Origin of the sequence: uncultured Photobacterium sp. (assembly GCF_947502415.1) — a bacterium.
Taxonomy (GTDB): domain Bacteria; phylum Pseudomonadota; class Gammaproteobacteria; order Enterobacterales; family Vibrionaceae; genus Photobacterium.
On the sequence record NZ_CANMZV010000023.1, the window covers coordinates 1 to 57,671 of the forward strand.

Sequence of the window (57,671 nt, forward strand, 5' to 3'; positions counted from 1 at the left end):
GCAACATGAGAACTAGAATATAAGAGCATGACAGAATCGGTTGGTATTTATCCCGTCATGCTCCCTCAGTAATGACAAGCATGGTGAATTGTGTGTGAATTGTGTGTGCATTGGTATCCTATTAACGTAGGAATACCGTCGAGTGAGTACCGTAGCTCCAATCGGTGTTGAACCTGGATACCAGCGGCTTCCCGTTCTCGATGGTGACGACTGCACTTCCTTTTGAAAAAAAACGAATCGTAACATCTAGCCCGAAGCGTTGCTTCAAGGCGGCCACAATATTGTTTGACGTTCCTGTCAGCCCATTGAAATTGGCTGCCAAGGTAGTATCGCTCGGCAGGTTTTCGACCAACTCTAGTGCCTGACTGATATCTCCACCCCGCTCTACCACCAGGCTTTCGATTACTTTCCCGGATTTAATGGCCATGAGTTGTACCTCTCCCTGGCCAACGCTTTGCCTGCCGTCAAACTGCAGTTTTGGCGTGCAATGGCTACTATCGTGATCGCCACAGGCAATTTGCACCAGCGGCCGTGAATCATCGGGACTGCGGAGCCGGCCGATGTGCAAGCTGAAGTCGGCAGTTCCGGCCATCGCCAGCGGCATCTCTACGGGCAATTGCGTACCTGATTTATTCAGCACCACGTTAACTGTTACTGTTTGTCCGGGCGCGACAGTGTGACCATCGAAGATCACTGGCGCATCGGCATCTTGTGCCAGGCTGAAGACCGCCTCTTGGATCCCTGCGACAGAAAAACCCTCGTCACTGACTAGGGGTGGCAGGGTGATGTAAGTCAGTAAGTTATCGGCCTGGGTCTTAAGGCTGGTTGTAGAAGGCAGGCTGGTAAGCTGCTGGCTTTGATTCACCGTAGTGTGAGGAGGCAGTACCTTTATCGTATACGGGCCAAACTGGTGGCTATAGCCTTTAGAAGAGCTGGTAAATTGCACCGTATGGTAGCCAATGTCGGTTGCTGTTGGCGTGCCGGTAAAATGGGTGCCATTGAATTTTAGCCAGCTGGGAAGCTCACGAACAGTGATAGCTGCCTTGTGAGCCTGCCCGCCAGGACGTACCGGTATAGAAACCGGGCTGCCGGCACGTACCGTGTCGGGCACTAACGGGGTAGCGCCGCTACTGTAGACATCGGCCGTTACCTCTCCTATCGAAGTCAGGTTGGAAGTATCGGTTACGGCATAGCTAAATGTCACCTCACCATCATGGTCAGGGCTCGGGAAAAATCTGAAGCTGCACGGGTGGACCAATTCAGCATAGCCAGTAGAGGGTTGAGCATTGACCTTACAGGTATGGGTGTCATTGCTGTTTTCGTCGGTGTAGGTGCCAGTGATGGTTGAGGAGAGCCCTTGGTAGGCTGTCAGGGTCTTGTTATCAGGTTTCGGTGGATAGAGCTGCTCGATGGAGTTGTAGGTGACCTGACCCTGGCTCCAGTTAAAGAAACCGAAGTTGCCGGAGGTAAAGGATTCTTCTACCTCAAATATCGTGGTGTTGTTGACGGATATTTTTACTTTGTTCGGCGTCAGCTCTAACTGGAAGGGATAGTCGATACCATGCGTCCAACCTTTGGTGTTGCTCGTGCTTGTATCTGCAGCAATGACTCGGGTGATATCCGAGCCTTGGTGTGCTCCCCAACCTCGGGTTCTGAGATCATCGAGTGTGCCATTGACTTCTAACAAGACAAAGCCAGGTAGGTTGTCACCACTGATCCCTTTTCGCCAGTCAAACAGGTAAAAGTGGTTGTCTGAATATCCAAAAATAAAACCGATGTAGTCATCATCCCCGGCGCCGGCATTAACTTCGATACTGCCGCGGAACACCCGGTAGTCATACACTTCATTAGACAGATACACTGTCGGATGGCCGTTTATTGATTGGTAGACGCTGCTTCCATCTGGGCTGACAGTCCATGTCCCACTGTCAGGCAGGCCTATTTGAGACCAGTTTCGCAGGTCTACCTTCTCGGCTGCAAAGGATCCACAGCTGAAAAGCAGCATAATTGTGGCAGCGATACGTTTCATCATTTTTCGGCAATTCCTCTCGGTACTTTAGTGCCGAGAGGAATTGCCGCCTCCATAAGTTGAGTTAAAGTTGTGGTACGAGCTGCAAGCCGTACTGTGTTTTTCTTAATATTGGCGCTTGCGTGTACCTTCTCGCCCATGATCGTCTCTAAGGCAAAGTAGCCCGTACTGCGCTTGCCTTTAACAAAGCCCTTACCTTGAGGCGTTAGCACAAAGTCGTGCTTTTTCAGGCCAAATAGCTTTCTAACTGGTATCTGCTTTTCTGAGCGAATTCCTTTGGTTTGCTGGTAATCACCGTTCGACACATGGCGCTTGTAAAACACGGTTGACGCTGGTTGAATAAGCTCACCGTCTTCGCAGCAGATTGCCAACGCATCGTAGTAATGTGTTTTTGGCAAAGCCAAAACTTGCTCACGCTTAAACTTGGTTTCGTAGCCAAAGGTTTCCTCAAAATCCCAGCACTGTTTCAGTCTTGATTTGATGATCCCAATCTCGGTGGCGTGTTTTGTTTTCGACTTCTTACCTTTCAGTTCAAACTTACCTGCATGGAGGTCGTTGTGGCAGTCTTCACACAGCGTTTTCAGATTGCTTGGCGTATCTGTACCACCTTGAGACCGAAAAACCTTGTGGTGTACATGCAGCTTGGTGCTGTGCTTCACTTTGCGACCACTTTGACACATGTAGCCGTCACGGTGTAGGACGTAGGCTTTAACGTTGTAGTAATCTTTCTGTGCGCCTTGCTGATAACCAACGCCCATCACGTCAGGGTTGGTGATTTTGTGTATATCAAAGCTGGCCGTTTCTACCTTCCAGTGCTCAACAGGTAATATGGATTCCACTTGGTGTTTCTCTCGCAGGTGTGAGTCCAGCTTGCTTCTTACTGACGGTGCTAATCTTCCGTCCTTACGTATTGCGGCGCGGTTTGCCCACCGTGGCTTGCGGTAACGACATTTGCGACCACGTCTTGCACGACGGTACATCGCCCGTTGCTGCATCTGCTTGGACACATCAGTTCGCAACTGTACCTCGCTTTGGTAAAGCACCTCGCCATTGACACTTTTAGCAGCACAGCCAATGTGCTTACTGCCCGTGTCCATGCCAGCAACAATGTGTTGTGTATAACCACTAGAGCCGTGTAATAGCTTAATTGTAAAGGGGACACGGCTGACTACTTTGGCCTTACCAGCGTTAAGAAGCTTACGTGCTTTGGCTGGCTGGCAGGGCATTAAGGGCTTGCCGTGCTTGGTAAGTACATACGCTAACATATAGCGTACCTCCTTCGAGTCGTGCGTATTGGACTGCTTGAGGCACAGCCTAAATCCGTCTTCCTCTCGACCGGATAACTTAGCTTCGCTATGTGGTTGACTGCGCATGACCCAATAGCGCTGTTTACAGAGCCACGAAAGAGCCTACCGCTGAGGCGGCACGGTAGGGTTTCTACATCTAAGTTATCGTTTACTAACATTTTCAATCCTCAGTTAGTGGTCTGGTCAACAAGAGCTTTTACAAGCTCGTTCCCTTTAGGGACGAGTAGTTGACTCTGACCTCGACGTTTATTTCCGGAATACACCAACTATAAGGACGTTCAAGGTTTACAGTGGTCATTAGTGAGGCGTTTTGGGCTGATTAATCAAATAACGAAGATCAATCAGCGAAGCGTCATTGATCTTTTAATGATCTTTCTTTGATACTTACTTTCTTTCTTCCTTTATAGGTGTGCCTTTTTTCTTTTATATCAGCAAATTATCCTCCATGTCCGTAGTAAATTGAGCAATAAAGTGTAGTTGAATGAGCAAAAATGCTTAGTTAGATGAGCAATAAAACGAAGTAATTTGAGTAATAAAATGAAGTGAATTGGGCAATATATGAAATTAAAAAATAGTCATTTGAGCAATATATGAAGGGTATTACGTAGTAAATTGAGCAATGGCAATACACTGGATCCGACTGAGAATCCGGCTCTTAGGTGAAGCAATGCGGGAAATCGAAGTAAAGTGGGCAATAATTGAAAATTTTGTTATTAAGGATTGTACTGATTTATATGCATACATTAACATAGGGCGTGGGTGGTGTATTTCAGCGTTAAATGGAGTTAACTAGAGTGGTGATTGTATGGCCAAGGAGATTTCCCTGAAGACCCTGCTCTCAAATGCAAAGTTCCATGCAGATCGTGAGCGTTTAGCAAACAAGCATCGAATTTCCAACGATATCCTTCACCATTTCCTGACCTTGCGGCCCAATGAGTGGCGAATGGTTGAGTTTATTACGCGTAAACTGGATCCCTACCCCAACGAGTTGCTCAATGATAGCTTCATCGAAGCTTTTGCCAGAGGTGAGAAAGCCATCCCGATTAAATACCTCACCGTCACTGTTAATGCCGCCGAATACATCAAGTCCCACAATCTTCACAAGCACCGCGGTTACCAGATCTTTACCCAAGATGCTAAAGCGCTCTATGAAGCGGAGATCGAGCAAGCGGTCAGTTTCTGCAATTATCTCAATTCCCTCACACTGACACGGATCGTTGAGTCGGCGACGTTCTATTCCTACGATAGAAAAAACGGGGTTCAGCGCCCTATTACGAGCAAAAAACGCATAAAGTCAAAAGGACAGAAGCATCTTGAGGAAGGGCAAATTTATTCAGCCAACCAGATTACCTTCCAGCTCACCCAAGGAGTGGCGGTTTATATGTTTTTCCTGCGGGAGTTTTTTACGACTTACTCTGCAGACATACTTAATACCCTTTCAACGATTGCGGCTCGGCTTTATCTGATGCTGAGAATGCATGCCGAGGCGAACGGCAAGGAGAAAGGGTGGCACTTACAGCTCGACTTGAATATGTGTAATACATTGTCGGGCACTAACTATAAAACGCTTAGCCAGTTTGTAAATAACTTCAAAGCTCCGGAAGAAATTAATCGGTTGACCGAGTATGAGTTGCAAATCACCAAGGATGAACAATCAAAAAACGGACGTAGTTACACCAAAGTTAACCTCTTTTTTGGCAAGAAATCAGACTGGCAGCAAATCGAACAGGGTATAAAAAAGTCTGGCCGTCCACGTCTGCCGCCCCGCCCCCGGGTTAAGGCAGGTAGCGCTGCTGAAGGTGACTGGGCCAGAAAGAGCGCGAAAATCCTGTTGGATTACCAGGCCCAGCGGCAGTGTGAGGGAAAGGAGCTGCCGAAGGCCGACCGAGAACGGCTTGCGAAATACGAGGCTATCTTGGGCACCCTGGAGGGTATTGCGGTGTCAGGTAAGCAAAGTTGCCAACATTATGATCATCTTAATGCGGGGTGACGGCGTTTGTTGGGTGCCATTTGCGTATTAACCTGTTTACAGGTGTCTTCTTAGCTCCCATACAAGTTGTCTGTCAATCCTGATGTAAGGTTAGGTATAACAGGATGTATACCCGATAGGCTCCAAGAAGGATGTGCCAATTATACAATTTTTCCAAGACCCAAATTTTGTTGTTATGGCTTTTGACTGCCCTTATTGCAATAACAACTCAACCGCCAGTGTGCATGAAGATGGTGCGGCATGTTGTGATGCATGCCTGTCACCGGTAGAGGCACCTATGTCGTACGATGATGCTAAAGCATTAAGTTAATAAAATATGATGTTGTATTACTCAATGCCTGTCAGCTGACTTTTATCGGATGCTCCGGAGCCATTGTTGCTAAGTAGCACTGACCGATACCAGCGTTATGATAGGTTGGTCTCTGTGTTTGTAATATCGTGCTCTTGGCTGAGTTTGCTGGCCAAGTTTAATGCTTCGTCACGCAATAAACCTGTTTTAGCAACAATTTCCTCAATTCCTTCATTGGTCATTATTCGCGAAATAGGCACCTGAAAGCCGCAAGATACAATTGGGTAACCTTGCTTATCCTCGCTCACTATGGGGCTCTGATCTAAACCAACATATTCAGGGTGAGGACATGGATACCAGACTTTATGAAACCAATTCTGGTCTACATTCTTGTATGGTGTGTATATCCCGATCTTGATAATTGAGTCTGCATCCTGGACAGACGTTGGTAGTGATAGCGCATCGGCCTGAACTCCCTTCATCGCTTCGCTGCTTACACCTGAATCTGAAATTACCCAAAACGATACTAAGTATTCACCTACACGTAGCTTGTTTACATCCTCAACTTTTTTGAAGGTGTAATATGTCGATAATCCGGGCAGCATATCCCATTGCCATGCTTCAAATGGGTTGCTAGTTAGTCGTCCGGGGCGGTTAAACTCACGAGGGAGCCAGAAGTAGAAGTCCAACCCCAACTCTTTAGCTGCTTGTTCTATGCTTGGCAGCAACCGCTGGTAATAACCGGCTAGAAGACGGTGAGCGGTTCTTATTTGAGTACAAAGCTCATCAGTTTGATTCAATTTCATGGTTAATTTTGCTCCAGGTTTGAAGAATTGACAGGTTGAGATGAGGCAGTTGATTGTCAAAAATAGCGCTTATCTCTGATGGCGAGCCACCCTGGGGTTGGTGTTCTTTGGCTGGCGGGAGTGACGTTAAGGTTAAACGTGGCAGGCTATGAGAAAGAATATCTGACCATTCGAAACCAGAAGTGTTCAGGCCATAGAGACTTAATGCCTTGAGAATATCTGCCAGGATTCGCCGGTCCCTTTGGCAGGTTAAAACCGTTTCATTTTTGTTTAGCTCATTAATATAGCTGACCGTATCACTCCAAGTGATCGTCCCGACACCATTTAGCCCAGCAAAACGTTCAAGAAGTGCAGTGCACCATGATTTACTGTTCCGCCTATCGATGTTTCCAATTGCGAGGAAGTAAAGGGATTTTTCCGGGCCGTCGTCATTTTCTTCAAATGCGGCAACTTCACGGTACCATTGATCATAGTACTGCGCCCCACCTGCTGGTGGTTTAATTTCGACAATCACTGTCGCAGAGGTAAACCTAAGCACTAGATCCGGCTCAACTCGCCTCTTGTTATCGGAATCTTCCAATTGGTAGCTTGGCCAAAAGTCTATGTCTTCAAATTCACCCAGATCTAAACTGGCATCATTGAACATCTGACACATCAGGTTTGCCTGAATTGATGGTGAGAGGTAAGAAAACCGGCCGAATACAGCCGCGGTGAGGAGGTCCTCCCGAGCTTTGAATAAGGTACGCCAGCTGACGGATTCATCGCTATTCGTCTCAATCCGGCCTGATTTACCATTTAAAATAGCGTGTAACATGTCGTCCCTAACCGACAGTCAAAGAAAGACTATATTATCATAAAATTAGTGACTTATGTTTCATAAGGTGAGCAAAATGACCTCAAGGTGGTGGGATAAACGATAAAAAACGCTGCCCGAGAGCAGCGTTCATACCTTTAGGCCAGGGCCTCGACAACGGCCTGTTTAATTTTGGCTTGCAGCGCTTCGTCCAGGCCTGCAAGGTTGATAACCGCGCTCTTGCTGTTTTTCTGTTTCCACTCAACCTTTTGCTTTGCAGTGCTGCCATTCCACAGCGTTTCAGGCTCAACCTTTTTGCTAATTGTGCGCTTTTTTGTGTTGAGCTGGTTGAAACAGCGGTTAAGCAGGTCAAAGCGCTCGGTGGCCGTGAGTTCATCCGGAGAGGTACTGCCGATATTCTCCAGGTACTTATCGTGAAGTTGTTGGGCCTCGACAGGGCTGTCCGCCAGCGAGTTATTCAATGTCACCATGCGGTTCATCAGTCGGCCACTGATCTCATTGTTGCCCATCACCGACCAGAAAACAGGATCTAAAGTGATCGCGTTAAGGTAACGTGACATCAACGCTGGATCCACGCCCTCGTCTTCAGCAAATTGTTTCTGAGTCAGATCAGGGTTCTCTTCTTTTAACTCATTTAGTTTACCAGCGAAATGGTGGCCCCAGTCTAAGTAACTGAACGCTTTTCGCTTATCTGACTGAAGGACGATAAACTCGGCATCCTTCGGCTCAATTTTGGTATCGCTGACATCGATACGGAACGGGGAATCGGCAATATCGGCACAGGTCATCCGGCGGGAACCATCAACCACATATACCAGACCGTCTTCACCCTGGTAACCGATGGCATTGGTGATCTGGTTGCCGTTGGCAATACCGTCATAGATGTCAGCCAGTTTCTCGCGGGTCAGTTCTTCAGGACGGCGGATATTGAGTGGATCAACCCGAACATGCTTTTGGATCTCTTCTCTACCTTTGTACGTGTGGAGCCTTAGCGAGATCTCTTGGCCTGATGGCAGTTTGATCTTGTTCGTTACCGGTTTAGCCTGCGGCTTGATACCTGATGCGCCTCGGTTGATACCACCGAAGCCGGTTGCTTTTTTATGTTTATTCATTAGTTAGCCCGTCCGGAAATTTTCTTGATGTTGGCCATGACTTCTTCGTAAACCGCCCTGGTTGATACCACTGCATTGTCGTAAGCAGACGCAGATGCATATTTGTTGTCGCGGGCTTCGGTTTTCTGGATATCAAAAATGCTGCGGTTAAGGTTGTCCGCGGCAAGGAATAACTCTGAGTGCTTGATGGAATTCGAGCACAGGTGTTCGACAAACGAACGGATAATCATGTTGGATGTCTGTTCGACCTGCGGGCTGTTAGAGTCCACGTTGACGCGCAAGCATTTGAACATCTTCAATTGGTCGCCACCGCTCGGCAGCTGGCGGATACGGTCCTTAATAAAGGTGATGAAGTTCTTCGTCGATAGGTAGTCCAGTTTGTGCGGTGTCACCGGCAGCAGCAGGAAGTCCGCTGCCTCAAGGGCTGACCAACAGATTGGGCTATCTTGAGGTGGCGTATCGATAAAGATAATGTCGTAATGCTCTTTTAAGATAGGCAGGATAAAGTTACGCAGCTCCTGCAGCAGTTCAGCCTTGCCATCTTCGTCAAGCTCGGCATAGATGTCGCTGAAAACTTCATCTTCCGGGAAGGCCGAGTACACGTCCAAATTAGGCAGGTGCGTGTTGAATGCCGCCCCCAGCACGACTTCCTCTTCTGACAGACCGTAGTTCTCGACATATTCGTTGAAGGACGGGGTGTATTTACGAAGCGCAATATCGGCAATTGTCAGGTAGATACCATCGTCATCTTTTGGCTGTGCCTGAAGACCGGCTGAACCCTGTGGGTCAAGATCAAGGATACATACCCGGGCATTGAGGTTCAGATCCAGTGCTGCGGCTGTCGCCAGTGATTTGGTTGTCGTGGACTTGCCTGTTCCGCCTTTGTGGTTCTGGACGGAGATGGCGCTGGATGTGAAGTCGTCACGGTATTTGCGGTGGCCAAGGTGGTCGAGGATCACTTGGACATCAAAGCGGTTATAAAGGGATGACTTACCTTGCTGGATAGGCTCGCCAATCACCTCTTCTTCTTCCAGTGCAGTTACGCGTTTGTTGAACGTCTTGGTAGACAGGTTGACGATTTCGCGGATCTTAGTCTTGTTCAATGAATGGTTGTAGAGCAGGCGGTCTACGCCTTCATCAAGCTCGCTGTCGGTTACATTGATGCGAGATTTTTCATTGATGATGTCTTTCAAACGGACATCTTCTTTCTGCATGCGTTCTGAGCAATCATCCAGTGCTAACAATACATCCATTTTTTTACCATCCACTCAACTAAAGAATATGTAATGCGATGATAATAATGGTGTTTCCACGTTAGAGCAATGATTTTTGCATTTTATTGTGGAATTTTATTGTTATTGATTGACTGTGAGGGATAACGTGGCACTTTTTTGTCGTTTTCTTATTTTTGTAAGATGTTGATTTTAAATCGTTGTTACCGCACAACGCCATTTTGTTTCGTTGCTAGGTCTTCATGGTGTGTGTAGGGTTGTAAATGGACAACAAGGATTAATGCCGTTATACAGTTGTCTGATTCTTCAAAGAAAGGGAGACTGTGCGTGGTTTGATACTTAGAATTGAGTGGCCAAGCAAAGTCAGCCACCCTATCTCTGGTTAGTTTAGATAGTCGGAAGCCTTAACCCGATAACGATCATCTGGTTTTACATTTTTTCGAATTTCAGCGATGACTTCTTTTAGTCCTAATTGGTGGGCTCGCCTTCGTATGGAAGTTCTATATACCCCATATGCCTTCGCGGTCTCTTCCATTTTGAATCCATGCAACCTAAGTGCTTCGAATAAACCCTCTTGAGTAAAGCTTGGTAGTTTGCGAGATTTGGCCTGCCTAATAACTTTGAGCGGTTTATCCTTTGGTGTGTTGCCATCGCAATATTGGTCAATAATGGCTTGTGCTTTAATGATCTTGTCATCGTTCCCTAGCATAATATGAGCAATAATGGACTTATGGCTAGACCAGGCCAGATCACTTAACGTCTCAAAGTCAGTATTTGCTATAACGTCCTGACTGAAACATTCCGTACCGCCACCTAATTTTTTCATGATGTCTGACTTATCGATACGGTAACGATTATACTCGGCAGAACTCATCAGATAGGCTTCCATTAATAAAGCGGTAATCGATGTCGTATCATATGTTTCAGGCTTGCCAACAATGACGAGTCTGTCTTCAGCGAGATTTTTTGGTGAATATCGAGCGAAAACGCCATTGGAAGTTACACCATATTTGAAAAAGGTATTACCGTTCTCTTCTTTTAAATGAATCTTATAAAACTCCCGGGGGGAATACAAAGCATCTAAATTACCGCGCAGAAGCAGTTGTTTTAAGTGATGGCGATCATAGCCGCAATACTTACAGCCAAATTTATGTTGAAGAATATTACCAATCCGTCCGTCAAAGGGATAATTGTGGAACCGGCAAAATAAATCCACTCGGCTATTGTTACCTTCGTCAACGTTTGGCAGTGAAAATTGCCACGGGCAATGTTGTAGTACTTCTGAAATGCGCTGATATTGTTCTTCGTAACTATAAGTCTGGTGTTCGATCTTGGCTTCTCTGCAGCACTCAGGACAAGGACCTCGACGATATCGATTTTGTCTTAAATAAAGTACTTTTTTCTTATCCGTAATCTTGTGCCGCTTGCAAGTGAATTGCATGAGATAATCATTTTGATATTTATCATCATCGCCGATATCTTCGAAGAAAAGATCAGGAAGGTGTCCATATTGATGTTGTAGAACTTGTTTTAGTTCGCGCCCAGTAATCCCTTTTCGCTTGCTGGCATTGACTGTTTCACATTGCTTGCAGCCCTTACCTTGTATGACCGATAAGATGGAAGTGGGCTTTTCCTCTCCACAAAGTCGGCAACGAACCATAACTTCGCTGGCTCTGTTTTTATACTCTCCAACAAAGCCTAAAAACTCACGGTTTGGATGAATATTTTCAGCAATTTCAGCTCGCACCTCGTCTTTTGAGGGGGAGTACTTTCCAGAGCATTTATTGCAGCCACAATCATGGAGTTTTCCAAGGTTACTGACCATTGGGGTGTACGGATTGCCAAATTTACTTGTATCACCATGAGTTGGGCAGTCAAAAACAACTGCACAATGACTTTTGGCTTTTCCTGGGACAGGTATGTAGCCGATAATTGTCAGTTCGACATTGTTGTCTTTCAGCATCTGGTTCTTGCTGTCGAAGTATTTTCGTTCTTTATCATCAAACTCAGAATAAGGCTTTATCTCATATTTCATTTTTGTGGTTGATGCCGTTCAGGTAGAGTTACTACTTAGTATACCAACTGTCAGTTTCTACTAGTTATATCTTCACTTCGTTGTTAAGACGAACTATGAGTCATCAGGTAACTTCCAAACTAAGTATTCCGGCATAGCCATTCTTGAACAGGGTGATGGTAATCTTGCTGGTAAAGTACCTTATATGTGTATGAGCTATTGCAGTTAGACCCATGACTTACCGAAATTTCTGGTGCACGGAAAGTCGAGGCAGTGATGGCCTTAATTGATACTATGGATCTCCATCAGGAAATCCGCCTCGCCAATCACCCCTTCTTCTGAGGGATATACGGGCAATTCCAGTTTCCCCTGTGTGGCATCGACATTGACAATCACTTCCTTGGTTTCTCCCTGTCTGATAGAGACGCCGGCTACGGCGATCCCAAAGGCGGCGTCAGACCGAACGGTGAAAAAAATTCGCTGATCGCCCGTGGCATAGCTGCCGTCGTCGGCACGGAGATTGTTTGAGCGGATCACGGTGTGCGGGGTGTTGTTATGGTCGCGCAGCAACGTGGAGACCGGCAGCGTGACTACCGAGTCTACGGTGAAGAGGTTGTTCGGCTCGTAGTCAAAGGTGTACCGGGCTGTTGTGGATTGGCCAAAGCTGTCGCGGGCGGTGACGGTCAGGGTATAACCCTCTCCTTTCTGACTTGGGAATATCCTTGGATATTCTAAGCCGAACTGCTCTCCCTGGTTGTTCCAAGCCAGCTCGACATCATCTGATGCCGGCCCCCCGGATAGGTTGATTGATGTAATGCTGGCTTCGCTATCGTCTGTGACGGACAACAAGATACTCTCCAGGCCTTTAACCAGCATCCCGGGAGTGAACGGGCCGCCGTTGACAGACATGCCAATGACCGGCGGGGTTTTGTCATTTAGGTAACGAAAGCTACTCGTGGTCGTCTGGGGACCGTGGTTTTCCTGGGCACGAACGGCCAGGTTGAAATCGCCTTCGTGGAGAGTGGTGAGATCCCAACTGTAGGTATAGTCTTTATGGTTGTTAGCCTGCAGTCCGCCACTGACATTCAGCCGCTCGCCGGTATCGGCATCAATAACCCAGGCATCCTTCAGCCGTAAGCGGTCAAAATAAGATCCCCTTCCCTCCTGGAAAATGTAGGCTGTCAGAATCTTGGTGCCATTATCGTAATTAGTCGTGACCTGCGGATAGTACTTGTCGTTGTAATCGACTTCGGCCCAGCGGGTTGAGGCGAGCAGGGAGCCGTCGCTGCTCCTTAGGGTTGCGCTCGCATGCAGGTAGCCGGTCTCCCCCTTGTTGAGCGTGATTGACCAGTTATATTCGCAGCGGGTTTGGCCGGCGGGGATGGTACAGGAACCACCGCTATGGGTGGCCACCTGATCATAACTGCGAGGCTCGACGTTGAAACGTACCTTGCTGATCGTCAGGGGCAAGGCATCGTTTTGCAGGATGTAGCGATAGAAACTCGACCAGCCTAAATCAGAATAAAGGTAGTCAACGCCGTTGAGTACTGGCGTTGCCGGTGCGTTGGGCGCCAAGACAAGGTTATAGCTAATGCCTGCCCCGCCCCACTGGTGCTGGTTACTCCAGCGAAAATAATTGCCATTATTATTGCCGAACGGAGAAGTCGTCGTCAGGTAGATGTATTGGCTGTCTTCCCCGGCCGTCGTGATTTGCCCAAGCCCGTTGACGAGGGTTAAGCCGGCAAAATTATACTTGCGGTAATTATTCTTTGGGAGTCGCCAGGCTAGCTTGACCGGATTGGTCTTTACCGTCATTCCCGGACGATATGGTAAAAAGTCGGCAAGACCCGGACCCAGAACATTTCCCGAACCGGGGTCGTATACCCCAAAGACCGCCGGTGCCCCGACATAATTGTCGTATCGGATTTTTTGCCGCGGGGTCAGTGTGAGGTTCCCGGCACTGTCACGGATTTCAAACTGCAGCTCAAACAGCTCATCAAGGTTGCTTGTCGGAAACAGGCCGCTTTGCCAACCCCGGCTGCCTTGGTGGTTTTGGGCATCATAGTCCGCTGGCTTTCTGGTGTGTTCCGTTCCGTCGCCGCGGTAAATGACTGCGTAAACAGAGTCAATTCCGCTGCTGTCGTCGATGCCAGACACGATAAACTCATTTCTTTCGGCGCCACCTGAGCCCAGGGACCATTCACTGCCTGAGGTTATCATCCCGTAGTGGCCATTGTAACGCGAACTCAGTAACCCGGCTGATGGTGGGATTGTATCAACCATAACTGTTTTGGACTGGGAGCCTACCACTGAACCAGTGCTGTCGATGATCTCTTGCCTGAAGGTATAACTGCCATCGGACTGGCGAGGTACGGTCAGCAGCTTGGCGTAGTATTCTTTGCCGGCCTGGTCAGCAATTCGGTCGTCGATGCCGATCATTGTGGATGCCTGGGTGAACACCTGATGGCCATCTTTGGTCACTGTGAGGCGCACTTTACGGTCAAGGCCGGCAGAGAGGAGCACCTCGATGTCAGAGGAATTGTTTATGTATGGCTGCGTGCTGCTTGCGACTTTGTCTAGGTTCTGAGTATCGGTAAAACGGTACTCGATAATATCGGCATAGGCGCCCGATGAGTATAAAAGTGACAGCAGTAATAGACTACCTAATCGCATGGCTACGAATTCCGTTGCAGTTTCTCTTACCGCAACTGTATAGCGTTTGAGAAAATAGCTACCCAATTAGCTGGGCTATTTTCCCTGCTTAATTTGCTCTCCTTTGTTTTTTACGCGCTGTAGCGGCTAACTTTGAGAATGGCTGGGCTGCACGCCATAAAAAGCCAGCAAGACAATGGAAGTTGGTCGCTTATCAGGCGGTCAAATAATGCTTCGTAAAATCGGTAATTTTCTCTAATTTCCTTATTTTTGTAAGTTATTGAATATAAAGCGTTGTTACCGCACAACGACTTTGGTTTTTTGGGGGTGTTCGGGTGGTGCGAGTACCAATGATGAGCCGGGTTATGGCATAGCCTGCCGTACTACTAGTCGTTGTTTTTGATGGTGACAGTGGTTGTCTCAGACGGCAGATTTAGCTTGTCTGGGTTTGAAAACTCTAACGAAAAGGTTTCATCGTTTTCGCGAATTGTATCGCCGAGAACCGTGACCTGTATGGTTTTTATGGTCTCACCTTCGTCAAACACCACGGTGCCTGCTTGTGCCTCGTAATCGACCTGTGTTGTCGATACGCCAGTAATGTCGATATTCCCCTCTGAGCCACCGGCATGAATGGTCTCCAGATTATTCCAAAGCGGATGGTCACCGTAGTTTTCTCTTAGGTAGCTAACACTGACGGGAGCCCTATTAACATTGCCATAGAAGCGGGCACCGAATTTTTCAGCGATACCGTTAACCGAATACTGAAAGCCATGATGGTCGGTGATTAACATGATGCCGCCGCCTTTTATGCTGTACTCGGCAAAATTGTCATTGGTCTGCTCCGTAAAACTGCTGGCGCCATAGCTGTAGTTAGAGCCCATTACAATCACGGCCGAAAATTGTTCGAGGAAATCCAGTGGTACAGTGGCGTTGCCGACACCACCAAAATCATTGGAGTCCCGGATGGTAAGCGTCGTCCCTGCCGTTGATGCCCATTGGGTAAAGAATGCCTTGAAGTCGCTGGGCCTTGTACCTTTGACGGTATAGTTCGTGCTGCCGACACTATCACCAAGCAGCAATACCCCACCTGCACGGTTCGGGTCTCGGATCCAGTTGTAGACATTAGTCAGGTAACCAAACTGCTGCTGTAGGTGGCTGGCGTTGTTCAGGTGAGCTGAGTAGAATTTAGGGAAGCCTCCGTCGAAAACCAGCCGTCCGCCAAGCGGGTTGCTCGCGGCTGAAATAAAGGGGTTTCCAAACGCATCGTAAGCGAGGTTTTTGGCTTCCCCTGCCCGGGACTGGGCCGAAACATCTCGGGTAATATAGTCCACGGAAACAGGATGTCCGGCATGGATATCGAGCGTGAGGGTGACTTCTGCTACCTGTGTACCACTGTTGCCTTCAGCCAGGCTGACACTGCCGGACTGTAAGGTCGGAATCATGTCTAATGTTGATGCTACCTGCGCTATCTGGACTGTGTAATCAAAGGTCCCTTGCTGCTGAACCTGCGGATGAAAAGGGATAACCAGCTTTCCGTCTGCTCCTGCCTCTACTTTAACGGCTACTTGCTGACCCGGTGCCAGCGCCTCTCCCTGTATATTGACGGAGAGGGTCGAGGTCGGCTTGGAGCTGATAATGACATTCTGCGGCCCGACCGCCAGGTTTCCCTGAACCGAATAGATAGGCTCGCTGGTGATCGCCGTGATCGGCTGACCCTGTCCGTCATAGATGATCTGGTTTAATGGCGGAAAGCTCTGGGCTGGTAACTGTTGAATGTCGGAAGTTATCGCCAGTGCATGCGAGGATAAAAGCACAACAGGTATGGCAACGGATCCAATCGACCTTTGCAGAAAGCGGAAATTTAATGGGTGCATGGCAAGACTCTCCAAAAATTTCTCTAACTTTATGCACCCTGAACCGTTGCGGGGCTAATTAGTGGAGCTAATCGGAATGATTAACCACGAATTTCTCCGGTTCCTGCATGTTCATCGTTAGTGCCCTGGGATTGATCCAGTTACGGTTACCGTCAAGGCCGAACACCATAGTGTTAGTCTTATCCCGGAACGACACTGACCAGAAGGTGCTCACCAGCCCGTCTTCGACATCGTGGGAGATCAGTGTGACCGTATTGAGCCCCAGGTGCTGCAAGGCAAAGTGCTCAAGATGTTCATACCCGCGGTCGGCTCCCGAGTAGGCTGATTCGACAAAGTGACGGCTTTGTTTGATAGCTAGTTGCACTTGCTGGAGTTCTTGCCAGCGCTGCCAGAGCACAACCGAGGTTGAGATCATTACGAGTAGGGCCAATCCTGTAATTAGCCCAGTCGTGACCGCCGAAACTTTCATCCTTTAATCCTCACCTAAGTTTTTCACCAGACGGATATACCGGTGCGAATTGGTGCCGTCGTCAAACTCCAATCCATCGCTGAAATTGATCATGCGGCCTTCGGTGCCGGTATTGACCTGACCGTCGTAACTCGATGTCCAGAACCAACCATTCGGGGTGGAGGGGAAGGCATCAAGGCGGATAGCCGGTTGGGCACAGCTGCGTTCGACCAGAGCGTCCAGCTCCATGATACTGGGAAGACGGTAGTTGCTGTTGTTGTCGTTGTTATACGATCTGACGGCAGTTAGTGCACCGGGCCAGTCGGCAAATTCTAGCGGCGACCCTTGGCAGTCATTGTCGGTGTAGGTCTGACCGAGAGAGCACGCTTGCCATACCAATCCGTTGACCGCATCGATTACAGTGCCGTCACTGTTAACGGCATACTGATTGTCGTGCGTTGAGCTGACCATTTGCTCATTGCAAACTTGGGCACCAGCTGAAAACGACAATGCAGCCAGCAGAATAAATCCTGATTTTCTCATAATTACTCCCCTGCCCTGGCACGGATCGCGTTAGGGCTGTTTTTGTTACATAGCTTGACTTCCCCGGTTCCTCCGTTGAGGCAGAAGGTGGCACCGGACGAAGTGGGTGACGGGGTTGCCGAGAGGTAGTTGGCTGTCGAGTCAGTGCGATCAAAAAAGGCCGGAGCGCCAATGTTCCGCCCACCCTGCTGGTAGATATGGATTGAACGCAGGTCGCCAATGTCGGGCAGCGACCAGTTACGGTAGCCGCAATAGCTGATAGCGTTCAGGTAGTCGGTGTAGGTCTCGGTCGCACATTCCCGGGCCTGGTTGTTGTACGGGTAGGTGCCGCCTGGCAGGCTGTCATGATCATGCGGGAAGGCGCAGTTGCTATCGATTGGTAACCTGGAATAGAGGCTCTCCCCCAGGGTGCCGTTGTTCCCGCCGTTGGTGTAGCTGTCGCGGTTGTACCAGTAATAGCGATAATTGGCGGCGTTGAAGTTCTGGTGCGAGTCCGTATACGGGTATGCTTCGGTGGCGGTGTTCAGGAAGTAGCTATTGAGATGCGTGCGCAAGTTGGTGCCGGTTAGGCTGCTGTCTGGCAACGTGGCACCCCCCTCCCCTTTTCGCTCCCAGGCGATGCCGGTGATATTGTCGCGGATACACTGCCAATCATTGCTGCCGGCGCTCAGCGCGTTGCCGGCACTGTCCAGTTTGGTATAGGAACGACCGGCATGGCCATCACTGTTGCTCGGAGTAGTGACATCTCGCCCGGTCTCGCCATCCTGGCCCAGCAGGTTAGGATGGGGGGTGGTATCAAATGTTCCGCCGGTATGGGAGAAATCGGTGATCCCGGAGTCATTGAGTGACAGGGTGCCGGGGATTATCAAACTGGCCTGGCGGTGTTTGCCCCATGTCCCGACCGATACGGTATCTAAGCTGAAGGTTACTGACTCGCCCCCCTCTGGGATATTGTCGTCGGTTACGGTGACCGTAAATGTTGCCTCGGCCTCGCCGGCCGGGATCACTACCTCGTTGTCGGCCGAGACGCTGAAGTCGCTGTAGTTGGCAATCCCTTCAGAAGACAGGCCGATACTGATGTCGGTGCTCGACGGAATAGAAGTGGTGACGGTAAGAACCTGGCTGGCGCCTTCCTGGACCACAAATGATGATGCTTCCGGGAACCCGATTTCCGGTTCGTCGTCGCTGTTCTCGATGGTCACATCAGTGCTGGGCAGGGTTGTAGCGTCAAGGTTGACCACGTCGGTGAGCGACAGGGTAAAGCTCTCATCGGTTTCAAACAGGCCGTCCTGGCTAATTACAAGTGAAATATACAGGTCACTGTCGCCTGCCTTGAAATTAATCGTTTCGCTCTCGGTAGAGACGTCACTGTCGGTGGTGCCTGTATGGCTGATGGCCACGGTGACCGAGCCGTCAAACGGGGCCTGCCCGTCGAACCGCACCCTTACTTTGGGCTCGCTGGCACTTTCCTTGACGGTTACCCGGCTTTCCATTGTCGGCACCGGAAGGGCGTGCTGCTCTTCGATGGTGACTGTCATGGTCGTGTTGTCTAGGGTGATATTCTGTCCGCTCCCAATGGTGACCACGATAGTTTCATCTTCCTCGACGAGCTGGTCGCCCATCACCACAATAGGAATACTGGCACTGCGGTCCCCGGCCTTGAAGGTGACCACGTCAGAAGCCAATTTGACATCCTCACTGGTGGCGGTCTCGGCCGAAATGCTGTAGCTGAACTGTCCGTCACTGACTGCTGCCTTGGTGAATTTTACGGGGATATCGATGGTCGTAGTCTCTGCAGGTTCGTCTATGCTTACCCGGGTCTCGAAACGGAGTTCAGGGGGAGTGGTGTCGCCGGCGTCACTTTCACCGCCCCCGCACCCGGCAAGGAGAACGGAGAGGAGGCTGGCGAGAAGGGTTTTGTTCATAGTCTGCAGTCCTTATTATTCGATAGGTGTGGATTCATCGGTATGGGCCAGCTGTTCGGTGAACGCCATGACTTCGTTGGACCAGACACCCAGATCACAACTGACATGGTCCAGGGCATACGAAGTGACGGCACCGGCATAGGGATGGGCGATGGCGTTGAGTGTCAGAACCATGCTGCCAGCCTCGCTGCTGGCCAAGGCATGTAGCGCCTTGTTAGCGGGAAGTCGGCAGGTTTGGCTGAACTGCACCTGTAAGCGGGTGGCGACAGCTCCGCAAGTAGGGCAAAGGCGTTCAATCTCCTTCATTACCGGATCACCTTGTGACGGCGTGACGGCATGGCTGGTGGCGCTGAGACTGGCCAGTGTTAGTGCTAAGAGCATGGTCTTTAACATGGCTTTTCTTCCTTTACGAATCGGTTTACTGACCGGGCCTGGGGCCCTTTGTTTGTCGTGACCAGCTCAAAACGCACCAACTCGCCCTGGTTCAGAACTTTAAAACCGGCCGCGTTGATGTCGTTGTAATGGACAAAAATATCTAAGCTGTTGGCGATCGACTCGGTGGCGAGATTGAATTCATTTACAAAGCCGATGCCTTTGTTACGGTCGAACCATTTGACGATACCGATCATGCGGCGGCCTCCTCTTCTTCGTCTTCGTTGTCCAGGTCATTCATATCAGTGGCGAAGTCGTTGGGGCGGCGTTGTTCCAGTACTTTGTCGATGGCATCATCGAGGCTGTACCCCTGCGAGGTGTAGTGCTTGAGATCGGCTTTATCACGGGGGTCAGTAGAGTAGAGCAACAGCATCGATGCCGGGGCATAGAAACGGACAATTTCTGCAACGTCGTCACCAGCCTGAAAATAGATTTCCGAATACAGGTTTTTTCGGGTACGAATGGATTTGAGCAGCTCGAAGTCTTGATCCGGTAAATCCAGCAACCGGTCTTTCTTGACCTGTTCAATGGTGTCTTTTTTCTGGTACAGATAACATCGGTAGACGCAGTTGGCGACAATGGACTTGCCGACTTGGGAGCCGTAAACATCAGACAACATCTGCGTGATGATCCAGGCTGATGCATTTACCTTACGGAATCGGCGGAAAGCGGCTTCCAGGAACGTGGCCACCGGGTTTTTCTGGCCTTTCACATCGTCACTGCCAGACAGGAACGACCAGCACTCATCGACGATGAATACCTTGCGTCGCTGTTCGGAAACATCTTTGTCCCCATCCTGCAGGAAGAAATGACGGTAGCAGATATTGATGATCTGCATTAGCGCGATGAGCTGGTTCTCCGGCTGGGACTTCAGTTCTTCGAGTTCACAGACAATAAACGGGTTGTCGAGCGACGGCGGGGCTTTCTTGGTGGTAAACAGGTGCCCGTGCATGCCATCTTCGGTATAAGGCTTCAGGGCGTAGCCGACATCTTTCAGGCGCTTGTCTTCATGTTTCATACACATCTGCTGGAAGATGGTTACGCTCGACTCGGTGCCGTGTTCATTCCACATCTCTTGCAGCACATCGGCCATCATTCGTGAGGTCACCACTTCCAGGTTACCGCTCGGATCAGCCATGATTTTGAGCATTTCCAGGATCATGCCCGATTGCGGGTCTTCAGACGAGTTGAAGTCCACGACCGACGGGAAAGGATTGAGCGAAAAGTCCATGTCCTTGCCAAAGGAGATAAACTCGCCGCCCAGCGCCTGGCACAGGTTGAAATAGCTGCGGCCGACGTCGATGATGAAAGCCATACCGCCATCACGCTTGGCACTGATGATGTCACTGGCCAGCGCAATCGCATCGGCTTTTTCCTTCTCGGTAAGAGACAGTTCATTCCAGATGGCCGGTGAGGGGATCAAGCCACTGCCGAGCACGCAGGTAACAATGTACTGCACCAGTACCGATTTACCTGAGCCGGACTCAGCGACCACCAGCCCATTCATCGACCCATCGGTTTCAAACGGGTTAAACCCGAACATGCCGAGGTTGCGGGTGACGAACGGGATCACCGGTTTGTGCGGGGCATTGCCTTGCGAGCTGGAAAATACCGGAGCCAAAAATGCTGCAACATCCGATGGAATTGTGTTGTAGCGATGCAGCGCCTTCATGGCCTCTTTTTCGGGACCGAACGGCAACGAGTGCAAGAAAAGTGGGGCGGTAAGGTACTTGTCACGTTCGAGCTCGAATCCTGCATTGGAAGCGGCAATTTGTTTGAACTTGGATACTTGCTTGTCGAGGTCGTTATCGTCATCGCCAAACACCATGAACTGCAGGTAGGCATTGACCAGGCGTGAGCGTTTCTGCTCTAGCTTCTCGAACGTCGTGTTGTAGTCCTTGCGCTGCCACGCTACCCGGTCAATCCAGTTGACGAATTTATTGCCTGACATGGCTGACATATAGGTACGCTTAGCCTTGATTTGGGCACGGGATGTTCTGTTGTCGGGAAAGTGGATATTGAGAACAATCATGAAATTGCCCCAGACCGTCTGTTGACCGAAACGCCAGTCATTGAAGACGTTGAGCATGTCGCCAAAACCAATTACCTTGGGGTAGATTTTGGGTGTGAGGAGGGCAATTTTTTGTTCATCAACGGCAATGCTCTCCTCGCTGAAATCTATCCCCCCACCAATTTCCTGTACTTGCTCGCGTGCCAGCATCGCGGCGTTATAACTTTCTCTGCCCTTGCGCCATGTCGATGATTGTTTGCGGTTAAGCATTTTTTCCACGACTTTTTTCCACTCCCACTCATCGAGCGAGGTAGTAAACAGTCCGACACTGTCTAGCGCTTCGGTCAGGTCGTCTCTCAGGTTGCAGTAACTTTTGAATTCATCTTTCGTCGGCTTGCCCTGATTGCCTTTGATCGGGATCTTCACGCAGAGGAAGCACTCAAAGTTTCGCGGCCGGCAATCGGTGCCACCCAGGCCGTATTGTGAGCCTTCGACGAAGTGGCGGATCAAGCCTTTTGAAATCGCGGTCAGGCGTTCATTGGCCATCCCAAACTGGCGGTCACCATGGAGCATCGCAAAATTCTGGTTGAAGGTGGTCAGGTCGTCATTGGCCCAGAACAGTACTTGGATAAAGGCATTCTCCGGCCACTCCTGTTTAAAGATGGCTTCGAGCTGCGATTGCATGTTTTCGGTCGTGCCACCCACGGTCTGAAGCCGGTACATGTTACCGATGTAGCTGTTGTCGAGTTCGAAATACTGGCCGCGGCGGTTAAACCCGATCACCGGCATCAACTTGCCGATGTTGTGGTGTTGGTACTGTTTAAAAAATCTGGCTAATCCCATGGTGCCTCCTATTTGCCATAGAAGGGAGATCCACCCTTCCCACTGCCGTTAAGCTGGTTGATTAGCTCAACGGCGTTTGCCCGGCCTTGGGTTTGTAGCTGGTTGTTGGTCGGCGCCGGACTTGCAGCACTTCCGTCTCGGTTATTGACACCAATTTCGCCGCTGTCATCAGGGTTGTAGTCCTGCTGGATAGACTCGCGCCGAAGCTTGAGGGAGGTGAACTGGGCATTGTCGATATGGGCATTGCGATCGATTACCCAGGTACGTGATTTGGCTTCGATGTAGGCATAGCCCGGGACCTTCAGGGTATCGGCATCCGTTGCATAGGGTCGGGCCAGGACGCGGACGATGGATGCTGGTTTGCGCATGGCCAGGGGCTCCGGTGGAGGCAACAGCTGCTGGTGGTAGGCTGATTCTTCAGTCCACTGAGGCACCGGTTCGCCCTGATAGCCAGTTTCCGATACTGCCGAAGGTTCCCCCTGGTTATTACTGGCCAACGAGACCTGCTCACCGTCGTTGTTGATGGTCACGACCCGACCGTCACCGGTTGCGGCGGCATACTCTTCGGCATTGTTGTAGGTGTTGGTTAGCTCGTACACTTCACGGCTTGAGGCACAGATAACCCCGGATTGGGCACCGGGGCAGGTGGCCTGCTCCTCGCCGACGACGGTGGCACAGCCTGATAAGCTGGCCATGGTACTGACCGCGAGCAGGCTAAGTAATGTCTTACCCTTCATTTTTTCTGCTTCCTTTGATAAAGATTTCCAGTGCGGTGTCGGAGCTGGGGAGCCCCATCATCCTGGCACCGTCGTTATTGATGAGGGCAGGTACGCCCATGCGGTCATTAATTAACATCTGAAGTGCTGCGATGTTGAGATTGATAGCTTTGGCGGCCGCCTGGCAGTTATCCCGGCTGGTGGGCGGGAAGCGGTGCTTGCTCCACTGTCCGGCCATCACTGCCTGCAGGGCTTTACCTGGGTCTGCGGCACAGTTGGCAAGGATGGTTTCACGGAATTCTCCTTCAGAGAGGATAGGGGCGACGACGACTTTAAACCGTTTGTCCCGGTGCTTGGTAACAAGGGTATCGATAAGTGTTTTGCAGCTGGCACACGATGGTGAGGCGAACAGAGTCCCACCGTATTGGCTCGCCATCGGGTTAAGTTCATAACCTGTCAGGTCGGTTTCTGGCTCGATACCGATTTCGTGCATCGTGGTCTGGTCTGCCCGTTTGAGTTCGGCGACAGAATTGATATTGGCTGCCTTGAGGGTTGAGAACAGGGTGGCATTTCGGATCACGAACTTGCCATCGCCAGTCGCCAGCATAAAGGTGCCATCTTCCAACTCAAGCATGATGAGCTTGTCGATATTCAGCTCATACCTGTCGGATACCTTGGGCATGTTGGAGAGCGGCGAGGGGGGATTGGCCATTACCGCTATTGGAAACATTAAACCGAATAACACTGACTTAAAACGCATATCGCCTCCTTGATAGTCCACAGTGTGGATGTTTCAAGGCGATCCAAACCCCATTAAGCAGGCGTTTTTGGTGAGTTAATAAGGAATTTGCTGTTTGGGTATTATTCGAATACGACAGCGCATGGCTGATTAATAGAGGGAGAGTCGGTGTCGAACATTCGTCAGGCTTGTGTATTCCTGATTAAAACATTTTAGCCAGAAACGCATCAAGAGGGCGTTTCTTGAAAGAAGAGTAGGGACGAGGCTATTTTCTGATGTCAATAAGAGTATGATACCAAGTAATACCAGCACCAAACTGTTAACCGAATGAACCACTCCCAGCTATTACTTGATGTTAGCACTAATGCTTTACTACACCTCGAATTTAAAAAACTGGATAAACCCCTGACCTTAGCTGAAAGGAATAACCACCTTGTTAAGTACCTTAAACGTGTAGCCAAAGCTAATCGATATAGGCCTGTTAAGAAGTCGGCCAGGCATTGGATATCGCTTGGACGCCAGTCAGACGCCGACCTGGAATCCATACTTGATACGGAGCTTGCTCACCTGCAGCAGACCTGCTCAACCGACTTGTTCCGTTTTGTCGGACTCATTGGGGAAATAGAATCGAAGCTGAGAACCAAAGCCCAATATTCGCGGGCCCACGATATCGACCTGTCTGCTCGATATGGCAAGGTATTGGTTTGTGTGGTTGATGAGGATTTAAAGTCGAGCTTTGATGATGATGGTTTGATGATCAAATCCACCCAGATACTTTTCATCGGAAGCTCTGAACACAAAGAGGTGTTTTCAGCAGTTATAGATCGAGCTACTCATTTTCAATCTGTTGTTGCATACGAAGACGACAATCACCTGAGGGTTGAGTTGTTCCGGTTGTAACTTGATTGATTAATTGTATCCCTTTTATCTTTTGAACAGAGCCCGCTCAATGCTGAGCAGGCTCTGACAGGTTATTGATGAGCGGTTTTAGTGCCAGCATTGTATTGAGTGAGGCTGTTGATATTGATTTTTGGCGGCGTGTATTCTGCCGGGATCTTGCCGTGTACGGTGCTGCTGTCTAATACCAGATAGCCCTGCTGGTTGAGCATGGCGATAACAGTCTCGTTGTACCTGATCACGTCCTTGTCGCTGCCACCCTGTGAGCGGACATGCATGACATTCTCTTCCAGCGAAATGACGGCCAGTTTGACCTCGTTGCTGGTGTCCTGCTTCGGTACAAAGAAGTAGTGATAAACCGTGATGGCAAAAACAACTATCAGGATCATCAGGCCATAGTTGAACACTGCCTCAAACCACCCGCTTTGAGTTTTGCGCGGGCTGGGGGACTGTTTCCCGAACATCTGGCGGTCACGTTTGCTATCTGATTCGGCCTGGATTTGGTTGCAGATTTCTTTAGTCGGGTTATTGTCGGGCTGCGACGATAGTGGACTGCCGTTACCATGCTCGGCCGTCGGCTCAGCGTTAATGGCTTCAGAGTTTATGGCTGAGTCTGATGTTGCTTTGCCTTGCTCGCTCATAATTTACCTCTATTGAAATTGCAGTGTTAGTGGGGCTTGCAGGAAGAAAGAGACTTCCTGCATCGCGGGTACATCGACGGTTGGCCAGATTTCTTCCAGCATTTTTACATAGTATTCCGATAGCCTGTCGAGAGAACTGGAGGCGCCGGTCAGGGCTGCAGAGGCCCCCATGGTGCCAAGGTCAGGCACCTGATAACCACCGCTGTCATCCCCGACGACATCGATACCCACGACGCGCTGCGGGGCAATGCCTTCGGCAAGGCCGGAGAACAGGCCAGCCCACAGTGAGCCTTTCAGAACGTCTCCGTTACGAGTCACAAGGATACCGGGGATGCCAGCCTGTCCGTCCCCGCCGGTGGCATACCCTTTGGCCGATGCTTCGGCAATCAGGCCTTCTTCGTCGATGCAGACGATAGTTTCAAGCCGCATATAGGTACGGGAGTCGCTCAGTGACCCGATGGCACTGACATGGCCCTGGCAATCCCTCAAATCCACCCGGTAATTGTTTGGTAACAGCGCATCGACCTTGAAGCGAATGGTTGCCGGCAATGGTTCACGCTTGGAGCCAATGCTTGTCGGTGCCTGCATCCCTGACAGGAGTACACCGGTTAGCAGTGACGTAGACGGCAAGGTGATGGAATAGCCCTTTGTCTCTTCCGTTGTGGCCAATGCATCGAGCTTATTGTCCAGCTCGCGCTCCTTTTCATCGAGGGCAATTTTTTCCTGATCGGCTGTTTGATTCCCGCTGACATTGGCCAGTGTCAGGGGATCACCAAGCCGCTGAATCTGTCCGTTGCTTAGAGCGATAATGTAATTATCGGCGTTGATGGTACGGATCCCTGCCGGTTGAGGTGCTGGCGACTGTTGCGGTGCGGATACCGTGCTTTCTGGCCGAGCCACATTATTGTCAGCCGCGTTGCCGCCCGTCTGCTGGTATGTTGGCTGGCGTTGATTGGTCGGCTGACGCTTCGGATACAGCGGGTCGCGTTGTTGGTTAAAGCGCTTCTGGCCTGATACCCACTGCGACAGTTCCTGCTCCTGGCTCTCGACTTTTGTCCGTAGGTCGTCGAGTTCGAGAAGGACGGAGTCCATGGCGATATTCTTTGTCTGTGTCTGGCCCCGACGCTCCATTTCGGAAATGGATTTGAAGGCATCAGTTACATGCTCCAGCTCGTTTCGCTCTAGGACTATGTCGGTATCAGTTGGGAAAAACACTTTTTGAATCGCGTCGCTTTTACCTGTTGATACCGGCATTGAGGGTTTGATATACGGGACGGCAATAATACCGAAGCCCGCGGCCGCGGCCATCAGGACGCCGATACGTTTTTTCCTGTCTCCCCACAGCTCGTCAAATTGGTCTTTGAGATTATTCATGCTGGCATCCTTAATTTAACAGTGACGGGCGCTGACGGCGTTGTTGGAGACGTTCGAAATAGAGTCTGTCACGCATGACATAAACCTCGGTCTTCTCCCCAGGCTTAAGCGTTGCCTTGTTTAATATCCCGGTCGCAATCACATCGTCATCGATCCAGCACTGCTCTTCACGCAGAACGACCTTACGCTTGTGCGGGTTGGTTACCAGCACGATGTCGATGATTCGGCGCGAGGAGACTAACCGCTGCTTGGTTACACTTTTAGCCTCGAAACGGCAGGGGTATTTGGCGCTGGTGGGTACGTTCATAACCAGATCGAATCCCTTCGGTGTGGCGTTGCCGCCGACCTGGCTAAACAGGTCATTGATCCGTGCTTCATAGGGTGAGGCACTCACTTTGGGATCGCTGGCAATCAGGAGCTCATTTTCCTTATCACGGATACGGGCTTCCTGCGCAAGTTTATCCTGCTCTAAGTCGCGGTGCAGACTGGCTACTTTTGTCCGGGTCTTTCTGTCGAGTCGGACATTGACCTCCACCATGGTTGCCAGGACATTGAGGGGCCAGACCGAGAGGTTAACCTGGGTTTCAGGCACCCCTTTTTCGTGGATGATAAGACCGAAGGGTGCATCGTTTTGCGTGGTGAAGTAGAGATAGCTACCTTCTACCTTGATGGCTACGTTAGGATCGCTGGTACGAACTTCAACCTCACGGAAGTTGGTTTTGACCGAGTTCATAATGAATTTGGCCGCGGGCAGGGTAACATTCTCTCCGGCACGCAAGTTGTACTTCTGCACCGGCTTGAACTTGCTCTTCATTTGTTGAGTCATTCGTTCAAACGCAGTTGGTTGGGGTGGGGCAGTGGTTCGCTGGTCAGCGGTTTGCACCTGCATCCCATAACTATCAACAGCTGGCTGGAAGTTGGCAGGGTTGTCCTTTGGGGCAAATTTACCCAGCTTCTGTTGCTTTTCGACCGGCAGGTTGCTGACCACTTGCTGCATGAGCTCATCTACGTTCTTGTCGTTGCTGACCACGCGGGTTTCACCAATCGGGGTAACCGGGAGCTCATAGCTTTTTTGGGCAAATGCTGATGCTGTAGCGAACAACATGCAGCCAGTAAGAAGAAACTTTTGCATGATGTCGGCTCCTATTTTCTTTCTAAACGGTTTCTGTCGATATTCGGCGCACCTTCGTACTGGTCGATGTACGTCAGGCTTGGTGTTCCGCCGGCACTTTCCACGGTCATTTCGTAGGTCCAGCGAACCGGCTTGAGGGGATTCTTCTTATCTGCCTTTTTGCGCGAAATTAGTTGTCGCTCGCCGTAGATATACATGATGTCTTTGCGAGGATCGTAGTAGGTGTCGATAGGGGTGAATGTCTGTGTCTGACCACGCAGGGCCAGCGCTTTGACATGGGCCTGCAGCTGGGCGGCCATCTCGTCATAGTCTTCGATGGGCACCATCGGCTTCATGGCATCGAGTACGACTTCCAGGGTTCGCTCGGAGGCATTGCCCAGAATACTGGCGATATGGATCCCCCACAATTTTTTGTAACTTTCATCAGCCTTGTTGCCGACGATGGCGATTTCTTCGGAGAGCTGTGGTGGGATCACAATGGTTACCGGTTTGGTCGTGAGTATTTTGAGAGCCAGGACAGCAATGACAAAAAGAGCAACGATCAGTGCGATAGTCACGCGCAGACTGTGATCGACTGCTGCCGTCCAGCTTCTTTGTACATCGCTGGGCAAGAGTTTTTCTTTGACAGTCTCGGTTATGGACATAGAGCCTCCAGAAACGCAATTAACCGGTTATCGATAAAAGGTGCGTTTAAAACAATCGGGAAAGCGGAGCGTTTCTTTGGGGACATAAATACCGCGCCACCACAGGATGTGGGCCAGTCGGCCTTTCGGGTAATTGGATTTTATGTAGAAATTGCATGCCACCAGAATTGCCCCCACTCCCAACGAAAACAGAATGGTTTGAGTGAAGTTGCCGATAACCATCGCTATCATCAGTACGCCGAAAGAGTCCACTTCCATTCCGAGGATCATTTGCTTGTCGTTGATCCGCATTGGAATAAAGGTCTGGTTCTCCGGAAGCACATGAACATGGTTCTCGTTGATGTCATTTTTTGCCATCTGAGGTCCCTCACTGACTGGTTAAAAGAAGGGGCGAATAACTTCGCCCCAGACCTTTGACTACCTCCTTGCTTTCCTTAGACCGGCAGGCCAGCATCCAACATGCCGGAGATAATCCCGGTGAGCTGTGCCAGCACGACCATGATGATGACCGAACCACCCAAACCAATGAGGTTTGGACGCACGATGGAGAAGAAAAGCACACCACAAACGGTGAGGAACGCGACGATCTGGCCTGGGTAGCCGTTTGCCATTTCGGCAAACATGTCATAGGTGCCTTGGAACGCAGCACCACCAGCACCGGCTGTGGCTTCCATGGCGCCAAAGATAAATGCCATGGCAAATAGCATCAGAGTTCCTACTTTGTTTGCAGTCATTGCAGATTTGATGTTGCTAAAAAGGTTTGAGGTATACATAGCTGCGTCCTTACATGGTGATTTCTGTATATATAATCAGCCGCATCAACACTTAGATAACACTCAACTCAACGACATCAATAAGCCTCTTAATCATCGCCCCTTCAAGTTCGCTGCCACCCAATTAACGAGCCCATTTCGCAAAATTAATGTGATTTTTGATTTTCTGTGCCTGTTACGCTGGCGTTATTTATGGTGTGAGGCTCTAAGGCCGATTCCATCTGCAGGCCCAGCTGAACGGCCAGGTAATGCTGGTAACCGGGGCTGGATTCCAGCTGCACCCACTGCTCGTCGCTGAGTGACACTGTCATAAAGTGGGGGCGGCCTGACAGCGGGATGTGCTCGAAATCAATAACGCTTCGACCTTCGAACAGCATGACGATAGGCACCGCCATCGTATCGATAACCACATGAACGGGGCCGTTAACCTGTTGCAGTCTGGCCCTGACCCCGCGGGGCATGAGGGGGTTGCGAACGGTGAGCTGCAGTTTACCCTCAGGCAGGGTTAGCGAATCAGGCGGGCAGAAGGCAATGGTATGTTCGCTATCCTGGTTGGCCTGATCACCATCGCCGATTGCAGTAATGAAATCCTTGAACCATAGGTCACACTGCGCAAGCGCAATCAAGGGTTCGCAGAGGCCAAAGTCGGATTCGAATCGCTCGATGATTTCCCGATTGTTAACGGCAAACAGGGCATAGGTCTCGCGGTGGCCAGAAGCAGGACTGGCGATAAACTCACTACATGGCGCGTGGCTGGAGACGAAATACTGTGGCTTGGATATCTGGTACTCACTGCTTTGGTTGAATAACCCGATATTGTCGTGCATGTACGACAGAGCAGTGATGTCGGCCTGGGTGCAGACCGGGGCGATAAAGAATTCCATACGTCATCCCTTCTGTATTGGTCTGGACTACTCTAGTCCACCAGCACCGTGGGACACCCGATTAGTGAGGCGATATTTAGGAGTAAATCGCCATAAACCCTCGCCCAATCTTAGAGCGGGGATACAAGGCGAAAGCGTGAAGCGCTTTAATCCGGTGTTAACTGGCTTTCCATATAAGCCCAAAGGGTTTCTATAGTAGCCCCTCCCGCACTGCAGGCGAAGTAAGATCGTGACCATAAAGCAGCACTTTTGCTTTGCCGTGGTAGGTGTGTTTTTTGTAGCATCAGCATTCTTGATGAGACTGATTTCAAGTTATTCACCATGACACTGGTTGATAGCTTTGGCGGGTAAGCGACAAGGAGGTGTAAGTGGTCTTGTTCTCTGTCCATCTCGATCAGCTCGCACTCCAATTTATTACAGGCTGACTCGAAAGCCTCTCGCAGTTGCTCAATCATCATGCCATCGAATAGCTTACAGTCTGTACTTGGTAGTAAACACCAAGTGGACGACAAGTTTACTCACGCTATGCCGTTTTTTGAGGTAGCCACTTAATGGCTCTTTGTTATGTGCATTCACTTTACTTCTGCAAATTTAATAAATAAAGCGTTCCTTGCATGGTATACATTTTTACAAGTTCCAGTATTTATCTTCAAGCTCATTAACCTGAGCCATGAGTGGTGTATCCATGTCACCTATAAAACTCACATCGTTCATGCCATGGTTGCGTACAGTTTTGTCACGGGTGTGCCATCTGTTGTTAACTTGAGAGTGTATCCGTGAATGGTGACTCTTCATGAAGAACCTCCTGCTGTTCTCATTCGAGGAAATTCTACTATTGGATGCTGGTATTTTATGGATGATTACCTATATGAGTATAGAAACTAAGCATATTTTATACAAAAATTTATAATACAAATCATATCGCTTATAATGCATCTCAATTATTGAACATCGTTTTTACCTATGGATCAATGAATGGATTTTTCCAAGAAGCTTACAATTAATATTCAATCATCGGCGGCACTTAATCAGGTCATTAGTCATGAAACCTTACGTATACGGGCTGCTTGTTCTCGTACGTCTGAAGCACTAGAGCGTAATTTGTTCGTTTGGAACAGCCCACAGGGTTTGCGTCAGTACAAGGATGGAATCTGGGATGATTGCGATGACTGCGAACAGCCTCACGAGGTACTGGACTGGTTGCTTGAATACAGCAAGGATGAAGACCGAGATGGTTTCATTTTGTTGCTGGAAGACTTTCATCATTATCTGACATCTGCAGATCATGCTTTGATTAGCCGGCTGCGTGCGTTTGCTATAGCTGTTGCTACACGTGAAATTACCGGTTGTTCTGTTGTTCTATGTCAGCCAATACCTTTATTGCCGCCAGAACTGGAAAAAGACGTTCAGGTTTTGGAAATGCCATTACCGGATATCGACGATCTATGCAAAATCATGCAACAGGCAAAGCAACGTTACGACATTGATGATCGCGATTATCAGGAATCATCCAGCTTGCTTGAAGCCGCATTAGGTTTGTCGACCAGTGAAGCCCAACTTGCATTTTCCAAAGCAGCATGCGAATACAAACGGCTGACAGAATCTGAAATTCCTTTCATTGTAAAAGAAAAAGAGCAAGTCATCCGTAAATGTGGTCATCTCGAGTACTTTCACCCCAAAGCCACACTAGATGATATTGGCGGTTTAGATAACCTAAAGTCCTGGCTTCACCGTCGACGTCAGGCCTTTACCTCGGATGCTCGTGCTTTTGGACTTGAAACCCCGCGCGGCGTCTTGCTACTTGGTTTACCAGGTACAGGTAAAAGCCTCGCATCCAAAGCTGTTGCAAATGCCTGGCAGCTGCCGCTGTTGAGGTTGGATATGGGAAAAATCTACGGCGGTATTGTTGGTCAGTCAGAAGCCAATATGCGTTCAGCCTTGCAAATGGCGGAAGCTCTTTCGCCAAGCATTCTTTGGGTGGATGAAATCGAAAAAGGTCTTTCAGGCATGCAAAGCTCTGGCTCGACTGATGGTGGAACCACCGCCCGTGTACTCGGAAGTTTTTTGACCTGGATGCAGGAAAAGGAAAAGCCGGTATTTGTGGTTGCCACTGCAAACCATATAGCCCAACTACCGCCAGAGCTGCTGCGTAAAGGTCGGGTCGATGAAATCTTCTTCGTTGATCTTCCAGTGCAGCAAGACCGCAAGGAAATTCTCTCGATTCACCTTAAACGCAGGGATCGGCTGGACGACTTTTCTGAAGAGGACCTTGATGAATTGGCCGCTAACAGCAAAGGTTTCACTGGTGCCGAGTTGGAAGAGGCGGTCAAGGAAGCCATGTTCCTTGCTTTTGATGAAGGCCATCAGCTGAACAAAGACGATATTCTCACCGCCATCCTGGCGACGACACCGCTTTCCCAAACCATGGAAGAAATGATCAGCCGAACTCGTCAGTGGGCTCAAGGTCGTGCGGTTGCGGCCAGCTCATCAGAACCCGAAGCGCTGGAGAAAACGGCCAGTAAAAAGCCTCGACTGAAACAAGAAGGCGAAAACCCTTTTATCTGATAGAGCTGAAATCATATGGATAACCCTTTTTTTACCGCCCTAGAGGGCAACGGTTTCACTGCGTCTGAACTGGCGTACCAAACCAATCAGGTTTTGATGCCGTTCGTACACTACCTTAATAACAGTATCAAGGCACTGGAAAACAAAGAAGTTAGCTGTGAATGGAAGCCAGTTGTTGATCGGCGTTACCGATTAGTCTCGAACAAACGGATTTACCAGATTATTCCAATCAGTGAAATCGAAATCACCTCTGGCGAGGAAGGCTGGTATGAAATTCTCTGCGAAGAGGATGAAACCCCGCTGAATGAGGATTTTATCCCTGAGATCGATGACCCAGTGATTGTCGGCAAGGGGGCTAATCGTCAGCGTTTTTCCCTGACTGAAGAGGATTACCAATCAGCCAATGGGCAGTATAAGCTTTATCTGCCTGAGCTTGGTGAAGCAAGTGTTATTCAGTGGAGTGGCTACCAGCTGTTGATTCGCCCGCTGTCTGCGCCACTAGGCGAACTGGCAGAAGTGCATATTGATGGTCACGTTTGTCCGGTTAAATCTATTGATAGAAATCTGATTCGATTGCAGGGTCAGGTTTACCACCAAAGTACGCTGTCGATTAATGGACAGAACACAAGATTCAAGCTGCTTTCTTCGCTGGATAAAAAGCAAATCAAAAGCTATTCACCACAACTCAAAGATAATGGCTGGCTGTTGTTTGCGACCCAAAAGCCGGAACTGGAATCTCATCAGATAGAAGATCTGACAGCCGTGTTGCTAAGGGAATTAACGCCTGACTACCTGACTTTGAATGACAATTCATTGAGTCGAGAACAGTGGGGACTTGAGACAGACAAGGATGGCCTGACATTGGAAGCGAGAGATACACGAGTTGCTTCCATCGATAACAACTCGGAGATGCTGTGCGCTCGGTATCCGGCTCTTTCGTTCAGTGTTAGCAAAGACAATATTGACGAGAAGTGGATTCAGTTAATTGAAAAGGACTCTGGTGATGATACCGGTAAGTCTGAACTGGATCATTTCTTCGGCGATAACATTAAGATACTGGATAACAAGCAAAATAGCTTTCGGATCTTAAAATCCCGTTTTGATGAACGACAGATCTTACTGGCGCGAATTGTTGGTGAACAAAAAAACTGGCGGAGCGAATATCCATCGAAACAAGGGGAAACTGGGGAAATTCGCGTCAGTGTTGATACTTCACAATTAAGAAAGCAAAAAGCTGCAATTAATGATTTGATGGCACGTCCTGCTGTTGGGCATGCACCTCTAATACACCTGTTACAGGATCGACAAAAAAAGCGTTGGAAAGATATTCAGCCTGAGACAAATATTGAGTGGCAGGTACTGACCAATCCGGATTTTGATGGCTGTGATTGTCAGCGCGAGTTCGTGACGAAGGCGTTAGCCACTCCTGACTTTGCTATTCTCGATGGACCTCCGGGAACAGGTAAAACCACGACAATTCTTGAACTGATTATTCAACTGGTTATGCAAGGCAAAAGAGTGCTGCTTTCGGCATCTACACATGCCGCGATAAATAACGTTCTGGAAAGGATTCAGGAAAACCCAACTTTGAGAGGTCGTATCTTTCCACTCCGTATTGGTAAAGGAAGTAATGCCACCGGGGTTGAAGGCTTTCACTTTGATAATCTTTATCAACAGCTAAGGAAAGGATCCAACTGTGACGATTTCAGTCATCAGCTAATGGTAGATTCTTCTAACCTGGTATGTGGTACAACGATTGGTATCTTGCGGCTGTTTAACGAACGGGAAGTGACCCTAGATCGTGGTGAACCGCCGTTTGATGTGATGATAATAGATGAATGCAGTAAAACTACCTTTCAGGAATTTCTGGTGCCGGCTCGCTTTGCCAAACGCTGGGTTCTGGTGGGGGATGTGCGTCAGCTATCGCCTTTTACTGATCGTGAGCAGATCGTCGCTAACCTAGACAATCTAATGTTGGTGCCACCAAAAGGTAAAAGACCAGCCCAAACGCTCTCTAAGTCTGTACAGCAAGCTTGTTATTTGTTGGAAGAGTTAAGAGGAAACTCTACTCGAGATGAGCTTTATCGGCAGCCTATGTTGGTTCCTGTTACTACTGGCATATTACAGGCTCTGGATGATGAGATTAGTGCGCGTAATAGTGAGAAAAACCTGGCTAAAGGACTTGACCGTATTTTGCTGGTTCAAAAGGGACGCGTGGGAAGGCTGGCATCTTCCTGGTTAACGGATATGTCGATACTGGAGCAAGAGCCTTGGCATCTATATGACAGTTCGCTTTGCTTTGTAGATGAAGCCTGTATGACACAGATACAGCCAATAATTCCGGATGATATGTTGGTATTGCACCCAGATTGGCAGCGCACTGGCAATGCCTTTCATCATAGAGCTGCTGGGCAAACTGCAGTTAAGCCGTTCAGGGTCAAGACAACAGATTATTCTGATACTAGTACGATAAATAAAGAGCTGTTGGATCGTTTTGACCAGAGCAAGTGGTCGGAAGAAGTCTGCTGGCGCCTGGAGAGGGAATACTGGTTACGCCAGTCGGCGAACTACCAGAAGAAAACCGGTTATTTGTCTGACACGTTAGAACGTTTATTTCCCAAGTCGGTTAATGCTGATGGCCGAATCCATGTCCTGAAAAATATTGCTTTTCCCTCGATTCTTGAAGCATTGTCGGGGGATGGTTTGGTCAAGCGTAAGAAGGACGATCCTACTACGCTGAATCAGGGCTTTGACCGCCATGAAAAGGAACAAAGGCATTCGACGCTGAGCTATCAACACCGGATGCATCCGGATATTTCGGCCTTCCCTCGAAGGCAGTTTTACCCTGAAGGGGTTTTAATGGATGGAAGTCAGTCCCGACCTGGCCGGGACTGGGATTATGACCGTTACAAAACACGTAATACCTGGCTAGATGTGCAGGGCGATATTTATAGGAATGCGAATAAGAGTGAAGTCAAGGCTATTATTCAGGAGCTTATAGCTTTTTGTAATTGGGCTGAAAATAAGAAGAAAAATGACAAAGGCGAAGCTTTTGATGTGGCTGTGCTGACTTTTTATAAAGCTCAGGAAAAAGCCCTTCGAGAGGCCATGCAAAAAGAATTGCCCGGCAATAACAACCGTTACGCCCGTTTTAGTTTTAAGGGAATATCCATTAAGTTGGCAACCGTTGATTACTTCCAGGGGCAGGAAGCTGACCTGGTCTTTTTATCAATGGTCAACACACACCGTGATGGTTTTATGGATTCGCCAAACAGACTTAATGTCTCAATCACACGCGCCCGTTATCAACTCGTGATAGTCGGTCATCATGAGTATTTCAGCCAACGGTCTAGAACTGAAGAGCTTAAGAAACTAGCACGATCTTGTAATGTGTCCCGTGCGGAAAAGGGCTTTGGAAAAAATGCCAGAAGGTACAGAAAACGATGAACAAAAAAAACAGAACTTTGCCGAATGAGTTGAATAAAAACGGCAAGCCGTCTGGCAGCAATCACCCGGAAGCTGAAAACAAACCGAAAAAAAATACCGGTCTGAATATCACACTGCAACGTCTGGTTGAGGCCAGGCGCTACCCGGTAATTGCGCAACTGACGTTTAAACAAAAAAGAGCTGATCTAGTATCGCTGCTAAAAGCAACTCAACAGAATCCAGAGACAATGCCTCCTCGTTTGATGGAGTACCTTAAACGGGAAAAGCTGTGGGATTCAGAAACTGTATCTCTGACCCCAAAAGGTAAAGAGGTTGTCGATACGGGTTATGTGGACGTGAAGGAGCGTGGGCTGTACCACATCTGGTATACCCATAATGACCCTTTGTTAGGTATACGCCCTTTGCTGATTCAGCGGGACACCGCCTTTTTTGAACCAAATTGCAAGCCCTGGAAGAGCGGAGCTGATGCCCGTAACTCTGAGTTTGGGGTCTCGGCTACTTGCACTGTGGATGTTCTGGAAGAAATCTACGGTGGTCAGAAGACCAATTCGTCTCGGCAGTCTCTGACTCTGGTATCACTGCAACCGGAGATTCTATGTTCGCCAGAAGCGTCTGCTCATTTGAGTTTGGAATGGCGGCTTGGATTTAAGCAATCAGAGGTTTCCCTGAAAGGCCAGTTGGAATCTCTTTCTTTTTCCAGGAAAAAGAAAGAGCCAGAACCTATCAAGTTTGATTGTCAAATCTGTGGTTATCAAGAACATCTGAATACAGTGTTGGGGGCGATTGCCAACAAGTTTGATGGGTTCTGGAGCGAGAGTGCTCAACGGATGGTTGTCTCGCTGGAGGAAATTCATCAATATCCACAAGCGATTCAACGTTTTGAAGTGGGCAGCCGCGTTATCTCAAGGTTGTCAACAGATCTTGGGACATTCGATAGTACTTTGGTTTTTCATTTGCCAATTAAACCCAGAGATCACGCTGATGCGGAGCATTGGCATCAAGACTGGCTGAATCATTTTCATTCGAAAAGCTACCGCCGTGATTCAGATACTCGCCAACAACAGTCTCTGTGGCTCGATCATGAGGCCATGGCTGATTTCGATCTTACCTTGAAATCTGGGCAAGAACTGCTGGACTGCTTTGGAAGAGAAAGCCAACCAGAATCCTATTGGCATGTGGCGGCTATGGCGGATCTGTCACCATCCCGAAGTAAAAAGCAAAGGCTGCCAATTACCTTGATAAACTCTGAGGTTCTCAATATCAGGGAGCTTATTGGGCAACTTACGGCGGGTGACTCAGTTCAATCTGTGATCTATTCCGACAGGTATGTACATACCAGCAGACAAAATAGGAATCTGAATAGCATCGCCAGCTATGTGGAAGGTGCAGAAGGTTTGTTGATGACACTAAATCCTACTAGAGGAAGTAGTGATGCTGATTTGCCCGAAAATTGGGAACGTCATATTTTGGATAAACAAAGTGATAACCATGGTCGTTATTGGGTGTTTATAGGGGCTTCCCATACATGGTGCTGGGAATGCACCAGTGGTCTGGATTTTATTTGTAAGCACAATGACGGCTTTATTGTTGACGGAACGCCTAGCTTTATACCCAAGGATGAGGATGAACTTCCACACTATCTAAAAAATACTATCAACAAAAAGAAAAAAACAGCGGAGGTTATGTAATGGCTGTTATTGAAGCAAAATGTAAACATTTCCGCATTGATTATTCCAAGAAGGTATTGCCTGCGCTATTTAAAAAGCAGGATAGCGATTGTGATTTTTCTGAAGGCTTATTACGAATTGATAGTGAAAGAGTAAAAGAAGAGATCAATAAGTCTGCTCTCACATTGGTCATCGCAACTGATCAGATCAGAGACCAAAAACTGATTCAGGCTTTACAGGTAAAAGCCGATAGTGGGGTTCGCATCTATCTTCTTTTAGGTGACAAAAATGTAAATCAGATGGCTATTGATGCCTTATCTGGGCGTTGTCTGGTTCGTACAGGCGTCTCCCAGAAAGGAGCTTTGATATTGCGTGATCACTCAACGAATAACGCTCAGGGAGTGTTAGTGATGAATCATCAGCTATTCACTGTAGTTGGTGAGCAAAGCTGGGCAATCCAACTGGAATCACAACAAATAGACGATAGCTTCCGCAGTTTCTGCAAACTGTTTTGGGAGTATAGCCAAGACGAATACCTACTGCAAAATCAGCCAGAAAAGAAGGCTACGCACCCTAATGGAAATATCATTACCAATCACTCTCATCAGCTGTGTGGCACTTTGAAAGAATGCCTAAACGAAACGTTTGCAAGTATTCAAGGGGTCAGTCATACCAACTTTGGTACGAAAGGAAACACATATTTACTATTGCTTAAGGTTAACTCACCAGATGTTCAGGCCCGACATGGTGTGGCTTTGAGCGATACATCGATTCCTTCGTTATTGATCTCTGAACAAGGCAATTGGCTGCTACCTGATTCTACTGATTTTAATGCCACCAACTGGTGTTTACGCTTGTCTGACCAACAAAGCCAGCAACTGGTTACTACTTATGAGAATGCACTCGAGGAAGCCGCTTGGCAATATAAGTCCAAAGTTATGCTCGAAGAATTTGGAGATAAGCAAACTCTACGTTTTGCTGATCAGTCGGACCTGGTTCGGCAGGTCGAGCAACAACGTAACAAGGAATTGGAGCCTATCTCGACCCAATCTATTGATAGCTTCCTAAATGACGAACCTGAAATATTGGCTCAATCTCAGATCGGTTGGCAACGGGATTTTTTGGCGCATCAAATCGATTATAAGGTCATGGTTCACCCGCCTTATTGTCCACAAGAGGCCAAAACCGATGGGTTATATGCTGATTGGGATAAAGCCGAACAGGATTGGCAAGAGCGGCTGTCAGCATTGGAACATCAACAGCAACTCATTGATAAGCAGCAAGCGAATATTGCCGACAAGCTAAAAGGGTTTCTGCAAGGCTTCCTGTTGGGTCAGGGTCAGTCGGTGAAAAAGCAGAATCAGGAACTGTTAGAATTGAAGCAGTGGTCAGCAACACAGGCAACCCCAGCTGAACGAGAACAGCATAGTAAGCGTTTTGAAACTTTGCTTGAGAGTGTTCAGGTTCGCGGTCAAAGTACTGCAACAGAAATGGACAAGGCTAAGCAAAATCAGCAGTGGGAAGAAAAACAGCAGCAACTTGAAAAGCAACGCGATAACGCCAAGTCTGTTGCTAACGCCAAGAAAATTGAACTTGAATCTCTGGCTTTAGGAAAACCACAAAGCCAGTCGGAGGCTGAGAAAACATTCATCCATCGCTGGAAAAAAGCTGTTGAATCACTCTCTGAAGAACAGCTGAAAAATCTCAAAGTACATGATATTGAGCTTAAGCTGTTCCTCCCAAAGGATATGCCCGAAGACAAAGAGGCAAAACAGGCCGCCAGTCATCAAGCAAGTGCAGACTTTACCGCTGCCATCAAATCAGCTTTTCTTGCTATGGATTGCGAGGCTGCAGGTGAGTGGCGTCATTCAATCAAGGAAAAGGTCTTCAAAAAGCACTATGTGGCAATGAATCGTGCATTTAACGATCATCAACAAGCTTTACAAAAGATTGAGCGAGATCTGAAAGCCGCAAATGACGATGTAGATAAGGCACGAAGAGCACTGGCAAGTGCCGAGCAAGCCTTAACAAATCATGGTTTGCGCTTTGAGTACAAGCCCAATAATGGAACTCGTGAATTTGGGCAACAATTGGGTCTCAAGTCATCCGGAAATACCAAGTCCCGATTTGATTGGCCAATGGAAGACTTGCCAATCGAGGGGGCGGAACTGAAAGCTGATGGCAAGCAGCGTTGGTTAGTCATTAATGATACCGACCAGTTAGAGCAAGCGCGCAAAGACGCGGAGCGTCTGAATGCCGTTATCTGTGTAAATGATCCAGCTTAATAGGGAGACTGGTTTATGCCTGAACAAAAAATAGTAATCACTATCGATGAAGAAGGTAGTATCACTGCCAAAACCAGTGGATTTAAAGGAGATAGCTGTCTGGAGGCACTGGATGAATTGCTGAATCTGGAAGGAGCTGTTACCAGCCTGAAGAAAACAGACGAATTCCATCAGCAACAAACGGTTCAGCGAGGCCGTATTCAGGAAATCAAAAGGAAGTAGACATGAGCGCAGTAATCAAAACCGGCACCCCTTTTGTGATTGAGTCGGTACTGGTAGCAGCACTGGAAGCGGTTGATGCTGAGCCGATTCTTGTAAATCAAGCATTGCTCTCGGAGTTCTCTCAGCGCAACAGGGTTACCGTGGGAGATATTCTTACCAATCGACAGGATTACAATGGACGGCAGTTTTTCCGTAAAGTAGAAGAGCGTTGGATTCTCATACATGACCAGGACGAATATAACGGTAGATTGGTCTCAAAACTTGCTGATAAGCGTTATTTACCTGTCAGTCGTTTTCTAATTGAACTAGGAAAACACTATGATGCTGCTTACCTGCAGCATCTTGATGAATTGGCCGAGCAGGAGCGTATTCGTCTTGAAGAAGAGCGTAAGGAGCGGATTGAGGCAGCTCGCCAACAAGCCATCGCAAAAGCCAAGGCTCAAGGGTATTCGGTAAAGGAAAACAGAAAAGGTGGTCAGATCCAGCTGGTTCTGACGCGTACGGTGTAATTCAATGGCTAAGGACTATGGTGAGTACTTTAACATTGCTCATATTGAACCTCTGAGTCATATCTATGGTCCGGGAGAGCGCTTTGTCGTTTGGTTTCAGGGCTGCGCGCTAGCTTGCGAAGGTTGTTGGAATCGTGACATGTGGTCGTTTAAAAGTAAGCAGCTTGTTCATAGAAAGCGCTTACTTGAGAATATCCTTCATTCGCCAAATATCAAAGGGGTTACCTTCTTAGGAGGGGAGCCTCTTCACCAATCTGACAATATTTGGTGGCTGATTAGGCAAATAAGGGAGCGTTCACACTTAACCATTTTTTTATTTACTGGTTACGAGGAATACGAATTAAGGCAGAAGAATCACATATCAAATATTCATCAATTATGTGACATTGCTGCGATTGGACGCTATCGAGACGACAGAAGAAACATAAACCAACAATGGATAGGCTCCGATAATCAAATCATTATTTACCCTGATAATTCTAGAGAGTCAATTAAACCTCAACGCATCAATCAAGTTGAAATTATTATTGATAGTGATGAGAGTGTCCGAATTTTAGGCTTCCCCGATGAGGCGTTAAAAGGTAAGTATTAAAGTCATCCAAAGCTATAAGTCATGGTTAGTCATGTATTGTCCGACCATGGTTTTACACTACTTGATATGCGGAATGTATATGCATACTGAAGGTAATACAGGATTGAGTATTTGTGAACTACCCAGCGACACGCAAAGCGTGATCACTGGGCTTCGGTAGCATTATGCTGCCGATTTTTTCTCAGATCCCACACTTAACTTTGATAGTTCAAAGACTTTCGTTTTACTGAGTGCTTTCTGCTGAGACGTGGGATTAACCCTGACGATTGTACCAACCGCCATTAAATCTCTTTCACCTGTGTTTCTGATGCTCACAGAAGCCGAGCGATCTCGGTCATTGTGAGCACCACAGTTTACACAGGTGAAGCTTACCCTCAAGTTCAACCTTGTATTTGGTCAAATCAGAGATTAATCCGATCACATTATCAGATACCATCTGACCGTTGAATTTCTGCATTGCTTTCACGTTCAGATCTTCAAACACCACAATATCGCTCGCATTGGTTATCTGTCGCGATGTCTTGTGGGCGAAATCTAATCTTTGTCTTGAAATCTTCCCGTGTAAGGCGTTAACACGTGCTTTTGTTTTCTTCCACCGGGCAGAGCCTTTCTTTCGCCTGGCTAGCTGTCGCTGGAGTCGGCTTAGCTTTTCCTTGGATTGCTTGAGGAATTTCGGGTTATCTACGGCTAGTCCGTTTGATCCGACCACCGTTTGCTTGGAGTTAATGTCGTAGCCAACAATGCTGCTGAGCACCTGCCTGGCTTCCTTGCTCTCCACTTCCTGAGTAATGCTGCATTGCCAGTGTCCATGCCTGAACTGCACCGTTACCGTTTTGATCTTACTCACAAGCCTGCGGTGAAGAACGATAGTAACCCGCCCAATTTTAGGCAGGCTGATGGTGCCATTTTCTATTCTGATGCAGTTGGAGTTATTGACGGCTCTAAAGCTGTCATTGTGAAGCTTTTTGATCCGGTAACTCACTTTGAATTTTGGGAAGTTCTGGTGAGAGCCTTTAGACGTGCCGTTTCTAAGCGCGGTATCCAGGTCTCTGGCGACCTGCTGTGCCGCCGCTGAGTCAAAGGCTTTTACCCAGGCAAACTCAGGAAGCTTTTTAATTTGCTTAATGCGAGAAGCCATATCCTTGTAAAAAAGGAATGTACCATCTTGTTCATGTTGACGCTGGTTTTCAGACAACAATAAGTTCCACAAACCACGGGAATAAGAACCAAACTCAATCAGTTTAGCTTCCTGCTCTGGCGTGGGTCTGAGGCGATAATTGTATCTGAGCGTCTTTTTCATATACTGTATATTTAGCCAGCTACTGGAAGTTGTCAAGTTTTGGATAGATGGGTATTTCGTGTGTTCGATGCAAGTGCTGAAACTATCCGTAGGTACATTCAAGAGCAGGGCTAGGCGATTCATCCCAGTGACAGCAAGCTGATCACTGGGTTTTCTCGCCAACAATCTATAAAAAGTTGATGCTTATTTGGTGTTGTTGAGACTTGGACGACTGAGAGTGGGGATAGTTATGTTCAAGCCTGCAACCGTATGATATCGAAAATGTTCTGCTAATCAGAACAGCCAATGGCCGACCAGGGATGGTTGGCCATTGCGCTCTAAGCACATAATTGTTCGTTGACTTGCATTAGCTTCATAAAAATAATGGTCAGTTATGCGTCAAGATAGAGGAGCCTTTTATCTTGGATTGTAGTCATAGCTTATGTTGTCTATGACTCATCATCAGCATTGCTATCATCATCTTTGTCTGACTCTTCAATTTCATCAGGAGTGATAGATGTCCCATCGTTATTGTGCTGAGTTGGTGTTTTAGTATGTAGTGACACCACCATAACTCTGATATCTTCAGCATCAGGGTGTATCTTTAGCAAGTATGTTTTAATCCCAGTCTCATTGATGTCATCAGAGACAGGATGTGGCTCAAAAGTGTATTTCTTTTGCTCAAAAGCCCTTTTTAGGGCTTCAGCTGCGATCCTGGCCTCAATATCGAACACATAAAAAATAAGATAAGCCAGTACATCTCGGTTTTCTCTGTACTGTTTGATCTGTTTAAGTGCTTTTAGCACGACCATTTTCTTTTCAGATTTGGTTATTTTGTTATTTCGTCCTAGTTTTAGTATTTTGCACTCTGCAACTAGCTCTTTGTCTCTATCGGGTATTGATTCATCTTCGATCAACAGATCTAGAACGCCATTATTCATTGGTATTTCCACATCAGCCCAAAACAAACCCTTTTGAATTATTAGGTTTTTTAGGTTTCTCGTAATTGCTGTTTCCTTACGTGGACTTTTTCTATCGTCTTGCAAATAGTACTCTGGTGAATCACTTAGCCTTGTTAGGTTAACTGACAGTTGATCGTGCAGCGTGACATTAATCCCTTCTTCATGCGTATGCATGTGATTCGTTTTACAATTGTTATACGACAAGTTATCATTATTAAATGAATGGATTAAATGGTAAAGGTCTTGAGTTAATTGAAGCCCTCTAAGATAGTCTTTTAATTTATAATCTTGAATGTTTATATATGTGTTGTAATTAAATGATTTCAGACAGTCAGGCAGTGAGTTTATTTGTGAATAGTGACTTTTCTCAACTTTTGCCACGTACTCGCGAGCACTTTGAACGCATTGTCTAAGGTGCTCGTCAGGATAATTTATGTTAAACTCATTTGTTCTTTTATTTATTTTCCCTCTTAAACAGTAATCAATATCTGCAAAAACACCATTAAGCAGTGTTTCTCTGGCCTGAACGTGTATGAATACAACAGAGATACAAACCAGATAGTCAATGTTTGGTACTTTAATTTGTAGCAAAGAGTATGAATCTTCATATACTTGAATATTAGTGCAAAATTCAACTTCATTGATAGAAGAAAAAGTATTTAGAAATTCCTTGTTGTAGTATGAGGGTTGATCAGCAACTGTGCAAAAGATTCGCCCTATCCGGTTGCATGGCTGTGATGTCTCATCTTGACTTGCAAGTTTTACGCATAGACTATGGACGGTGTCATTGAAACGCTTAACTGCCTCTTCATGTGACATATTTTCCGGGATGCAAAGGCTGCTGGTATTCTTAATATCTTGGCAGTACGCTGTAAGCATCATACCTTCTGGAGCCAAATAACGGGAAAAGTATCGAGGATACTTAAGTTGGTCATCATGTCTCATGGCTGGAAATATATCGAGCTGATATAAGTTGTTATCCAATACTTCTCTATTATTATCTATATCAAACAGCCCCAAATAAGCGGTCTCTAATAAATCGTTTTTAAAATAGCGTTCTCTAGCTTGCTGGATGTCATTTACCATCTCGCTAATTGCTAGATAATATTTATTATTGTGTCCTAGCGGCTCGTACTTGCCTGTATTTAGATAATCTTTTAAATATTCATTTCCAGAGTTTATAGCTGAAAGCTCTTCTACAATTTGATCTGAAAATGGTCGGTTGTTGTAATGGTTGTTCATAACAATTCCTGAATATTTTTTCTTAACTATAAGTGGCAATTTGGGCTTAGTGACTACCGTCCAACCTGAACACTTAACTGGCAATGTTTATTCTCTAAATTTAATTATTATGTATAGGAGTCTCTATAAAAGTAGAGTCGATGAAAAATTAAACCACTCCACTATTCCAGTCAGACTAAATCAGCTTTTCCATCACCTGCGGATTGTGCAGGTACAGTGACAGCAGCGCACTCGGCTGGATCCCTTTTTCCGAGCAGGTGGCCTCGAACCAGTCACGGATATCACCTGGCATCTCATCAAGATGGCATTGTTGGTGCCCGACCACCATCGCAAGGATGAGCCGGTGTATTTTCCCGCCGGCAATCCAGTCACGCAGGGTTCGCGATGGCACCGGGAAGGTCTCGTCGGTAAGTGGTGACGGCAGGCCTAATTCCGTTGCCATCTCCTTGACTGAATTCTCGCTGGCCTTGAAAGTCGCTAGCCGGTCCGGGCTGAGCACGGCCAGGGCCATTTCCGGGTGCCTGAAATAGTCGGGGCGGGATTTCTGCCACTGACGCAGCGTTGGTGCCGGCATGGCCAGGCGCTCGGCCATATTATTGAAATCTGTCATAAGCTGCTTACCGCCTGAAGGCGCTCCTTGAGGCTCAGTTGTTTGTGGCTTCTCTTTATATCTCGCTGATTTGCAAGCTCTAACTCACCCTTGAAGGCTTCCAGCCATCCTATCACAGAACTTCCTGTCTGGTGCATCCGGGTTAAACCGTCGATCAGGTTGTCACGGTTCGGCCGCCAGACGTTTACCAGGGCAATCCAGTCAACCAGGCTGGGATGGTAGTGGTCAATGAGCGACGCCCAGCGTGTATGGTATTCCTTGTGGTTGAAGGGCTCGCCGGTTGACTCCTCGATGGCCAGGTCACACTGCAGTCGGCCGCACAGTTCCGAGACAGCTTCGTGCATCGGTGTCCATTGCAACAGGTGTTGCTCTATCCGGGCGATTAACTCGTTGCGCTCGTGCTTGAGGTATTGGTTTACCTTGCTGCGGTGATAGTTCTGGTGCTGGTGCGCCGGATAGGTGCCACCGAACTGGCGCAGGCTACGAATTCCATCGCCGCGCCGGCGGTAGAGGGAGCGCAGGTGTCGGCCATGGACATCCAGTGCCTGCTCAATTCCCCCTTCCTGGACCCAGAACGCGAAGCGCTTGTCGTCGATGGCCAGGTTTTCGATAGCGGAGAGGCTGCTGTCAAACCGCAATGGGTTCTGGTGCATCGGCAGCAGTTTGCCTTGCTCGGTATCAAAGCGCAGACCGAGGATCTCTTTGTCCTGTCGGTGGGCATGGGCCAGCAAGGGGGTGGTATCAATCGTATAGAAGCGAAGCCTTGTATTGCCCTTAATCCATTTTCCGTTTTCCTTCCGGGTTACCCGGCGGGTGAAATCCTGGCGCGCCGGCCGGCGGTTGGCATCCGGTTTGTAACTGTCGGTCAGCGACACAGGCGTCAGGTACAGTAGCTTCTGATGGCAAACCATAGGCGTCGCCGTGATAGCCCTGAGCTTGCTCCCGAGCGCTTGGAGTACGGCCATCGCATCACCGGTGCCACCAAGTTGGCGACCGACCTCTTCGCATACGTAATCGAGCAGATCCCGGGTAAAGGCCTCGATGGCGTTGTCGATATCTTGCTGCAGCAGGGCGTACCGTTCGGGAGCTATGGTTTTGTTGTTGATGGTGACGGACTGGATCTGCATTTCGGTGTTGATGGCCAGGTGCCAGATAGCCGTGCTGGTTTCGACACTGACCGGGAAGTCCCCCTTGTCAGCAAGGCTGGTGGCAAGCGTGAAGGACACCTGCATCTTGCTGTGGTGTTTGGCATGGCGAACATTGTCGCAGTTAAAATCTTCCTCAATCAGATCGCTGGCATCAAGCGGGCGTGACCAGTAATCAAAAATGTCCTGTGGCTGGCGGGCAAAGGCAGCGGGATCTTCCATAAAAGGCTTGAAGAACGGCAGCATCACAGCATCAGGCAGTGGCTGGTTCTTGGTCACCTGCGCTGCAGGCAATTCAGCATTGAGTTTCGGGTAGGGTAGCCAACCGTTCTAAAACACCTATGCAAACCTGATTATGGTTTGCTGGTTTTTTCTACTTTCAATCGATGCTGGTTGCAGTTGTTACTAAGCAGCAACTACAGAGCCGTCATCTCCAGTAGCGTAAATTTCGGCTGAACGAGCCGTATAATTCTCTAAATTCAAACTGGCGTTGTAATCTCGGCACTTGTCATTACCACTGGCACAACGATACGTCCGGTCATTCAGTTTCAATTTCCGATTATGAGTGCCACAGTCAGAACACAATTTACTGGATGGATACCATCGGTCTGCTATCGTCAAAATTACGCAAGCCCATGCTGACTTGTATTCTATCTGCCTTCGTAATTCATAAAATCCTACATCAGTAATATGTCGTGCTTATTTTCCATTAGCCATCATGCCTTTAACGTTTAAATCTTCGATAACGATTTCGTTGAAGTTCTTAACCAGGTAGGCACTGAGTTGATGCAGGGTATTGCGGCGGATATCAGCAATTCGTTTGTGAAGTCGGGCGATTTTTTGCTTTTGCTTGTTGTACCCATTGGAGCCTTTCACCTTCTTTACTAATCGTCGCTGATAGCGTGCCAGATTCCGAAGTGACTGTTGTAATGGTTTAGGTGTAACCCAGTATCGGATGTCGCCTTTACTGAGTATTGCCAATGCTATAATGCCTAAGTCTACACCACACTTAGCTTGGTTTTTGCTTGGAAGCATGGAGACTTCAACATCGATTGAGAACGACACGTACCACTTGTCAGCACTTCGCGAAATGGTCATTGAGTTGATATGACCACCATATTTGATTTGTTCGGCCATTCGTAGCCAGCCAAGGCTTGGCACCTTGACATAATGACCGCGCACTTTTACCTGGTCGCCTCCGACATAGAAAGAATCTCTGGACTTACCTTTCTTCTTTAATCGAGGCCGATTGCGCTTTCCTTTGAAAAAATCAGACCAGGCGCGACTCAGGAAGATAAAAGGTTGTTGTGAGGCGTATTTCGTGACCTCGTACATCCAGGGATAATCCCTTCTCTTGATGGCGTTAAGTTCCTTTTTCAAGCTCATGCCAGTAGGCTTTTTATCCCGCTTTCCTTTCTTGAACTGCTGGTATTGTACATTCCAGTTAACTAACGCCCAATTCCACGCAAAACGTGACACGCCCGAGGCTTTTGCCATGTAGGTGTTTTGTTTATTGTTGGTCATTAACTGGGTTTTGAAGGAAATCAGCATATACAACATATGGACTGGTTATGCACACAGTATCAAGTGACTGCCTTCAGCATTTTATTGTCACATCTAAACCACCGCTTTGAGCGGTGGTGATTGTTCCTGTGGGCTATTGCCCGAAGGAGTGCCCATGTTAGAAGTAAGCCTCTTATTCACCACAAGTAAGAGGAAACAACAAACATGGGCGATTACAGGAGTTCATCACATGTCTATTGGCGTTGTAAATACCATATTGTCTGGACACCAAAGTACAGATTCAAAATATTGAAAGGTAATGTGGCCAAAGAACTTTATCGTTCAATCTATATCTTCTTGAACATGAAGGACTGTGAAGTATTAGAGCTGAATATTCAGCCGGATCATGTTCACTTAGTAGCGTTAGTTCCACCCAAAGTGTCGATTTCGTCTCTTATGGGAGTGCTGAAAGGTAGAAGTGCAATACGACTATTCAATAAGTTTCCACATATAAGAAAAAAGCTATGGGGAAATCACTTTTGGGTAAAAGGTTACTTTGTCGATTCAGTTGGAGTAAACGAGGCAATAATTCGTAGATATGTACGACATCAGGACAAAAAAGAGCTTGAGTATGAGAATCAGCTTGAGTTGTTGAAAAACTGATAGCGTGGAATGCCCCCTTCTAGGGGGCGAATGTAAAGCCGCCTTCTTAGAAGGCGGATTTTTACTTTAATTAAAGCGCTTGCCACATAGCCTTGCAGAAAAGATCGTCATTAACGTAATCACATCCTTACAAAGTTCTTGTTCATAACCAATGACCTGCTCTTTTTTGTGGAAGATGATTTTGGTGCCTGGTTACCTAAATAACTGAGAAGCCTGTTCATGGCTAAAGTGTAACAACTGGCCTTCGTGTGACGGAGGCAATTAAAAGACTTGATGGTTCAGAAGCATTGAAATGAGTTTTCGTAATTGGGGTTTCTTGTAGTTCAGATCTGAGCCTAAGTTCTCCGAAACCACATCACAATAGGGTGTAGGAAATTCGACCTAATTTTTCAAACCATTACGGTGGTAATGGTTACTCCCTCTGGCATGCTCAGGCCCTGTTTTCCAAAGCGTTATGCGCCAAGGGGGGGCTGGCTCGGGCGCAGCATGGTCGAAGAGGGACTGGTTAATGGAGAAATTAACTGCGCTGTACTTGGCCAGTTGGCTGACTTACCGCTGACCGACATGACCCATGAGTGCTGGCTTAAGGCCGGTATCACCTACCAGGACGAGGTACGTGGCAAGCCGGTAGTCAAAATGATGAAAGGCTCGGACAAGAGGATCGGCCGGGCGCTGTGCCAGTCACTCCGGGTACGCCGTGCCGTGGCACAGTTCGCTGGTGGGGAGCAACCGCATTTGGTGATTGACGCCATCGAGCCGAGCCTCGGGCGGGACTTGAAGGCACTGCTTGTTCACAGTCATCCCGGGCTGGAGTTGGCTGAAACCCAGACCTTGCCGTTGAACGGTGAGGTCATGGCCAAGTGGCATGAGGATTTTGACCGCGAGGAGCTTGCCGGCACCACGGAACTGACCCGATACCTGGTCTTGCTGCTACCTGAGCAGGTTGAGTGCTTCCTGTGGGGCTTTGCTGGCCTGGGCCAGCATGGCTGTGTTCGCTTCCTTAAGGATCGACTCCTTGGCTAGCCGACTGGTTTCCCGGGCGAAATCAGTATCTCTGATCCGGCTATTGCTGGCTGCCACATTTTCTGAGGTCTGGGATAGATTATTTATGGCGTGGGAAAGCCGGTTTTGGGCTGCGCCAAGCTTCGCACGTTCACTGTCTACATACTTCAGTAACTGATCAAGTTGCTCAATGGTCTTATTAGGGGCACCAAGTTGAGGGTCTAGAATCGAGACTGAATCAATTGGTAGCTCGATCGGCTCAATACCCAACACTCCCCCATAACTCAAAAGCGGGTCATAATTATTGCTTTCAATGCCCTGGAGAGAATAGTCGGTATCGCCGACTGAACCGTATTAATATACCGTTATCCTCTCTAACATATGCTCTAATTTTATCTCCGAACTCTTCGTTGACTAATTCAGGTAAATCCTCAATAGAAACCTTACCATCCAACTCTAGAACAAGAGGTGGCTCTTTATGAGTGTAATCTCTGAAGATTACTTTATCACCAGGCATTGAGTGCCAAAGTCTCTTAGCAAGACGATACGTAGAAGTAACTAATTGATCATTGTCGATACCATTTACATCTTCACCTTGGTAGTTCGCTAGATCAGGAAATTCTACGAATATCGCTTCACCAGCATCGGCACCGATTTGAAATGAGCGCTCACCGGCTGTACCGTTAAGCAATCGCTGGCCTCCAAAGCTGGTGGTTTCTGTTATCCGCTTTAACTCATCTTTTAATGCATTGAATTCCTGATGAATTGCATCATGGTCTTCAGGTGAATTGACCCCATTAGCATACTGCAAGGTTAGATCACGCATTCGCATGAGATTATCGGTGTACTCGGCCATCGCACCTTCAGCCGTCTGAAGCATTGAGGTTGCATCACTGGCGTTACGGATAGCTACTTCGAATCCCGAACGCTGCGCCTGCAGGCGGTTGGAGATCTGCAGTCCAGCCGCGTCATCTTTGGCGCTGTTGATACGGCTACCTGATGCCAGCTTCTTCATGCTATCGGCGTGCGACGAGGTTGCTCGGTGCAGATACCGCTGGGTGAGTTTGGCTGTTGGGTTCGAATTGACAATCATGATATTGCTGCTGGCTATGGACAATATTGATACATAAGCATTTATTATGCCATCTATAGCACTGCATGCGGTGTAAAAGTTTCGGTTTATTTGGGTTTAACTCTATGAGGCGGCAAGACATATCCCCTTGGCGGGGTAATCATTGCCAACAGGGGACAAAATTGTCGTTTTTCCTATCTCTGTAAGTAAGTGATTTATAAGCGTTGTTACCGCACAACGGTCGTTATCTATGAATGCATGAATTAGCTGTTGGGATTGTGGCTTAACTCAAAATAACCAAACAAACGCCTGTTTTTTCTTGACAATTAGGATTCTTAGATTAAGATTCACTTAACAGCGCTAATCACCTCTCCTTACCTTCGCGTAAGTGATGGATTAGCCTTTTTTTTATCTGAAATTCCACTTCATGGCAGAAGACATTCAAGTAAAACCTTTTTTAGACTATCCCGACCTCGTCGCCCTGATGCGGAAACGTGGCATGGTTATTCGCAACCCTAAACGAGCTGAACGGAAAATTGCTCAGGTCGGCTATTACCGTCTATCAGGGTATTATCATTCCTCACGGCGTTACTATTCCGATGACAACGGAAACAAAATACTGACCAGTGAATTCCAGCAGGGAACGTCATTCGATGAGCTATTTAAACTCTACCTTCTGGATAAACAACTACGCGTTGAATTTACCAACGCGCTTGAACGTATCGAAATTTATCTTCGGACAATAATCGCCCATGAGCTTGGCCGTATTGACCCACAGGCTCACTTGAAACCAAAGAACTTCACAAAAGATGCTTTTAAAGCTGGTGCGGTAATTTATTACGAGGATGTGATTAAACGTTATAATAAGCTTATTGCTGATAGCAAAGAAGAGTGTATTGCCCACCATCAAAACACTGGACGCCCTATACCGCTGTGGGTTGGCTGTGAAACTTGGGATTTTGGTATGATCTCAAAGTTTTACTCTATTCTGAACGGCAAAAACAAGCAAAGGATTTGTGACCGTATTGGGGTAACAGGCAAGGACTCGCAGGATATCGTTGAGAACTGGCTAATTAACTTAAATGGTATAAGAAACCGTTGTGCCCATCATGCTCGCCTGTTTAACCGACCAAATATCCGTGGATTGAAAACACCTCGTATTGGCTACTTCAATACTTTGCAATTAGACCTGCATGCTAAAAATAAGCTTTACGGGGTTATTGCTGTAGTGTGGTTTTTACTTAAACAGATTGGTACTAATTCACAATGGATTCGTCGTGTCGCTGATATTGTCGATACCCTGCCATCTCTGTCTGGTATTTGGCATCACTCAATGGGTTTTGAAAAAGATAGTACGGCCTTCCCAAGGCGTAAGTTTCCTGAGTCTATTCACCTAGAAGAAAAAATACCTGTTCTACCATCTCATGAAGTTACGAAACAGGCGTTTGATGAGTTCATTGCTTCACTTGAGCAACTTGATGAGCTCAATGAAGATCAAAAACAATTCTTGTCGCATCTGCCAGCAGCTCTTGAAGACGCTTATATAACTATGGATGACAAAGTTAAGTGATAGTACCCCTTCAGTATGAAGGGGGCGCGCACTGCTGCAGCCGGTACTAATAAGCCACTTTTTCAGAATCCTTAATCCTTGAACGAACAAGAAACAGACCTCCAGCCATAAATGTCATTAACCATCCAAAATCAGGTCGTTAATCACTAACAAGATAGGTGGCATGGTGTAAACCTAAAGGGAATACGCCAAAAAGGAGCCACCCTTGGACGTTTACCTGCTTATCGCGCCGGCCAGTGTTGATATGTCGGCTTATATCGCGGACCATTTCCATCACCCTTTTATCATTGATCCCCAGGCCATTCACTCTGTCGTCGGGGCAAGGACGCTGCCAGCATCGCACGTTCGACTTCCTTCTCACCAAGCAGGTCAGGTTATCCAAGCGCAGCGACGCTGTTGTCTGGACAACATTCAATGACACTCCCAGGCAGCGGGCCCAGAACATGCTGCCTTACCGGGACCTTGATCATGTAACTTTCCATGCGGTCTATTTCGATGATGGACGAACAGAGTTATGCCCTCCCAAATATCGTGAGTGGTTTGATTCAATTTCCACGGTGGATGTGGCAGAACTCTGCAGGGAAGAGGCTGTCGATTAGGGTTCAGGCCATTATGCTGCCTTCATCAATAATAACTACTAATCTAATCGTACTTCCATTTAAAATCATGATGTTAAATGGAGCTGGTGAGCTGTGTGATATTGACCGGTATGTATTTTGTAATTTATTACGAGAAATTACAGAAAATATGTAATTACATGTTTGAATCAATTGGTTAGAGTTTTCCCGTACCCACTGACGGAGAAGAACAATGCAGAAACTAACCAAACACGACACCATGCTTTGGATAAATCACGCGATAGCTAATTTTAAAAGCCTCGGTAAAAACCAAAAGGATTTAGCCGCCAGACTGGGCGTAGAAGAAAGCCGGTTGAGTGAGATGAAAAGCGGAGCCGGCGTTATCTCTCCGGTGTTAATGGAAAAGATTGTTGATCTATGTGGTGCTCCGCGTCGTAATCCTGGTCGATTCGAGACGGTTGAGCTTTACGATAGCTTAGATACTTTTTTCGAGTTGTTTGGTCCTGTCACAGAGAATCGGTTCTTACGGCAGCTGCTAAAAACCTTCAATAGTAAAGCCTATATCGACCTGATAATTAAACACTGTGAACTGGAGGAGGGTAGTCACGAGTGTACGAATGATGAGGATAGAAGATCGCTCATTATGTCCAGGATTGACGAGCTGGTTCGATCGGAGGAATTTAATGTTATCTGTGATGAATATAATGAACACTTGCGTACCCAATCTTCATCTCTTTCAGATAATGGAGTGTTTCGGTGGGAGAATTGTCAGCATTCAAAAAGTTCCTATCGAAATGACCATTTGAAAATGAGTGGCTTGTGTATATCTAATTCTCACTCCTTTCATGCCATGTATTTGTTATGGTTACTTGTTGGTAAATTTGATAACTACCGTTTAGGCAGTAATGAAGCGGTTAACCTATCCCACATTAAAGAACTGTCGCCGGTGGTATTGACCGGTAATAAGCTCATATCTATTTGTAATGATTATTGCGTAAAAAGCCTTATAAACGATGGTGTTAAAACCGTTTATGGATTGGCTGACAATTACACTGAAATACATGAGTGTCGAAGCATTTATAATAGAAATTTCAGAGACGCAGATAAAATCAGCCATACCCCAGACATGTGGCGTGATGTGCGCTGTGAATTATATTTAACTGAAAATATGAATTATCACTTGTTAATTCATTTGGCACCAAAACACATTATTACTGGTTTGGATATGTCAACTTATGACGAAAATGCCTCAGTCTGTGAAAATAGTTACTTCGGGATTATTCAAAAAGAGGACAGGGCTGCGGTTATCACTAACATCAATCCATTAGAGTTGTTCCGGCAAATAGAGGAAGTCAGGAAGTGGTGTGGACTGCCTGAAGACTCATACTACGAGTTGAAAAAGGAAATTGCTAAAGCTGGTGGCTATGTACCTGGGGCTAAGGTTCTTTTCTGATTGTTTACTTGGACTCGGGAAGTCAGTAAACCAACTAGACACGGAAGTGATTCAGCGCTGTTGATGGTCCGGCAGTAACACCGGCCATGTACCACCAGCAGCGCTGCGTCTTGGTTAACTGAACCGATAAATCAGCATATAATTCAACATAGCTATTAAAAACCGACACCAATAATCTGGCAGTTTTTATAAATATCATCACCATCCCAGGACCAGACCATCGGCTCTGTTTCCATCACAGTGCACGGATCACCAAGAAGCGTTTTGTTTTCTGGCATACTTATAACTCGTTGGCCTCTGTACTCCCAAAGACCACTGTATTTAGGTCGGTGTCTCATGCTTACAACGTTGGTCATGCCACAAGAATTTGATAGAGGTTCGCTGGTGTTACGCCAATAAGAGTTTTCGCCATTTCCAATGGCGGTGAACTCAAGATCGTAAGTATTAATGGATAGATTGCATGTTATATTCTGTGTTTCATAATCAAACTTCATCAAACGGTGCGTAAGGGATTTTGCCTCATCAATATTTTTTAATGGGCAGGCAGAAAGAATAGATTTCACCTTGTTATAGTGTTTTTTCTTTCTTTCATCACTGATGTTGGCAATAAACTCATCCATTCCCTTAAGAGTTGCGCTATCACATAAAGATCCGTTTAGTTTGTCAAGGTTTCCAATCTCCATTTGTTTAGAACCAATCTTGGTTAGTTTTGCCTCAAATTCATCCTGAGATATGATTTTTTGAGAAAGTAAAATCTGGTTAAAGGTACATTGCATTTTTTTGTCGGATATAGATTTGCATTCGCCATTAAGGATCGAACTCATAATATCGCCAGACTTTGGCTTTAACGTAAACATGGAAGGGACCTTCAATGTTTCTGCTTGTGCATTTACGGCCAATGTAGCCATTAACCAATACCAACGACTCATAGGAACACCTTACTTTCTTTGATTTCTAGATCATTTAGATGTTGCACAAGTAAGACTAGATATGAGCTCTCTAGTTTAGAGCTACGAGGTTGATAAAATTAGACAGAGATCACTAACCCAACTATCTATAATTTAATCAGTTTTGGATGTTCGTTTTGGCACAAAGATCACTATTGTAGGTCTAGGGGTTAGTCTAAGTCGGTTATGTCCCTTCAGGGTTGGAGAAATCAGTTATTGAAGTAGCTAGCTGTAGGAAAATGTTGAGTCTCGAACACCAGAGTGTTAATGGCTTATGAGTCAATACACTTAATGAGGTGTTACATTAAAAATTCAAAGCCAGTGAGTCCCATCTGACCACGGCTATAAGTCCGGCTGGCTGCGGAGCTTGTAGCATTTCGCCTGAATGCAGAGCTCGGGCGTTAACCGCTTGTCGTTAAGGCCCTTGAGAATCACAGCCCCTTCATGGCGCTCACTGTTCCAATCACCATGAAGTTGCCCTTGTCGGTGTTCACCGGCGTGGTGACCGGCTCGACAATGGACGTGTTCACATACACCGAACTGACATAGCTACCGACATCGTGGACGAGAACCGGAATACTTTCTGCAGGGACAAACGGTTTGAGCAACCCACCAAGGAAGCCCAAATCTTCCTCGAGACTTTCATCAGTTGCATTCATGCCACCTATCGCCAACGGCAAGAGGAGTAAAAAGTGCAGATAAACGCTAACCTGTAAAACATATATCCTCCTCGTTACTTGTATTCGACGGCCATTGACTGTGTGTTGTTGACCTTGACCCACGCCTTGGCCACCACGTCGGCCCAGAACTCAGAGGTCAGCAGCTTGCTGATACTGAAGTTCGCGCGCGAATAGTTCTGGATCATCTCTACCTGATAGCGTTCCTGCAGGGCTGTGCGGACTTCGTAGTGGGTCTTGATGTCATCGACGAGGCCTAACGACTTGGCTTGGGCGCCGGTCCACAGTAAGCCGGTAAACAGGTTCTCGTTGTTGGTATCGAGCTTGTCACCGCGGCCTTCCTTTAAAGCCGATACAAACTCGCCATAGAGCGGTTCAAGGACAAAGGTTTTCAGGTGCGCCTCGGCATCGGGATCGCGGGGTTTGAACGGGTCAAGCAATGTCTTGTGCTTGCCTGCCGAATAGGTACGGCGCTCGATATCGATGTGCTCAAGAAATTTATCAAACCCCCAGCCGTCCATCCGAACCCCGACTGAGCCAATCAATGAGTTCTTATGGGCAAAGACCATGTCGGCACTGCTGGCGATATACAGGCAGGCTGATGCGCAGAGTTCGCCGATGCTGAAGTAAATTGGCTTGTTGGTGGTGTCGCGCATCGACATGATGGTACGGTGCAGCTGCTCGGCCTGTACCGGGCTGCCCCCGGGTGAGTTGGCTTCAACGATAATCGCATGGGCCAGCGTGTCATTCATGGCGCGCTCGATGGCTTCACTGAGGATCACGCCGTCGCCGGTATTGGAGCCCCGTTCAACATTGCCTTCGAGCTTGATTAGTGCGATATGCGGGACCGGCATGTTGAAAAAATGGTTGATGTAGAGGGTGTTGCCGATAGCAAAGACAACCCCGAAAACGATAGCTCCCACCTTGATGTAGTTGGCGCGGGTATTGTTACGGTAGCGGCGCATAAAATCGACTAAATGGTTCTTTAAGGTGGCCATAAAGGGTTCCTTACATACGTTGATACTGGCGGATAATGGTTGTGCCAAGAATGATGGTGATCCCGATAAACAGCAGCGGGGCAAACCGCCAGGCGATCTCGCTGGTAATTGGCACCACGATGTAGAGATACATCAAAACCAGCACGACAAAAATCATTCGGAACGACAGTGCCGCGGTCTTGATATTCTGGGTTGAAAAATGGTTCATTCGCAGCCGGTAGGTGTAATAGGCATCGGCGAAGAAGGCGAATATCAGCACTCCGGCCATTAACATCCACTCAAACATCATGTTCAGCCTGAGCATCGCCCGGTAGGCCACCAGCTTGGTGTTTTCAATCGCCCGCTCGGTGAAGTCGCTGTACGACACCAGAAATTTATTGCGCTTGCCACGTCGGTCTGGCTCCGGGTAGGGCACATACATCCCATTAATAAACCCCTCGACACCGGTCTCGACGAACAGGGCCCGATACCACCTGGCTGAACGATCTACGACCTCGTCGGCGCGGGACTCGGTCAACATCTGCTGGGTGATATTGAGCTCGCGGTTGAGCTGCTCTCGAAA

The 57,671-nt window shown here is 47.8% G+C and carries 51 protein-coding genes and 2 pseudogenes (1 of these 53 running past the window's edge); 14 read left to right on the forward strand and 39 right to left on the reverse strand.

Annotated elements, in window-relative coordinates; translation table 11 throughout:
* Positions 1 to 121 precede the first annotated feature (121 nt).
* Both Q0852_RS19185 and iscB read right to left on the reverse strand, forming a co-directional pair.
* Positions 122 to 2,032 (reverse strand): putative Ig domain-containing protein, encoded by a 1,911-nt coding sequence (locus tag Q0852_RS19185; RefSeq protein WP_299020918.1) that lies wholly within the window; start codon positions 2,030 to 2,032, stop codon positions 122 to 124.
* A complete protein-coding gene (iscB, locus tag Q0852_RS19190) occupies positions 2,029 to 3,294 on the reverse strand; it encodes an RNA-guided endonuclease IscB (RefSeq protein ID WP_299020921.1) in 1,266 nt (421 codons plus the stop codon). Before iscB ends, Q0852_RS19185 begins: the two co-directional genes overlap by 4 nt.
* A gap of 847 nt (positions 3,295 to 4,141) precedes the next feature.
* Between iscB and Q0852_RS19195 the strand changes: the two genes are divergently transcribed.
* Positions 4,142 to 5,326, forward strand: coding sequence for a hypothetical protein (locus Q0852_RS19195; protein ID WP_299020922.1), 1,185 nt, complete (start codon positions 4,142 to 4,144; stop codon positions 5,324 to 5,326).
* Positions 5,327 to 5,459: 133 nt separating this feature from the next.
* Positions 5,460 to 5,636, forward strand: a complete 177-nt coding sequence (locus Q0852_RS19200) for a hypothetical protein (RefSeq protein ID WP_299020924.1) — start codon at positions 5,460 to 5,462, stop codon at positions 5,634 to 5,636.
* A 95-nt stretch (positions 5,637 to 5,731) separates the two neighbouring features.
* Here the strand turns inward: Q0852_RS19200 and Q0852_RS19205 are convergent, their stop codons facing one another.
* The 15 genes from Q0852_RS19205 to Q0852_RS19275 form a co-directional block, all read right to left on the reverse strand.
* Positions 5,732 to 6,421, reverse strand: coding sequence for a hypothetical protein (locus Q0852_RS19205; protein WP_299020925.1), 690 nt, complete (start codon positions 6,419 to 6,421; stop codon positions 5,732 to 5,734).
* Positions 6,402 to 7,235 (reverse strand): hypothetical protein, encoded by an 834-nt coding sequence (locus Q0852_RS19210; RefSeq protein WP_299020926.1) that lies wholly within the window; start codon positions 7,233 to 7,235, stop codon positions 6,402 to 6,404. Before Q0852_RS19210 ends, Q0852_RS19205 begins: the two co-directional genes overlap by 20 nt.
* Positions 7,236 to 7,372: 137 nt before the next feature.
* Positions 7,373 to 8,347, reverse strand: a complete 975-nt coding sequence (locus Q0852_RS19215; protein WP_299020928.1) for a hypothetical protein — start codon at positions 8,345 to 8,347, stop codon at positions 7,373 to 7,375.
* Positions 8,347 to 9,600 carry a ParA family protein gene (locus Q0852_RS19220; protein ID WP_299020929.1) on the reverse strand — a complete coding sequence of 418 codons (1,254 nt, stop codon included), beginning with the start codon at positions 9,598 to 9,600 and terminating at the stop codon, positions 8,347 to 8,349. The genes Q0852_RS19215 and Q0852_RS19220 overlap by 1 nt, the downstream gene beginning before the upstream one ends.
* Positions 9,601 to 9,961: 361 nt before the next feature.
* A complete protein-coding gene (locus Q0852_RS19225) occupies positions 9,962 to 11,614 on the reverse strand; it encodes a hypothetical protein (RefSeq protein ID WP_299020931.1) in 1,653 nt (550 codons plus the stop codon).
* Positions 11,615 to 11,875: 261 nt separating this feature from the next.
* Positions 11,876 to 14,266: an Ig-like domain-containing protein gene (locus Q0852_RS19230; RefSeq protein ID WP_299020933.1), complete on the reverse strand. Its 2,391-nt coding sequence runs from the start codon at positions 14,264 to 14,266 to the stop codon at positions 11,876 to 11,878.
* 365 nt (positions 14,267 to 14,631) lie between these two features.
* The gene (locus Q0852_RS19235) at positions 14,632 to 16,119 is read right to left on the reverse strand and encodes a Calx-beta domain-containing protein (RefSeq protein ID WP_299020936.1); all 1,488 of its coding nucleotides are present in this window, start codon (positions 16,117 to 16,119) and stop codon (positions 14,632 to 14,634) included.
* Positions 16,120 to 16,186: 67 nt separating this feature from the next.
* Positions 16,187 to 16,588, reverse strand: a complete 402-nt coding sequence (locus Q0852_RS19240; protein WP_299020939.1) for a hypothetical protein — start codon at positions 16,586 to 16,588, stop codon at positions 16,187 to 16,189.
* 3 nt (positions 16,589 to 16,591) lie between these two features.
* The gene (locus Q0852_RS19245) at positions 16,592 to 17,110 is read right to left on the reverse strand and encodes a DUF1566 domain-containing protein (RefSeq protein ID WP_299020942.1); all 519 of its coding nucleotides are present in this window, start codon (positions 17,108 to 17,110) and stop codon (positions 16,592 to 16,594) included.
* 2 nt (positions 17,111 to 17,112) lie between these two features.
* Positions 17,113 to 19,035, reverse strand: coding sequence for a Calx-beta domain-containing protein (locus tag Q0852_RS19250; protein WP_299020944.1), 1,923 nt, complete (start codon positions 19,033 to 19,035; stop codon positions 17,113 to 17,115).
* Positions 19,036 to 19,050: 15 nt separating this feature from the next.
* Complete coding sequence (locus tag Q0852_RS19255; RefSeq protein WP_299020946.1) at positions 19,051 to 19,428, reverse strand: hypothetical protein; 378 nt, start codon at positions 19,426 to 19,428, stop codon at positions 19,051 to 19,053.
* Complete coding sequence (locus Q0852_RS19260; RefSeq protein ID WP_299020948.1) at positions 19,422 to 19,664, reverse strand: cold shock domain-containing protein; 243 nt, start codon at positions 19,662 to 19,664, stop codon at positions 19,422 to 19,424. The genes Q0852_RS19255 and Q0852_RS19260 overlap by 7 nt, the downstream gene beginning before the upstream one ends.
* Positions 19,661 to 22,321 (reverse strand): TraC family protein, encoded by a 2,661-nt coding sequence (locus Q0852_RS19265; protein ID WP_299020950.1) that lies wholly within the window; start codon positions 22,319 to 22,321, stop codon positions 19,661 to 19,663. The genes Q0852_RS19260 and Q0852_RS19265 overlap by 4 nt, the downstream gene beginning before the upstream one ends.
* A gap of 8 nt (positions 22,322 to 22,329) precedes the next feature.
* Positions 22,330 to 23,058 carry a TraV family lipoprotein gene (locus Q0852_RS19270; RefSeq protein ID WP_299020952.1) on the reverse strand — a complete coding sequence of 243 codons (729 nt, stop codon included), beginning with the start codon at positions 23,056 to 23,058 and terminating at the stop codon, positions 22,330 to 22,332.
* Entirely contained in the window at positions 23,048 to 23,797 is a 750-nt protein-coding gene (locus Q0852_RS19275; protein ID WP_299020954.1) for a hypothetical protein, read from the reverse strand. The genes Q0852_RS19270 and Q0852_RS19275 overlap by 11 nt, the downstream gene beginning before the upstream one ends.
* A 306-nt stretch (positions 23,798 to 24,103) precedes the next feature.
* Here Q0852_RS19275 and Q0852_RS19280 point away from each other — a divergent pair, with 306 nt between their 5' ends.
* Positions 24,104 to 24,676: a DUF2913 family protein gene (locus tag Q0852_RS19280; protein ID WP_299020956.1), complete on the forward strand. Its 573-nt coding sequence runs from the start codon at positions 24,104 to 24,106 to the stop codon at positions 24,674 to 24,676.
* A 71-nt stretch (positions 24,677 to 24,747) separates the two neighbouring features.
* Here the strand turns inward: Q0852_RS19280 and Q0852_RS19285 are convergent, their stop codons facing one another.
* The 9 genes and pseudogenes from Q0852_RS19285 to Q0852_RS19325 all read right to left on the reverse strand — a co-directional run bounded on the left by Q0852_RS19285 (position 24,748) and on the right by Q0852_RS19325 (position 30,916).
* On the reverse strand, positions 24,748 to 25,314 hold the full coding sequence (locus tag Q0852_RS19285; protein ID WP_299020957.1) for a hypothetical protein: 567 nt from the start codon (positions 25,312 to 25,314) through the stop codon (positions 24,748 to 24,750).
* Positions 25,315 to 25,323: 9 nt separating this feature from the next.
* Positions 25,324 to 26,688 (reverse strand): TrbI/VirB10 family protein, encoded by a 1,365-nt coding sequence (locus Q0852_RS19290; RefSeq protein ID WP_299020958.1) that lies wholly within the window; start codon positions 26,686 to 26,688, stop codon positions 25,324 to 25,326.
* 10 nt (positions 26,689 to 26,698) lie between these two features.
* Positions 26,699 to 27,820 (reverse strand): hypothetical protein, encoded by a 1,122-nt coding sequence (locus tag Q0852_RS19295; RefSeq protein ID WP_299020960.1) that lies wholly within the window; start codon positions 27,818 to 27,820, stop codon positions 26,699 to 26,701.
* Positions 27,821 to 27,831: 11 nt separating this feature from the next.
* On the reverse strand, positions 27,832 to 28,464 hold the full coding sequence (locus Q0852_RS19300) for a TraE/TraK family type IV conjugative transfer system protein (RefSeq protein ID WP_299020962.1): 633 nt from the start codon (positions 28,462 to 28,464) through the stop codon (positions 27,832 to 27,834).
* A gap of 27 nt (positions 28,465 to 28,491) precedes the next feature.
* Positions 28,492 to 28,821: a type IV conjugative transfer system protein TraL gene (gene traL / locus Q0852_RS19305; RefSeq protein ID WP_299020964.1), complete on the reverse strand. Its 330-nt coding sequence runs from the start codon at positions 28,819 to 28,821 to the stop codon at positions 28,492 to 28,494.
* Positions 28,822 to 28,898: 77 nt separating this feature from the next.
* Complete coding sequence (locus Q0852_RS19310) at positions 28,899 to 29,237, reverse strand: hypothetical protein (protein ID WP_299020966.1); 339 nt, start codon at positions 29,235 to 29,237, stop codon at positions 28,899 to 28,901.
* 146 nt (positions 29,238 to 29,383) lie between these two features.
* A complete protein-coding gene (locus tag Q0852_RS19315) occupies positions 29,384 to 30,064 on the reverse strand; it encodes a hypothetical protein (RefSeq protein ID WP_299020967.1) in 681 nt (226 codons plus the stop codon).
* Between the two features lie 203 nt (positions 30,065 to 30,267).
* A pseudogene (tnpA, locus tag Q0852_RS19320) lies at positions 30,268 to 30,697 on the reverse strand (IS200/IS605 family transposase).
* A gap of 51 nt (positions 30,698 to 30,748) precedes the next feature.
* The gene (locus Q0852_RS19325) at positions 30,749 to 30,916 is read right to left on the reverse strand and encodes a hypothetical protein (protein WP_299020968.1); all 168 of its coding nucleotides are present in this window, start codon (positions 30,914 to 30,916) and stop codon (positions 30,749 to 30,751) included.
* 180 nt (positions 30,917 to 31,096) lie between these two features.
* Between Q0852_RS19325 and Q0852_RS19330 the strand changes: the two genes are divergently transcribed.
* Genes Q0852_RS19330 through Q0852_RS19360 form a run of 7 tightly spaced genes read left to right on the forward strand, consistent with a single transcriptional unit; the run spans position 31,097 to position 41,408 of the window.
* Positions 31,097 to 32,686, forward strand: coding sequence for an AAA family ATPase (locus Q0852_RS19330; protein ID WP_299020969.1), 1,590 nt, complete (start codon positions 31,097 to 31,099; stop codon positions 32,684 to 32,686).
* A 15-nt stretch (positions 32,687 to 32,701) separates the two neighbouring features.
* Entirely contained in the window at positions 32,702 to 36,133 is a 3,432-nt protein-coding gene (locus Q0852_RS19335; RefSeq protein ID WP_299020970.1) for an AAA domain-containing protein, read from the forward strand.
* 29 nt (positions 36,134 to 36,162) lie between these two features.
* Positions 36,163 to 37,821 (forward strand): hypothetical protein, encoded by a 1,659-nt coding sequence (locus Q0852_RS19340; RefSeq protein ID WP_299020971.1) that lies wholly within the window; start codon positions 36,163 to 36,165, stop codon positions 37,819 to 37,821.
* Positions 37,821 to 40,085: a hypothetical protein gene (locus Q0852_RS19345; RefSeq protein ID WP_299020972.1), complete on the forward strand. Its 2,265-nt coding sequence runs from the start codon at positions 37,821 to 37,823 to the stop codon at positions 40,083 to 40,085. The genes Q0852_RS19340 and Q0852_RS19345 overlap by 1 nt, the downstream gene beginning before the upstream one ends.
* A 15-nt stretch (positions 40,086 to 40,100) precedes the next feature.
* Positions 40,101 to 40,307, forward strand: coding sequence for a DUF2997 domain-containing protein (locus Q0852_RS19350; RefSeq protein WP_299020974.1), 207 nt, complete (start codon positions 40,101 to 40,103; stop codon positions 40,305 to 40,307).
* A 2-nt stretch (positions 40,308 to 40,309) separates the two neighbouring features.
* On the forward strand, positions 40,310 to 40,816 hold the full coding sequence (locus tag Q0852_RS19355; RefSeq protein WP_299020976.1) for a hypothetical protein: 507 nt from the start codon (positions 40,310 to 40,312) through the stop codon (positions 40,814 to 40,816).
* 4 nt (positions 40,817 to 40,820) lie between these two features.
* Complete coding sequence (locus Q0852_RS19360) at positions 40,821 to 41,408, forward strand: 4Fe-4S single cluster domain-containing protein (protein WP_299020977.1); 588 nt, start codon at positions 40,821 to 40,823, stop codon at positions 41,406 to 41,408.
* 334 nt (positions 41,409 to 41,742) lie between these two features.
* On the opposite strand, the gene Q0852_RS19365 is transcribed toward Q0852_RS19360, so the two are convergent.
* The 6 genes from Q0852_RS19365 to Q0852_RS19385 all read right to left on the reverse strand — a co-directional run bounded on the left by Q0852_RS19365 (position 41,743) and on the right by Q0852_RS19385 (position 48,206).
* Positions 41,743 to 42,708, reverse strand: a complete 966-nt coding sequence (locus Q0852_RS19365; protein WP_299020978.1) for a transposase — start codon at positions 42,706 to 42,708, stop codon at positions 41,743 to 41,745.
* A gap of 428 nt (positions 42,709 to 43,136) precedes the next feature.
* Positions 43,137 to 44,891 (reverse strand): hypothetical protein, encoded by a 1,755-nt coding sequence (locus Q0852_RS19370; RefSeq protein ID WP_299020980.1) that lies wholly within the window; start codon positions 44,889 to 44,891, stop codon positions 43,137 to 43,139.
* Positions 44,892 to 45,066: 175 nt separating this feature from the next.
* Positions 45,067 to 45,501 (reverse strand): hypothetical protein, encoded by a 435-nt coding sequence (locus Q0852_RS19375; protein WP_299020983.1) that lies wholly within the window; start codon positions 45,499 to 45,501, stop codon positions 45,067 to 45,069.
* Positions 45,498 to 46,925, reverse strand: coding sequence for a hypothetical protein (locus Q0852_RS19380; protein ID WP_299020986.1), 1,428 nt, complete (start codon positions 46,923 to 46,925; stop codon positions 45,498 to 45,500). The genes Q0852_RS19375 and Q0852_RS19380 overlap by 4 nt, the downstream gene beginning before the upstream one ends.
* Before the next feature lie 126 nt (positions 46,926 to 47,051).
* Entirely contained in the window at positions 47,052 to 47,336 is a 285-nt protein-coding gene (locus tag Q0852_RS23985; RefSeq protein ID WP_367278172.1) for a zinc ribbon domain-containing protein, read from the reverse strand.
* Between the two features lie 9 nt (positions 47,337 to 47,345).
* A complete protein-coding gene (locus tag Q0852_RS19385; RefSeq protein WP_299020988.1) occupies positions 47,346 to 48,206 on the reverse strand; it encodes a transposase in 861 nt (286 codons plus the stop codon).
* 168 nt (positions 48,207 to 48,374) lie between these two features.
* Here Q0852_RS19385 and tnpA (Q0852_RS19390) point away from each other — a divergent pair, with 168 nt between their 5' ends.
* Positions 48,375 to 48,812 carry an IS200/IS605 family transposase gene (tnpA, locus tag Q0852_RS19390; RefSeq protein WP_299020989.1) on the forward strand — a complete coding sequence of 146 codons (438 nt, stop codon included), beginning with the start codon at positions 48,375 to 48,377 and terminating at the stop codon, positions 48,810 to 48,812.
* A 408-nt stretch (positions 48,813 to 49,220) separates the two neighbouring features.
* Positions 49,221 to 49,835 (forward strand): hypothetical protein, encoded by a 615-nt coding sequence (locus Q0852_RS19395; protein ID WP_299020990.1) that lies wholly within the window; start codon positions 49,221 to 49,223, stop codon positions 49,833 to 49,835.
* On the opposite strand, the pseudogene Q0852_RS19400 reads toward Q0852_RS19395, so the two are convergent.
* Positions 49,743 to 49,997 (reverse strand): annotated as a pseudogene (locus Q0852_RS19400) (flagellin); the annotation flags it as partial. The gene Q0852_RS19395 and the pseudogene Q0852_RS19400 sit on opposite strands and share 93 nt — an antisense overlap.
* Before the next feature lie 127 nt (positions 49,998 to 50,124).
* The gene (locus Q0852_RS19405) at positions 50,125 to 50,907 is read right to left on the reverse strand and encodes a flagellin B (RefSeq protein WP_299020992.1); all 783 of its coding nucleotides are present in this window, start codon (positions 50,905 to 50,907) and stop codon (positions 50,125 to 50,127) included.
* A 406-nt stretch (positions 50,908 to 51,313) separates the two neighbouring features.
* Between Q0852_RS19405 and Q0852_RS19410 the strand changes: the two genes are divergently transcribed.
* Positions 51,314 to 52,456, forward strand: coding sequence for an Abi family protein (locus tag Q0852_RS19410; protein WP_299020994.1), 1,143 nt, complete (start codon positions 51,314 to 51,316; stop codon positions 52,454 to 52,456).
* A 139-nt stretch (positions 52,457 to 52,595) separates the two neighbouring features.
* Here Q0852_RS19410 and Q0852_RS19415 read toward each other — a convergent pair whose 3' ends face one another.
* Positions 52,596 to 52,901, reverse strand: a complete 306-nt coding sequence (locus Q0852_RS19415) for a hypothetical protein (protein ID WP_299020995.1) — start codon at positions 52,899 to 52,901, stop codon at positions 52,596 to 52,598.
* A gap of 365 nt (positions 52,902 to 53,266) precedes the next feature.
* Here Q0852_RS19415 and Q0852_RS19420 point away from each other — a divergent pair, with 365 nt between their 5' ends.
* A complete protein-coding gene (locus Q0852_RS19420; RefSeq protein ID WP_299020998.1) occupies positions 53,267 to 54,487 on the forward strand; it encodes a helix-turn-helix transcriptional regulator in 1,221 nt (406 codons plus the stop codon).
* Between the two features lie 155 nt (positions 54,488 to 54,642).
* Here Q0852_RS19420 and Q0852_RS19425 read toward each other — a convergent pair whose 3' ends face one another.
* The 4 genes from Q0852_RS19425 to Q0852_RS19440 all read right to left on the reverse strand — a co-directional run.
* Positions 54,643 to 55,416, reverse strand: coding sequence for a hypothetical protein (locus tag Q0852_RS19425; protein WP_299020999.1), 774 nt, complete (start codon positions 55,414 to 55,416; stop codon positions 54,643 to 54,645).
* Positions 55,417 to 55,865: 449 nt separating this feature from the next.
* Complete coding sequence (locus tag Q0852_RS19430; RefSeq protein WP_299021000.1) at positions 55,866 to 56,093, reverse strand: hypothetical protein; 228 nt, start codon at positions 56,091 to 56,093, stop codon at positions 55,866 to 55,868.
* 74 nt (positions 56,094 to 56,167) lie between these two features.
* On the reverse strand, positions 56,168 to 57,109 hold the full coding sequence (locus Q0852_RS19435) for a S49 family peptidase (protein WP_299021003.1): 942 nt from the start codon (positions 57,107 to 57,109) through the stop codon (positions 56,168 to 56,170).
* A 10-nt stretch (positions 57,110 to 57,119) separates the two neighbouring features.
* Positions 57,120 to 57,671, reverse strand: the 3' portion of a protein-coding gene (locus Q0852_RS19440; protein WP_299021005.1) for a DUF4400 domain-containing protein. 147 nt of this gene lie beyond the right edge of the window; the window shows 552 of its 699 coding nt (coding positions 148–699); its start codon lies off the right edge, out of view — the gene reads right to left on this strand; it ends in the stop codon at positions 57,120 to 57,122.

Bases quoted from the DNA above. Each gene is read 5' to 3' on its own strand.
- Q0852_RS19185 (WP_299020918.1), bottom strand. From the start codon at position 2,032: ATGATGAAACGTATCGCTGCCACAATTATGCTGCTTTTCAGCTGTGGA.
- iscB (WP_299020921.1), bottom strand. From the start codon at position 3,294: ATGTTAGCGTATGTACTTACCAAGCACGGCAAGCCCTTAATGCCCTGC.
- Q0852_RS19195 (WP_299020922.1), top strand. From the start codon at position 4,142: ATGGCCAAGGAGATTTCCCTGAAGACCCTGCTCTCAAATGCAAAGTTC.
- Q0852_RS19205 (WP_299020925.1), bottom strand. From the start codon at position 6,421: ATGAAATTGAATCAAACTGATGAGCTTTGTACTCAAATAAGAACCGCT.
- Q0852_RS19210 (WP_299020926.1), bottom strand. From the start codon at position 7,235: ATGTTACACGCTATTTTAAATGGTAAATCAGGCCGGATTGAGACGAAT.
- Q0852_RS19215 (WP_299020928.1), bottom strand. From the start codon at position 8,347: ATGAATAAACATAAAAAAGCAACCGGCTTCGGTGGTATCAACCGAGGC.
- Q0852_RS19220 (WP_299020929.1), bottom strand. From the start codon at position 9,600: ATGGATGTATTGTTAGCACTGGATGATTGCTCAGAACGCATGCAGAAA.
- Q0852_RS19225 (WP_299020931.1), bottom strand. From the start codon at position 11,614: ATGAAATATGAGATAAAGCCTTATTCTGAGTTTGATGATAAAGAACGA.
- Q0852_RS19230 (WP_299020933.1), bottom strand. From the start codon at position 14,266: ATGCGATTAGGTAGTCTATTACTGCTGTCACTTTTATACTCATCGGGC.
- Q0852_RS19235 (WP_299020936.1), bottom strand. From the start codon at position 16,119: ATGCACCCATTAAATTTCCGCTTTCTGCAAAGGTCGATTGGATCCGTT.
- Q0852_RS19240 (WP_299020939.1), bottom strand. From the start codon at position 16,588: ATGAAAGTTTCGGCGGTCACGACTGGGCTAATTACAGGATTGGCCCTA.
- Q0852_RS19245 (WP_299020942.1), bottom strand. From the start codon at position 17,110: ATGAGAAAATCAGGATTTATTCTGCTGGCTGCATTGTCGTTTTCAGCT.
- Q0852_RS19250 (WP_299020944.1), bottom strand. From the start codon at position 19,035: ATGAACAAAACCCTTCTCGCCAGCCTCCTCTCCGTTCTCCTTGCCGGG.
- Q0852_RS19255 (WP_299020946.1), bottom strand. From the start codon at position 19,428: ATGTTAAAGACCATGCTCTTAGCACTAACACTGGCCAGTCTCAGCGCC.
- Q0852_RS19260 (WP_299020948.1), bottom strand. From the start codon at position 19,664: ATGATCGGTATCGTCAAATGGTTCGACCGTAACAAAGGCATCGGCTTT.
- Q0852_RS19265 (WP_299020950.1), bottom strand. From the start codon at position 22,321: ATGGGATTAGCCAGATTTTTTAAACAGTACCAACACCACAACATCGGC.
- Q0852_RS19270 (WP_299020952.1), bottom strand. From the start codon at position 23,058: ATGAAGGGTAAGACATTACTTAGCCTGCTCGCGGTCAGTACCATGGCC.
- Q0852_RS19275 (WP_299020954.1), bottom strand. From the start codon at position 23,797: ATGCGTTTTAAGTCAGTGTTATTCGGTTTAATGTTTCCAATAGCGGTA.
- Q0852_RS19280 (WP_299020956.1), top strand. From the start codon at position 24,104: ATGAACCACTCCCAGCTATTACTTGATGTTAGCACTAATGCTTTACTA.
- Q0852_RS19285 (WP_299020957.1), bottom strand. From the start codon at position 25,314: ATGAGCGAGCAAGGCAAAGCAACATCAGACTCAGCCATAAACTCTGAA.
- Q0852_RS19290 (WP_299020958.1), bottom strand. From the start codon at position 26,688: ATGAATAATCTCAAAGACCAATTTGACGAGCTGTGGGGAGACAGGAAA.
- Q0852_RS19295 (WP_299020960.1), bottom strand. From the start codon at position 27,820: ATGCAAAAGTTTCTTCTTACTGGCTGCATGTTGTTCGCTACAGCATCA.
- Q0852_RS19300 (WP_299020962.1), bottom strand. From the start codon at position 28,464: ATGTCCATAACCGAGACTGTCAAAGAAAAACTCTTGCCCAGCGATGTA.
- traL (WP_299020964.1), bottom strand. From the start codon at position 28,821: ATGGCAAAAAATGACATCAACGAGAACCATGTTCATGTGCTTCCGGAG.
- Q0852_RS19310 (WP_299020966.1), bottom strand. From the start codon at position 29,237: ATGTATACCTCAAACCTTTTTAGCAACATCAAATCTGCAATGACTGCA.
- Q0852_RS19315 (WP_299020967.1), bottom strand. From the start codon at position 30,064: ATGCACGACAATATCGGGTTATTCAACCAAAGCAGTGAGTACCAGATA.
- Q0852_RS19325 (WP_299020968.1), bottom strand. From the start codon at position 30,916: ATGAAGAGTCACCATTCACGGATACACTCTCAAGTTAACAACAGATGG.
- Q0852_RS19330 (WP_299020969.1), top strand. From the start codon at position 31,097: ATGGATTTTTCCAAGAAGCTTACAATTAATATTCAATCATCGGCGGCA.
- Q0852_RS19335 (WP_299020970.1), top strand. From the start codon at position 32,702: ATGGATAACCCTTTTTTTACCGCCCTAGAGGGCAACGGTTTCACTGCG.
- Q0852_RS19345 (WP_299020972.1), top strand. From the start codon at position 37,821: ATGGCTGTTATTGAAGCAAAATGTAAACATTTCCGCATTGATTATTCC.
- Q0852_RS19350 (WP_299020974.1), top strand. From the start codon at position 40,101: ATGCCTGAACAAAAAATAGTAATCACTATCGATGAAGAAGGTAGTATC.
- Q0852_RS19355 (WP_299020976.1), top strand. From the start codon at position 40,310: ATGAGCGCAGTAATCAAAACCGGCACCCCTTTTGTGATTGAGTCGGTA.
- Q0852_RS19360 (WP_299020977.1), top strand. From the start codon at position 40,821: ATGGCTAAGGACTATGGTGAGTACTTTAACATTGCTCATATTGAACCT.
- Q0852_RS19365 (WP_299020978.1), bottom strand. From the start codon at position 42,708: ATGAAAAAGACGCTCAGATACAATTATCGCCTCAGACCCACGCCAGAG.
- Q0852_RS19370 (WP_299020980.1), bottom strand. From the start codon at position 44,891: ATGAACAACCATTACAACAACCGACCATTTTCAGATCAAATTGTAGAA.
- Q0852_RS19375 (WP_299020983.1), bottom strand. From the start codon at position 45,501: ATGACAGATTTCAATAATATGGCCGAGCGCCTGGCCATGCCGGCACCA.
- Q0852_RS19385 (WP_299020988.1), bottom strand. From the start codon at position 48,206: ATGTTGTATATGCTGATTTCCTTCAAAACCCAGTTAATGACCAACAAT.
- tnpA (WP_299020989.1), top strand. From the start codon at position 48,375: ATGGGCGATTACAGGAGTTCATCACATGTCTATTGGCGTTGTAAATAC.
- Q0852_RS19395 (WP_299020990.1), top strand. From the start codon at position 49,221: ATGGTTACTCCCTCTGGCATGCTCAGGCCCTGTTTTCCAAAGCGTTAT.
- Q0852_RS19405 (WP_299020992.1), bottom strand. From the start codon at position 50,907: ATGATTGTCAATTCGAACCCAACAGCCAAACTCACCCAGCGGTATCTG.
- Q0852_RS19410 (WP_299020994.1), top strand. From the start codon at position 51,314: ATGGCAGAAGACATTCAAGTAAAACCTTTTTTAGACTATCCCGACCTC.
- Q0852_RS19415 (WP_299020995.1), bottom strand. From the start codon at position 52,901: ATGTTCTGGGCCCGCTGCCTGGGAGTGTCATTGAATGTTGTCCAGACA.
- Q0852_RS19420 (WP_299020998.1), top strand. From the start codon at position 53,267: ATGCAGAAACTAACCAAACACGACACCATGCTTTGGATAAATCACGCG.
- Q0852_RS19425 (WP_299020999.1), bottom strand. From the start codon at position 55,416: ATGAGTCGTTGGTATTGGTTAATGGCTACATTGGCCGTAAATGCACAA.
- Q0852_RS19430 (WP_299021000.1), bottom strand. From the start codon at position 56,093: ATGAATGCAACTGATGAAAGTCTCGAGGAAGATTTGGGCTTCCTTGGT.
- Q0852_RS19435 (WP_299021003.1), bottom strand. From the start codon at position 57,109: ATGGCCACCTTAAAGAACCATTTAGTCGATTTTATGCGCCGCTACCGT.